Source organism: Paenibacillus sp. FSL K6-1122, assembly GCF_037977015.1.
Lineage (GTDB): Bacteria > Bacillota > Bacilli > Paenibacillales > Paenibacillaceae > Paenibacillus > Paenibacillus amylolyticus.
Map to the genome: position 1 here is coordinate 1,787,489 of NZ_CP150272.1, position 57,671 is coordinate 1,845,159.

Here is a 57,671-nt window from a genome sequence, read left to right on the forward strand (position 1 = left end):
TGGAATGCGAATGAGGTCTTTTACAGGTTGAAGTTGGTTGTCTTGTCTCTGTAGAGTGGACAAATGGTGGCGAATTGTCTTTCAAAGGGTGGACATTGGCGTTAGAAATGGCTAACCTTATCGTATACATCATGTAGTATTATCATGTGTGTTTCATACTGTATGTTGTGGTTTGGGTTTGGCGGGGTGTATATGTCTTTTTGAAAAGAGTGTCCACTCTTTGAAAGACAAAAGTTGGATATGTCCTTGAGACATGGAATGGCTAGTTCAAAAGAGGTTTAGATGAACAGCATCCGGGGCAGGATGGCTGTGCAGCTTTCCTTTTATCAAAAAAATATGGTCTGGGTGTCCAGGCAAAGGTTGTGAACCATGAAGGTTATTCTTTCTACATTAAATGCAAAGTACATCCATACCTCTTTGGCCTTGCGATGTCTGAAGGCGTACAGTGAGAAGGATTTTGATATTGACCTGGCGGAGTATACGATCAAGGACCCGGTGATGAATATTGTGTCTGATCTGTACCAGCGCGGCGCGGACGTGATTGGTTTCTCTTGTTACATCTGGAACATTGAAGAGACGATCAAGGTCATTGATAACCTGAAAAAGGTTATGCCGAACGTGAAAATTCTGCTGGGCGGGCCGGAAGTGTCCTACGACACGGAATATTGGATGAACCGGATTCCCAATGTGGATTTCATCGTGATGGGTGAAGGGGAAGAGACGCTGCATCAGCTTTTGATGGAGCTGGAAGGAAGCAAGAAGTTCCACTTTGTCTATGGACTGGCATATCGCAAAGGGGAAGAGGTCATTCTCATGCCAGGACGCCCGAAAGCGGATCTGAACGATCTGCCATCACCGCACCGTTTTGATGAGGATATCCCGGAGCTTGGGAAACGGGTTGTTTATTTTGAGACCAGTCGGGGCTGTCCGTTCAGTTGTCAGTTCTGTCTGTCCAGTATAGAGGTCGGCGTGCGCTATTACGATATTGAGCGGACGAAGTCGGACATTCTGTACCTGATTGAGAAGGGCGCAAAGCTGATTAAGTTTGTGGACCGGACGTTCAACATCAAGCGGGATTATGCGCTCGAAATGTTCAAATTCCTGATCGAGAATCATCAGGGGACGGTGTTCCAGTTTGAAATTACGGCGGATATTATGCGTCCCGAAGTACTGGACTATCTTGCAGAGAATGCGCCGCCGGGCACATTCCGGTTCGAGATCGGGGTTCAGTCCACGAATGATCCGACCAATGAACTGGTGAAACGTCGCCAGAACTTTACCAAGCTGAGCCGGACCGTGAACAAGGTAAAAGCCAGCGGGAAAATCGACCAGCATTTGGATCTCATCGCCGGACTGCCGGAGGAAGATTACAATACGTTCCGCAAAACGTTTAACGATGTGTTTGCACTGGGGCCGGAAGAGCTTCAACTCGGATTCCTCAAAATGCTACGTGGTACAGGTCTGCGTCTGGATGCGGAGAAGTATAACTACACATACATGGATCACGCGCCGTATGAGATTCTGGGCAGTGACGTGTTGCCGTTCAGTGACATCGTACGCCTGAAGCGGCTGGAGGATGTGTTGGAGAAATACTGGAACGCACACCGGATGGACCATACGCTGAAGTATCTGATGGAGCAGGAGTTCAACTCGCCGTTTGATTTCTTCCAGGCGTTCGGGGATTACTGGGAAGGTCAGGGTTGGCAGAAGATTGGTCACCAACTGGAGGATTTGTTCACTCGTCTGCACAGCTTCCTGGAGTCGCGGAATACGCCGCATATGGATATCGTGCTTGGCCTGATGAAGCTGGACTATTTCCTCGGTCACAAATACAAACCACGCAAAATCTGGTGGGAAGATCCGCTTCAGAAAGACCAGTGGGCGGGTTATATGAAAACGTTGGCTGAACGTCCAGAAGACGTTCGACTGCCACGTGTTGCCGGCGCCGCAGGCACGGCTTGGTTGGAAAGCAGCGGCACGGGTGCGAGTGTCGCTGCGGGAAGTTCGGCTGCTGCCGGAGAAGACTCTGCCGCAGATGCGGCGGGTGTGATCGGCAGCGAAGTCGGGGATGCAGCGTCGCTCACTTCGGGCGACGCAACAGGGTCCGCCGCGGATGGAGCGGCGGACATGGTGGACGGCAACGCTTCGCGTGCGTTGCCGATGACCTCGGCCATGACCGCACAGACGGTCATGGGTGCCCGTGCTTTCGCCGACCTTGGTCTCGGCGAAAAGGAACTGCAGAAGCACACCGTATTGGATGTGCTTCCGTTCCGGCTTGAGCGTGTGCTAGCTGGCGCCAGCCCGCTTGCCGCGAAAGGCCGGACGCTGCTGGTCGTTGTGTACCAGCAGCACGAAGGGCAGCAGGCGCAGTATTACACGCTGCCGCTGGGAGAAGAAGCCGCTGCTATGTAGGTGCAGCGGCCTGAGATAAGCTACATGGCTAATTGGTGCCATGTAGCAGGATGAAGCATCACGACTATACGGTCGTGATGCTTTTTTTCGTGCATCGCGGCTTTGTGCTCGTGATGCTACCAAGGTGGGCACCGCGATCATTGACGCGGTGCAACCCCATTGGGCGCAGCACCTCACCCTCACGTGGCTTGCTATTGCACAAGCCGCGCTCCGGTTTACCTTTTACAAGTAAAGCATCATTTAAATCGGAGAAATCAACATGATATAATCTAAGCAAAACAGATCAAGGCAGGGGAGTTCGAGAGCATGGATGATTTTACGAAGAAGCGGATTCAAAAGATTATGGACCATTACACCGAGAATGCTGTACCCGAGCATGTGAAAAGTCAGATGAAGATTAGTTATAAAATCAGAGGTAACCATGTGACATTGATTGAAGAAAGACAAGCCTTTCAAAGCGATAAATGGGTACAATTGCCGGTAGCACAATTCAGAATGGATGAGAAGGTATGGAAAGTGTATTGGCAGGACAGTAAAGGAAAGTGGCATTACATCGATGATATCGATCCGAACGAAGATTTTGAAACACAGCTCAAGATCGTGGACGAAGGTCATAACGGAATGTTCTGGGGTTAATTTTTCTGAAAAGGCGTTGGGGGGTTGATTAACCCAATTAATATTAAAAGATCTGAATATAATACCGCAAACCTTTGAAGAGACGGATACCTTCTTTAAGCTGGTGCTCATCTTTAAAGTGAATTTGGAGGCCACAGAATGGACCTGAAGACGTACCTGGCAGAGCATTTTCCAAACCTGACCTTAGAAGCGCCTCTTTTTTATAATTGGGATGTTGCAATACGATTCGAACTTGGCAATCCTCTGATGTTTGGAATGAATATGGAGCATTATATGGAACAAGTTTATCATCGATCACTTGAACTATTTAAAGCTCTTCATGATCAAGAAGATGAAGTCCTATTAATAACTCAAGCATATTTTGCAGATAAGCCTAAACACAAAGTGAAGAAAATGAACCTGTACAGAAAATATATCAAGAAGAAAGGGCCGATTAGAGCCTTAAGCCTTGATATATTTCCAGGTCAGGATTGTGAACCGGATGACATCCTAGACCCAAGGAGCAACATGTATAGGTACTGGACTAAATGTAGAGTTGAGAACTTGAAATATAATCAGTTAATCAAAGCTATATGTAATCATGATGTTGGAATTAAGCCAAAGATTTATCATAGGGTGTATTTCATTAATATAAGTAAGAAAACGATATTTCATATTTATGATGATAGAGGTTGCGATGTTATTTCAGCATCAAAAGAAGCACTAACGGATATCTATACAGAATATAACGATTGGATTTTAGATTATGATAGGGACAGAATTAACAATATATTTATAGGATAATGGGGTGGATGATCCAAGGAAGTTCCCAGATGTTGATCGCACAGGGGTAATGTATTATTTGAAACACAGGTTTGAAAAGAATTTTAAGAGTGTTCCGATGTAAGGAGTAAGGATTATGGATAAAAAAGAAAAGAAGTTTATTATTGCTATGATTGTACTTGCTGTAGTTGTATTAGGAGCTATATGGTACCTAAAAGTAGGCTATCTATTAAAGAAACCGGAGATGCCCGAAGCAAATATTGCTATTCAGACTCAAATGGTGGATGGTGGTGCGATCAGTTTACGAAATGCTGATTACACGGAAAATCAAATCAAGGTTGGATATGAAGTGAAAGGGTTCAGTTTGGAGGAATATAATATTGTTTGTGAGCTTTATCATGATGGACATTTGATTTCAACTTCTGGCTCAACAGGTGGAGGTTTGATAGAACTGGACGAAAAGCATTATTACTTCATTGGTCATGAGAATATAACTGAAATGAATCTTCCTGAAGCTATACATCTAAACGTGGAGATTAAAGTGATACCCAATGATTTTAGACAAAAATCGATAACTTCATCATTTGACGTAAGTCTTGATAAAGAAGTGCAATAGATTGAAGGGGGCAGTTATGTCTGCAAAGTTCACGGTTGTTTGATGAAAACTTTAATTCAAATGGTACTTCACCATAACGGAGTCACGGAAAGTTTCGTATTCTGATAACGCTTGTGCAGTGGAGGATTGAGGTAAACTATATTGAGTTATCCCTTCAAGGCTGAATTTGCCTAGGTTATAGTTGATTAATCCATAATCACCAAAGGTGTTTTTCATCAAGAAAAGCACACTTTTATCACCCTTCTGTAGTTCTACATAGTCATCAACTGTATATTTGACGTCTCCTTCCAGGCTAACGGGTTCAATGATCTTCAATTCGTTCTGATCTGAAGGGAAATCTTCGGGTTTCTTCAATATCTTTTCAATCTTAATATTTGTATTGGTGTGAAAGGATTGCATGGTCCCATCATCAAATGCAGTAATAACATGCTCTCGATCTCTGAAATCTTCTGTTACATAACCAATAACGATGAGTTCAGCAAACGCATCCAGCTTATCTATTTCATGAAATATTAAAGAGTTGGCTGAAAGGTTGACGACTTTATGAACGGGCACGTTCGGTTTCGATTGACCATTTGCGTAAGCGATTGCAGCAGCAGAGATAGCCAGTACGAATAAAGAGATTAGTACAACCTTCCTTTTGAAAAAAGACATGATCTCATCCTCTCCGTTAGATTTAACTTCTTTTGAAAGCATCTTGCTTCATTTCTACTATACACATATCTGAAAATTATTGTAAATTAAAATGTCTAGCAAATTATCAATCCTGAATTAATTCAGAATCTAAAATATGGTGGCACCATGTAATTGATCTTTGGAACGAAAAGACAAAATATGTTGAAGGACCTAAAGCGTGACCATAAAATTGATAAAAGAAATTCAAGGAGGGTCCTATGAAGACCATCGTTTATATGGTAAGGCATGCGGAGTCATCGTATACGGAAGGAACGGAAAGAACGAGGGGGCTTACTCTGGAGGGCAAGATGAATGCAGAACGAATAACGGAAATATTAACGAATGAAGGAATACATTCCATTGTCTCAAGTCCTTATGCCAGGGCTATTCTGACCTTAGAGGGTGTGGCAGCAGCGTTAGAATTAGATATTCAGATCATGGAGGATCTGCGGGAAAGGCATTTTTCAGATGATATGATTGCGGATGAAGAGTTTGAGCCTGCTTCGAAGAAGATGTTCGATGACCCGGATTATGCATTGCCAGGAGGCGAGTCGAACACGGTTTGCCAGAATAGAGCAGTGGGCGTGTTGAAACAGATTTTAGAAGAATACAAGGGTAAAAAAGTGGCGATCGGCACACACGGACATGTAATGACGTTGATGATGAATTACTTTGATTCGAGTTACGGATTGGATTTTATGAATCAAACCAAGAAACCGGACATTTATCGACTACAATTTGACGAGATGGAATTAGAGAACGTGACAAGGCTATGGAGCGAATGAAAGTGAGTAAGCGAGAACGCTTGTTCATAATTTTGGTTACAGGGGAGTGATTCCAATGACGTTACAAAACTTGTTTCTTGGAAAACCAACGAAACTATGGAATGAGAGAATGATTGAAGGCGGAGATGAGCTTTTCACAGAAGAGAGATTACTCATGTCTGATCAAGCCCTAGATACATATTTGCACCAATTAATAGCATTACAAGAAACGCAAGATTCTGAGCGCATGATGAAGGCTATAGAAGAAGTTGTGCTTAAGTTTAATGAAATGAATGAGGCCAATGGTTACTTTATCGAGACGATGGAACGTGAAGAATTGGCTGATTTTATAGACAAGGCGGCTAGACTGGCTGGATTAGACATCCAGGAGGATGAAGACATTACGGAAGAATGGAGAGAGTGGTAATTCGGCAGAACAGTGTTTTCCAATTTTAATGATAAGGGTGATCAATATGGAACGAGGACTCATTATATTTTTGAACGGAACGTCAAGTTCGGGGAAGACAAGCATTGCGATGGAAATGAAAAATCAGGGAGACATTCCGTTTCATCATCTATCTGTAGATCAATTTCTTCATAATTATGATCAATTTATCGATACTACATATCCAGATATGATACCAACAAGAGAAGTAGAGCACCATGTCATGACAGATATCCTGTTCGACCCGATCAATTCGTTGTACTGTGCAACCATTAAACTGTTTTCGGAAATGGGTTTGAATGTCATCGTGGATACGGTCATCAGCAATGACAAGTGGTTTAACGGTTTTTATGATTTACTATCGGATTATCCGATATTGTTTGTAGGCGTGCAGTGCTCAAAAGAAGAACTCACCAGAAGAGAGCAGAGCAGGGGAGATCGAGAGATTGGACTTGCCCATTCCCAGTTCGACTACATCTACTCCTATGATGAATATGATCTGGAAGTGAATACGGAAGAGCTTAGCTCAGCTGCATGTGCGGAAAAAATATTAAGTTATATGAAGTCTGATCAGGAATACTTGGCATTTAAGAAATTAAGCAGAAGAGACCGAAGTTGATTGTGTCAGATAATATGATATCCATTCCAATGAAAGTTAGGGATTTGGCCAAATCTTTTTCTTAGAGTTGCCAGGACCTAATAAGTAGATTTCATCAACACTCCCATAAGTATTAGAAAATGAAATTGTGAAGTCTTTACTACCACCGATAGGAAGTTTACTGCCTTTAATCTGAATGAATAATGAATTGTTATGATGTGAGAGGTAGTAGCCGTGATATCTGCTAATACTGTCTGCAAATCCACCTTTTATAGTAATAAGCTCAGGAGAAACTTCAGTTCTCGTAACCATTGTCTCGTCAGGATCGACAACCTTGTTCAACATATAAAATCCAATGATAATAGGAACAACGACAATAATAACTGCGCTAACAATAATGCTAAACTTCATGTTTGGTCGCATACTCATGATTCACCTCATAATTAGATGATATGAATCGATGTCTCAATACTCATTGGGCATCGATTTATTGTATTTAATCAGAACAGAATTCTACGTTTAGAAATATTAGGCTCATTTAAATAATATACTAATTCATTTTTTTTGTAGAGATAGGTGGAGGTTACCGATGGAAATAAACGCTATGAATCCGGAAGATCATATCCAATACATGTTACAGTCAATCATTGAAAAGACACAATCCATTATCAACGATACTGGTAAACAATCCTTCGGCTCTTTAGATTATTTCTTGGAGCACATTATAGCGTATCGGGATGAACAACAATACATGTCTAACGAGTGGCATATCCGCACACCGCGCTGGCTAGGGGAGTATGGAAATACGCCGGAGGAAGAAGAGCTTCTTTCAGACATTTACCGACTGCAAGCATATATCACTGAAACATTAAAGGGCGGATAAGCGGCTTACGATGTCGCATTAGTCCGGCTCAAATGTCGCAAAAGTACATGGTAACGCGATGCGGAGATCGTTTATACTCTCTTTATGTTTCGATAATGAAAATCATTATCAGTATTATACATAAGGGGGATTCATCATGAATCAAGGAACAAAGAGGCAGGCTGCCGGAAGCAAGGCATATGCTGCTCACAAATCACGATTATTCATGGGCTTGATGTTGGCCCTTATTCTTGTCCTGACGGCTTGCGGTGCCGCAACAGGTACAGATAGCGGTAAACAATCTGGGGCAACGCCAGCGGAGACAGCTGCGAATGCGGAAACGCAGACGGACGGAGCTTTTCCCGTAACGATCACACACATGAAGGGTGAGCTGACGCTAAACGAAAAACCACAGAGAATTGCAGTCCTTGATGTTAAGTTTCTGGATCAAATGTTAGCGGTTGGTGAGAAGCCGGCTGGCAGTGTTATCGCTGGAGGTAATACCGATTATCCAGAATACTTAGGCGATCAGCCGAGTGATGTACAGGTTCTGGGTACACGGGACGAGCCTAATCTGGAAGCGATTGTAGCCTTGGACCCGGATCTGATTATTATGACGGATTTCCAGGAGAAGCAGTATGAGAGTGTAAGCAAAATTGCACCTACTCTCGTACTGGACTTCTACGAAGACTGGCGTGATACGTTAGCCACAGTTGCTAAGATTACAGATAAGCAGGACGAAGCGGAGAAAGTGCGTACAGCCTATGAAGAGAAAGTTGCTGGACTGAAGGCTAAGCTGGCGGAGAAGATGGGCGATGAAACGGTAGCTCTTATTCGTCCGAGAAAAGAAGGCATTCGTGTTCATGGTATCGAGCATCGCACAGGCGGCATTCTGTATCAGGATTTGGGTTTGAAAATGCCTGCACTTGTTGAGGGAATCAAGGATGATACTTCTGTTGAGATCTCGATGGAGAAAGTCCCTGATATTAAGGCAGATCGTTATTTTGTGCTGTCGGATGAGCTGTTTGCGGCAGAGGCAGAGGCTATGTTAAGTAATCCCGTGTGGAAGTCCCTTGATGCTGTGAAAAATAACCGCACGTATGACGTTAACTCAACATTGTGGATTGCATATTACGGACCTCTTGCGATTAATCTTATTGTAGATCAGGCATCGGAAGCCCTGCTCGGATCGAATTAATATGAACCCATATCTCTCGACAGACTTATGGAAAGAGACAGTGGAGGATTATTCGATCTTGCTCGGTGAGCCACCTGAACATAGTGTCCGTACCATTGCTCTAAGTGAGTTGCATGACGAAGCGGCATGCCGAGAGTACATCAGCTGGTTTCAGGAGTACATCGATGCTCCTGACATGAAGGTTGCCGCTTCCATGTTAGCCAAGCGAATTGGCTATCTGTGGACGGCTCCGCTGGTGACCGCGATGACTTTTCATCATCAGCATGTTTCGTTTCAGCTGGAGAACAGCTTTCTCTATCATCCGGCGCTCTCAGATCATGAGGGCGGCACACGATTTCCTTTTCTAGCGGTGAATGGACTTCAGGCTGAAGGACTAACGGGAGACAGGGCAGTGTGGCGGGAAAAGGTGGTCGAGGAGATGTTTGCAGTACAACTTACACCGCTGTTAAAGACGCTTGCTGCGATTGCGCCACTTTCGATGAGTATTCTCTGGGAGAATATCATGGTACGTATCGGCCGACTATTCGCTCCTGATGAAGCCGAGACTGAGCAGGAAAGTAAGATCATTCGAGAGGACTTTTCATATCTGACGCAGGTGGCATCCGGGGAAGTGTTTGGTGAGAGGAAGAATCCGTTAACCCGCTTCACCGATTGTAAGGACAATGTGCATGTTGCCAAAAGCGAGCGAATTACCTGCTGTTTCTATTACCAGATGTCAGGCGAATATTGTCTCAAATGTCCGAAAATTGACAATGAGAAAGAATCTCAACTAAAATGACAACAGCAACAAATTTACCTTTGCTATTGTCAGGAGATGAGAAAAATGCCGCTGCAAGAACAGACAAGTCTATGGAGTGATACGGCGATCAAGATGCTTGACGGGTATAGCGGTACTTTGCAGACAGGTAGCGTTTTACACGAAACGGAATTAACTTCAAATGTGCTGCTGCTGGCATATGGAGGGGAAGGGGAGCTTGCAATGGATGGCGAGGGTTGCCACATTGGAGCTTCTTTTGCTTGTCATGTGGTGAAGGGATCATCCTTTACGCTGACGGCCAGATCAGTTTCGGAGAGGAATCACAGCAGAAAACTGTTAGGGTTCAGAAATACGCAACCTTTATGTTTTGATGGGACTATCCATATAATGGTGTAAAAAGAGTTGATATCAGATTGCCACAAAGTCCAGCTTGTACATCAACTTTTTAGTCAATTCCAAGCTTTAACCAACGTTTGTTCATCAGTTTACTTATCAGAACACTCATTACAAATAAGATACCATTATAGACAATAACCGTTAATACATTACTTAGAGAAATGAAATTGCTCCCTTGTACAAACACTTGGTCAATATGGGAATAAAGGAGATTCGAAGCGTCGAATACAGCAACATATGTTAATTTATCAGAACTAGCTACTAAAACGACACCTAATATCCAGTATAAGATGCTTAAACCAATACTCATCAAGATGTTAGATGAAAGCAAACTGATTGTCCCAATAATGAGGATATATTGTGTGACTACAGACGTCAACAAAAACACCATAAGAAAAAACAGGCTAAAATCCTTGTACATCATAGATACAAATGAAAGTAATATTGTAATTAAAATAAGCGATTCCATAAAAAGTACAGCAACTTTATTCAAAAAAAATCTAAGACTGTCATACGATAATAATCTATAAAACAGAATGGTTTTATTAGAGTATTCTTTATTAACGAAGAATGCAATGATAAACGAGAACATTAAAAATCCAAATTGAGTAAACACAGTATACGTACTGAAGAGATACTCTCGATAACTTAGAGATGTAACTTTATCAATTCCAATAGGAAGGAACCAACCGATTAAGAACGACAATACAAAAATAAGTGCCAGAAACATAAATACTTTATTAAATAGGCTTTTTGCAAATTCAATCATAGTCACTAGTCCTCAATATATATTTTTATTAGTTGATCTTTGTCCTCGTATTGCACTAGTTTTTTGTCTTGAAAGAGGAAGTACCTTCCCTCGATGTTTTTGAGATCTGATAAATTGTGAGTGATGTTTAATATGATTTTGTTTGAATGCTGCTTGCTATAGATATTAAGAAATTGGTGAATCTCATTGACTGTTTTTTTATCAAGAGAATTAGTGATCTCGTCCAGAATGATAATCTCTTTATTTTCTAAAAGAAATGATACCAGCTTAAGCTTCTGTTTCTGTCCATCACTTAAATTTTTAATGAGAATGTTGGATGGTATATTTTCAATATTCAATAAATCACTAAGCTGATCCAACATCATCCGATCATATCTTTTAATTAATATCTTAAAAAGCAATTTTGCGGAAATATCTTCAGGTATATTAGAATAACTTGAGATTACGGTTAGATTTGAGGATAGTTGTTTCGGGAAAAAACCGCTCTTATTTAGAATAAAGTCTTTCGCCAATCTGGATTTCCCCACACCGTTCTTCCCTACAATATGGTTGACACTCCCTGGTTGAAAATGTAAATGTGCGTGATCAAGCAAGAGATTATTTTTGATTCTTAACGTATAGCCACTTATATCTAAAACCATGGCATGAATTCCTCCTCTTTTAAAACCACAATAATACTGAACGTATAGCTAGTAAAACTCCAATAATCTGAATTATTTTAATAATCAAATGATTTTTCTTAGAGTTTTCAAATTCATCTTTATTTAGGAGTGTAAGTAAAATTTTATATCCATCAGAGTTCAACACGGGGATCACATTCCATAATAATGCTAAAAAGAAGAAAATATATGATACCGACAACATATCCATTTTCAAGAATAACGTATTGATGATCTGGAACGTTAAAATAATGAATAAATTTATGTAAATACCTGCTGAATGAACAATGAGCTTTTCTTTTTTGGATAACATATAAATATCGTTTAGTTGAACATAAAAAGAAGGAAAAACATAAAAGTTCATTTTGAATCCAACTTTATTATGCTTCCGCCCAAAAAAATTCATGGATTTTATGTGGCCTAGCTCATGAATAAAGACATTAAAAATCATGTAAGAAGCAAAAATGAAATAGTTTTTCAGGTTATGTTCAAACCCAGGGAATTTATAACCGAAAAAATGAATAAAATAAAGATTAGACACAAGTAGTATTAAAAAAATTGTGATATAAATGGTGAAATTCACAGAATTAATTTTACTCTTATATTCGGTCAACTGCTCCTTTAAAGTTTCATTTAAATGGATAATACTTGTCTTATAAAATTCTTTTTTGCACTTATCTTTAACAAAGACTTCGTTTTCTACAAAAATTTCATATTCTTCGTTTTCAAACGTAAAACACTGCTTCATACCATATTCTCGTAGTAATTCATCATATATGGTGTTAACAAATCAATATTCTCTTCCGTTTTAAATAAAATATTGCAAATGTTACATATTGATGAAAATTGTTCCGGAATTTTAATATGATTAAATTCAGGGTTGCTCTGAACTATATCAATAAACCATTTAAACCCTTCCTTTCTCATAATGTAAAATAGAAGATTGGCGTTTAATTTTTCAATGGTTCTGTCAAACGTTTGATCCATACTTTCTCTCAAATGCAATTTGGTATCAAATACCGCTGGCGAGCAACAAGGATATATTTGACCATCAAAATGATACACGACTTCAAATCCAGGACAATGCAAACTCCTTTCGTTACTGAGTTTATAAATATGTTGAAAGCTGTCCGGTTCTTCATGTTTTGCTTCTCCAACTGGCATGAGTGGGAACTTTGTCACTCTGATCCCAAGCAAAGATTCTCCCATATATTCTAATATACGATTAGACATTTTACTTTTTGTTACAGCCATATTTAGCGCCACGCTCGTATTAGAGAAGTCTCTGCTACATTCCAGTATATTTTTAATGGCGTCTGCTTTAACGTATGGTTCATGAAATTCATCATAACTTATTGTTAGATTGGTCACATTGTAATACTCCATGTCGTTAAAATACTGTTCTGTTTTTTTTCTACTCATACCCCAAAAGCCGTTACTAATAAGGGTGATTCTCTTCTGATGAGGTTTTATAATTTCTAATAGCTCTTGTAAAAATGGATAGTTCAAAAAAATTTCTCCACCTGTGAATGAAATCAAGTTTACTTTTTTATTTTCAGCCAATTCATGGGCAAGTTGTCTTATGTAATTTGGCTCCATAGACTGAGTCGAGGCTGGAGAACAAGAAAAGCAGCAATGAGCGCAGGCTGCGTTACATTTCGCTCCCAGGTTTATGACCGCATTGTTATACATGAACATTTCCTTTCTACCGTTCTTAAATGAAGTGAGATGTAAAAGCGTTATTTCATACACAGTCGCTCGAAATTCCTACTAAATAATTCCTAATAAAGTAGCCAGACCCCATAATTAGTGGTTGGCAGTCTTCAGGCGCAAATTGTGCCAGAGCTCACATGAGTAATTCCCGTATGTATCAAAATTGATGAAGAAGCTTGGAGCTTTAGATGACTCAACCACTAATTTGAGTTTTAGCTTTTATGGAATTCACAGATTCAGAAAAGACATTTTACTTGCTTCCGCCTCCTGAACCTACAATCCAAGCACCCTCTCCAGATCTGACAAAATACCACATATCATTAACTTTAGCCAGTTTCTCCGATTTAGAAATCAATTCTTTAATCTCTAATTTTTTCATATGTATTCACCTCCTTCTAATTACCACCATTATACATGTAATTGTTATACAGACAAGTTAAAAATATGTGAAACCTATTAAATGATTGGATACTGCTGGGGATTAACGAGACTTTGATCAACATTGCTGAATCTTCGCCTAACAACTGAATATTCGTTTCCCTCATAGTGTTCTGACCATTGCTTTGCCTGAGCTGCATGACGAAGAGGTGTGCCGAGTCCGAAAATTGACAATGAGAAAGAATCTCAACTACAATAACAACAGCAATGATTATGCCTATGTGATTGTCAGGAGATGAGAAAAATGCCGCTGCAAGAACAGACAAGTCTATGGAGTGATACAACGATCAAGATGCTTGACGGGTATAGCGGTACTTTGCAGACAGGCAGTGTTCTTAGCGAAACTGAATTAACTTCAAATGTGCTGCTGCTGGCATATGGAGGGGAAGGGGAGCTTGCAATGGATGGCGAGGGTAGCCACATTGGAGCTTCTTTTGCCTGTCATGTGGTGAAGGGATCATCCTTTACGCTGACGGCCAGATCAGAGGACATTCATTATATTGTCATTATGTACAAGGCTTCTTCCATAGAGGGTGCCTCTCTTGTTGTGCCTTCATATCGCAAGCACCCGCTGCGCAGGTCATTTGTTCAAAACTCGGCAACCCATGCGGAATGGATCGAAAACGCCGAAAAAATCGTTGTCAAATGGCGCCGCGGTGAAGGACTGGAACGTTTCTATGCCAACGCTTTGCTTCAAGGAATGATCTACGAGCTGATCATGGAGTATGAACGGGGTCAAGGGGGAGCGGAGTCCGACATGGTGGATGTAGTCGCTTCTTATATCACATCGCACTATCGTCAAAACTTGGAGCTAAAAGAGCTGGCAGCCCTGGCGGGCTGTAGTGTAAGACAGCTGCAGCGACGATTCAAACAAGAGAAGCAGCTTGGACCGATGGAATACGTCATTCAGCTGCGTATGGAAAGTGCCTCACGCATGCTGCGTCATACGGATGCGTCCATTGGGGAAATTGCTGAAAAAATGGGCTACCGCGACATGTATTATTTCAGTAGGGCATTTAAAAAATATAATGGCGTCCCACCGCTACATTACCGGCATGCCGCCGCTTCGAGAAGAGATGCAGACTATGCGAATGCTTTGCTGCAACATCGCACAGCTTCTTCCTATGAATCAGCCGAAGGCCCGGTCATCTGCCATATGCGCGGGGAGTACACCGTCACCGAAATAGCACAGCGTATAGCTGTCCTCGATGTGCAATATGCTGATCATTTGCTTGCACTGGGCTTGTCTCCGGTAGGAAGTGTCGGACTTGGAAGTAGCGTGTTAACGTTCCCTCAATCACTCCGGTCAGGACTCCAGCATACAGCATTACTTGGTACGTATGAATACCCCGATCTCCAGGCGGTAGAGCGACTTGCACCGGATCTGATTATTTGCACCGAGGTGCATGATCAGCACCATGAACTGTTAAGTGGAATCGCTCCAGTACTCATGTTCAAGCGTAACGAAAACTGGCAGACCATTCTAAGTCTGTTCGGTGAACTGACAGGCAAGCGAGCAGAGGCCAAGCAGATTATCGCGGATTATCATCGCCGAACAGCTTTGCTATCCGAGGAATTGTCCTCCGTACTGGCAGGAAAAAGTGTGGCATTGATTCGTCCACTCGATTCCCTCGTGCGCGTCCATTCTGCTGCTCATCGCACAGGCGCTGTGTTGTACCGGGATCTGGGTCTGCCCGTTCCGTTATTTGTGGCAGATACCACCGACACGGCCTATCATATCTCGGTTGAGAGATTACCTGCAGTACAGGCTAGCCACTACTTTTTGCTGAGTAATGAGTTTATGCAGGATGGGATATCTGCGACCGAGCAACGTGTCTGGGGGATGCTCGATACGGATGAAGGCCAGCACATACACTCGGTCGATGCCGCAACATGGATCGGTTGTTATGGGCCGACAGGTATTAATGGGATAGTGGATCAGATTGAACAGGCGTTGTTGGCTTGATAGGTAGTTGCTGGCGCTAGCCCGCTTGCAGCGAAAGTTGGTACGCTCTACCTTTTTTAAAGTTGATATGTTCCAAATGCATCGGAAGGTCGTCGGATTCCCCATGGGATAAAGAAGGGCCTTTTTGTTTTATTACTATACGGAAGGTTCCACTGCATACTCGCGTCCTGTACAACCCTGCATATATTCAGCGTATTCAAAGCCTATTGGATCGATTGGATAAGGGGTTGAGAAAACTAATAAATCTCCCTTATTAGCCAATTCACCTTCGCAATTGTAACAATATGGGTTATCATATACGTAGTTCAGGCACAAGTAGGAGGTGACTTAATGAGAAAAAATATTGCAATAATCATACTAATGGTTGGATTGGTAATAAGCATGTACTTCAACTATCAATTCAAAGCGTACAAAGATAATCAAGAAGTTGAATACACGGTTAAACTAAATCATGGAACTCAAATGGGTATAAAAGAATCAATCTTTAATTTAGATAATGTGATAAAAAGCTTAGAGGACGGCTCTTCGAAGGAAACAGTCATACATGCCTTAGGAAATGTGGCGGTATCTTTGAAAGTTGGTGAAGAATCATTTGTCTTTCTGAAATCCGACTTCAGGGAAGATCAATTATCATCAACTTATTTAATCTATAATGTGTTTAGAGATATGTATACGCATATAAGAGTAGAAATCATAGGCGAAATTTTATCGAATAAGATATCGCTAGAAAAAGAATCGAGAAATCAACTGATTAAGGATATTGGAGTGCTTAAACAAGATTTGGAGTATATTGATAGTCAATTTAACGAGGATATTCTGAAAGAACAAAGTCCTAAGTGGATTGAAAACAGATGGAAAGAGTTAATTGGAGAGATTGTAAATCGAAATACGGATTATAAGTTATATGAAAGAATGAAAATGAAATACAATCTATAATGAGTTCGTGAGAGACTATGGATATAGGCGGATAACCCCGCACCAACTAACTGTGCTCATGTAGCAGCACCCTTTCGGGTGCTTTTAAGCCGGTGGTGGGTTAGCATCTACGAAACGACATCAAACCATAAGGAGGCCAATTACGTGATTAGATTGTGTAAAAGCATGGATACGGATGTAATGTATCAGATTATTAATGATGCAGCAAAGGCATACAAAGGAGTAATTCCTGACGATAGGTATCATGAGCCTTATATGACATTGGAAGAGCTAAAGTGCGAAATGAACGATGGTGTAGTATTTTGGGGGTTTGAAGAAAAAAATCAATTATTAGGAGTTATGGGAATTCAAGATAAGGGTGATGTATGTTTAATTAGACACGCATATGTACGAACAAACCAACGGAATAGCGGAATAGGTACGAAGCTTTTAACTCATATGGTGGCTTTAACAAATAAACCGATCTTAATAGGGACATGGGACTCAGCTGAATGGGCTAAGAAATTTTACTTAAAGAATGGTTTTAAACTGGTAGCACCTGATGAGAAGAAAAAGCTATTAAATACCTATTGGAATGTTCCAGAAAGACAAATTGAGACCTCTGTAGTCTTATGCGATAGCAAGAGGGCCACTTGAAAAATTTCAGAATATACAAGTTCAAATTAAATTAGAAGTGGTTTCGTATAATATCATATTCCCGCGCAGGGGCTTGTGCCCCTTAATCTGCCCGTAATATTTCTGTGAAATGGATAAGCAGGTACATCCATTCCCTAAGATAAGGCTATCTAAAGGGGGCGTCGTGATGCTGGAACATTCCAAAAATTAATAAATCAAAACGAACCTATATTTGAAAGCAAACAGCTAGACAATAACTATTTAAAAGGACTTAGGAAATATTCACGGATTAGATTAGCGATTGCACTTGAACTTGCAAACACGGATCTCAAAAATGAAGAGAAAAATTAAAGGAGTTTCCAAATTGAAAAATCAAAAGCGTTCAATGATTTTAATATTTCTTTTAATAATAGTAGCTCTAAGTGGTTGTATTTCAAGCAGTGTAAAGACGGATGAAACTGTTGAGGATGGGTTGAACATAAACTCGATATCAATTGGACTGGGAGGGAGCGAAGAAGATGAAGGAATAACAGTCGTAACATACAATTTCAATCTTCGGAATAGAACCAATACATCAATAATGCTAAAAACAGTTGAACCGATCTTAAGTAAGGATATTCAGGAGCGATTAATTGATAGGGATATTAAATTGGATATAAATATGAAAATTGATGGTAATAGCTCGGAAGCACTGACAGGTACTTATAAATTAGATACAAAAGGGCTTGATAAAGAAGGAATAATCAAGTTAAACATTGATGTTAAAGAGTTTAATATAGCAATTGAACAAGTTTTAGGAATAAACGAATCTTAAGGATCATCAATATCGGTAATCAAAGTGTTAATGTGTTGGTCAGCTTCCTTTATGCTGTAAATCGTGGTGTTCCCTTAAAGGAGGATTTTAAAATAATGAGAAAACGGCATTCTATTGATAAAGCGGAGTGGTCAGAAACAAGAGAGAACCAGTATCATAAAGACTGCAAGGATATGGTATTTGCATTTGGCGATAGACTAATTGAAGTGGATGGCACGGTGTATTTGAAACGAAAAGAAGTCGAGATTAAGGTATTAAAACCGCTTAAACGAAAAACATTTTGGTATGAAACATGGCTAAAGATCAAAGAAATCTACAATACATAGTCTAATATGAAATTCAACATGATCGCTTAAGAGCCAGTGAAGGTTGATTAATCATTTGGTGAGTAATATCTGGAGGTAATTGAATGACGATAATTTGTCTCGAAGGTGCCAGTTCCGTAGGTAAAAGTACCACTTGTCAGCAGTTCGCTACACAATATGATGCATTTATTGTTCCAGAAACAGGGTTCCTTTTTGAATCTCCTCAACTTGAAGGTAAGGAACTTATGATGTGGTTACTGGAGAGACAAATCGATAGATGGCATATAGCATATGAGAAGAATCAACAACATGAGTATGTGATTTTGGATGGCGATGTATTTAAGATTTGGTACAGCTGGATATATGGTTATGAGCACCTATCTCTAGATGAAACAGCGAACTTTTTTAGAGAGAAGTTATTGAAGAATGAAATATCATTACCGGATGCTTATGTACTATTCTGGGCTGAAGAAGATGAGCTGCGCAAGCGAAAGGAGATGGATCAGACAAGATCCAGAAGAAATTTTGATAAACATCTGCGCATGATTGAACCTCAAATGAGATACTTCCATTATCTTAATGAACTGGTACCAGGATATGTAGGAATTCATAAAGCAGAGACTGTAGCAGATAATATACATCATATCGTAAAGCATAGCGAGACATTACCGGACATAAAAAAACGAGAGATCGAAATCTTTGATAGAGTAATTGATTTTTACAAGAGTACTACTCCTTAATCTTAGTGTGGCTTTTGATATCAGATCTCAAAGCTATTCTAGCTGTGTCTTGGATAACTGACCAAATACTGCGATCAAAGAAAAAGAAATATACGAGGTGCGTTATGGGCGTAAGAAAAAAATATAAACGTAAAATCGTTCGCTCCAATCTATTATTTTATTGGTATGTTGAACCGGATATTGACGATGAAGGAATAATCAAATTACATATCGTTTCTGAGGACAAGAAGTTAATCGTCACTTATGAAGTGGGACAACACAGTATTAAGAACAAGATCCCATTTATAGTCATCATCGGAGAAGAATTCGAAGGCTGGACGTTAGAATATATAGGATACAGAAGAGTACTAACACCGAAATGGAGCGATGAGATCATAACGCCAAAATTGATAGGTGAAATCATTGTTTGGTGCCTCTTGAAAGACAAAGGAATAAACATCGTGAATTGGAAAGGTGAACTTCTCCGACCTATCTCTTGAATGGAGTGTAATTGCATTTGAAAATAATTTGGAGTCATGTGGATTCTTCTGAAAACGCATACTCTAAAACAAGAGATGTAATTAACATTTCATATAAAAGGAGAGAAGAAATGCAGATGAATTGTAGACATCACACGGTAATCAAAGTAATTGCTTGTGTTCTGTCATTCATATTTATCATTATGGCAATAGCGGTACCTGCCCACGCTGAAGAGGAACAGGTGGAAACTACACCATCCAGGATTCCTTTATCCAAGTTAGAGGAAACGATTGATGCTTATGTTGCCTCGTATGAGAAGTATACCGCTGCCGTTGCGGTTGTGGCTATCAAAGACGGTGAAACCATTGTGAATAAGGCATATGGTTACGCAGATATTGAGAATCAGCGAAAGGCGGATACCTCTACTGTGTTTGAATGGGCTTCAATCTCGAAACTGTTGGTCTATACGAGTGTGATGCAGCTTGTCGAACAAGGAAAGCTTGATTTGGAGACGGATATCCAGGAATATCTGCCAGAGGGATTTTTCAAAAAGCTGAAATACGATGATCCGATTACTTTAATGAATCTGATGCATCACAATGCGGGTTGGGAAGATCAAACAGCGGCCGAGGTGTTTTATTACTCCGAGGATGAAACGTTAGAATTAGGAGAAACGTTGCGTAGAAATGAGCCGAAACAGATATATAAACCGAATAGCATAGTGGGTTATTCGAACTACGGCGTTGGTCTAGCTGGTTACATCGTGGAAGAGATAAGTGGCCAACCTTTTTATGAGTATGTCAATCAACATATATTTAAACCACTTCATATGAACGACACTTCAATTCATCCAACGGGGCAAGATCATCCAGACCTCGTACAAAGAAGGAATGAGATTGAAGGGTATACAAAAGATTTGAAACTGATCCCTGAGAACAGAGTATACGTAACCTTTTATCCTACAGGGGCAGCGATTGGGACAGCAGAAGATTTAGGCAAATTCCTTGCAGCGTTGATGCCTGTAGATGATAGCCATGTATTATTTAAGAACAGGGATACGTTAAACGAAATGTTGTCAACAAGTCTATATTATGACGGGACTTCTACTCCGCGATTTGCGCATGGGTTTGTTGAGATGGAATACTGGGTGCCTACACTGATGCACGAGGGGAATTTGAAAGCATTCTCCAGCAAAGTTGTCTTTGATCCCGAATCTAAATTTGGGATGGTCGTCATGACAAACCAGTCTTTTGAGGAAATTTATTATTATGGACTTATCAAAGAAATTTTTGGTGATAACGTCAATTCTAATAGAATTATTTCGGAGGGGGGAGGATATTTTCAATCCGCACGACGGGCAGCATCTAAATTTACTAATTTATTTACGGCTCTTGATATAAGGAAATTCACAAAAGCTGAATTAAGTAGTTCTTATCATGTTGTCGAGCATAATGGTGTTGTTGATAAAATTTCCTTTACTCCTTACATTGATTACTTGCCTATATCGAATGTAAAGGTAAACTTGATTAAAATATCTTTTATTCCTGCTTTGATTGCCGCCATTTTCACTTTAATTGCTTTGATCGGCTATGTAATCCGGATGCTTTTTAATAAACTAAATAAACGAAGAAATCCTAACACTAATTTTAATAAATATCATCTTGCAATTAACTTTGCAGGTGTGGCACTCCTTCTTAATCTTTTCATCCTACAAACGAAGTTGAAATTTCCAAATTATCCTGCTTATTCTTCGATACGGATCAATTTATTGTTTAACCTACTTTATGTGGTTCTAGCAGTGGCGTATCTTGGCTTGCTTATGTTCAAACTACGGAAGAACAATTACAGCAAAAAGCAAAAGGTGATGTACATCATGTCCGGCATCTCGGCTGCTATATTAGCTGCCTTTGTTGTGGGGTGGAATTTGTATGTTTAGATGGGCAGAAGCTAAATATAGATATTTCAAACATTACAAAGGCTTGCGGATGACTCCTATATATAAGTGATATTAAGTGAGGTCAATTACAAAGACATAAAGACAGCAGTTCCTTATCGGGACCTGCTGTCTTTAAATTAGTTGGACAAGTATATAAACAAAGTCAAAGGTAACAACAAAAATGATCAGGGCTCTAATTTAGATCCTTCACTGGCTTAGTGCTACAGGTATTTGACACAGTTAATAAATGAACGGTAAAATCCAGATATTCCCTGAATTAAGAAACTAAGTATTTCGTTAGTAGGTGTGAGGTATTCTATGACGAGAATTATGATTACGCCAGAGCAACTTTTCGCAATTAGTAAACAGTTCTATACAGCTTATACTACTCTTCAACACATGAATGAAAGTCTTCTACGAAGCATGACTGATATAGAAGCGAACTGGGATGGGAGTACTAGAGAAAGGTTCTACTATGATTTCAAGAAGTCACACCTTGTTATGACTGAAGTTGTCACACTTATGAGTTCAATATCAACTGTGTTACATAACCATGGAGAACGATTACTCCAAGCTGATCGCGAGTCGGAAGGGCAAGTAGACATGAACTGTTTACCACCCCCACCGAATGCTTGTGGCCCACAGGAAGGTGTAGACGATCGTAATGCAGTTGAGAAGTCTGTAGATAGTTTAAAAGAGCTAGGACAAGCATTTATACAATCGGCAGACGACCGATATCAGAAGAGATATGATAGTGTAGGCGGATTTCTGGATTACTGGACATTTGGTATTCCGAGTGGACTCGTAAACGGGTATGTTGATCGAGCTGACAAAGCTTTTGAGTCGCCTCAAGACACACTGAAATGGTTGACATTTGGAGTCCATGGAACGATTAGGGAAGCCGTTTTGCCTACAAATGCTTGGTCAAGTGAACATTGGGCAAGTATGCTTGGTACAGGTGGTATGGTATTAGGCGTCAGCTCTGTTTTCAAACCTAAGCTACATATCGATACCCCTGTCAAATACGATGGCGCGGTAGATTTTAGACAGATTCTCAGTGACGGACAACGCAATGAGCTTCCGCTTACGGATAACCAAAAGATTGAGATAAAGAGTTACTTGAACAAGCTTGATTTCCCCGAAGAAAATATCTTAATCGCACAACCTGGTTATTATGATACCTGGAATACAGGCATGATGTATAATCGCTTGGTCATCAATACGGATGTCTTACCAGCAGCAGCCCCGGGAGTAGGGACTTTGAGTGCGAATACACGCATTTCAATGAATGCTACACTAGCTCACGAGATTGTTGGGCACTATGAGGCTTCTATCGCAGGCAGATCGTTCCCACTTTATGATCTTCCTCCTGAAGTCATCAAAAGAAACTATGCTCTTGATGAGGCTCAGGCAAGTATCCGGGCAGCAAGGTTTGCTCCTGAACTCAATTCTACTGAACGGTATGCTTTATTGAGAGACGCGATGGTTAGACTTCGTAATGCCGATCTCAGAGTGCGAGATGTCAAAGGCGAGCTATTCATAGATCAGAGATAAGGAGGCCATACAATGGAAACTAAAATACTGTTTGGCGTGGGGTTAGTCTTCGATACTCCGGAATTCGGAACCATCGTTATGGGGGCTAATGAAGAGTTGGATGAACTACTTCCTTCAACAATCAAAGAGATGATCGGTAAACAGATTATCATCAAAAAAACGGATGGGGAAGAGCAAATATTTGAAGTTGTCTCTACTCAAATTAACCATTCTATAGCCGGTAAAAAAAATATCGGTATATGTTTGGGTAAAAGTATATCCCCAGACGAAATACCTGCGGGTTCAATCGTCTACTGTTATCCATGAGGAAAAATTGACAGTAGGTATACTTTGTTGAAGCTACATGGAGTGGCAGCATTCAATTCAGATATGAAGGGATACTAGATGATAAGTTATAAACCATTTCAAAAATTGTTGATTGACAGGGAGATTAAGAAGCAGGATTTATTGAGAATGACGGGGATTTCATCTGCAACGATGGCAAAGCTCAATACGAATGAATATGTATCGTTAGAGGTAATTGATAAATTAAGTACGGCATTGGAATGCCAACCTGGAGATCTTTTGGAACATCTAACAGACCAATGAAAGAATAGTATAAGAGGATGTTGGTTAACTCGAAGATGTGATTCCGTCGTATAACATAATATTCAAGCAGCGGTTCCTTAAGAGCCTGGGTCTCCGGATAGATTTCGGAGGAATTTCAGCAGACAACCCCTTCGGGGGTTTATGAATAAAATAAAATGATTGGATTTACTTAACAGGAGGAAATATGTTAGAGAAGCTAAATATATATAATTTTGGCCCATTTAAAACATTTGAAATGAACTTCAATAAAGATATAACAATTATTCTCGGCCCAAATGCTTCTGGAAAGACGCAATTGCTTGGAGCTATAGTTGGAGTTTTTTATGGACAAGATTCAATTTCCGTAAACGATAACACAAACACAGAAGAAATGCGTCTTTCTTTAAAATTTAAGTTTCCAGATAGTCAAGTTGAACTAATACGAGGCTATACAAACAATAAATTTTATGTTGAGAATCACACACACTATATCTCAAATAATAAAATATTTCGTCTTAAAACTAATGATATCAATGAATTTGAACCAATTATTATCAATTATAAAAATAATTTGACTGAATTCAACATAGAACTTATAAAGAAGCATCTTCTTCAATTTCAAATTAAGGATACTTCGATGGACTTATTACTAAGGATAATTAATCGTATTGAAAAAACAAAAATTAAGAATTCGTATAAAATTCATTCCGGCGGAGACATGTATATTTTAGAACTATTGTTTTATTTGTCTATAGCCTTGGAAGATAAAACAAAATTGATTATTATTGATGAATTTGCAGGTATGCTTGATTCTCATTCAGCTTCAGCTCTATGGGATTTAATAATTGAAGTGTCAGAACGAATGCAGGTAATTATATCTATGAGTGGTTATCGTGTCCCACCTTTAGATCTTGAAAAGTCTATCAGAATATTACCTTCAGTAGATTACAAAAAAAGAAATAATATAAACTTTAATTATAGGTTCTTCGATTCTCTTCTTATCGAAAATCGAATATTTAACTCGTTAAAAAATAAAAATAAAATAGTTAAATACCTTATAAATACACAAGTTGAATTCGAGGAAAATATTACTATGGAATTTAAAGAAGTAAAAGGAGGTAATCCTGTAGACTCAATTCTAAGTGTCGTGGATCAATATGTAGTGGCTTATTTAAATGTAGAGAGAGATACAATTGGGACAATTTTATGGGGAATTAGTGATGATAGAATTGTTAAGGGGGTACGGCTAAACTATACCGAAAGGGATAGACTAAGAAGAGAAATAGTTAACAAACTTTCTCAAGTAACTCCTCCTATTCCAAGTCAAGTTTGTTCAATTTCATTAGTTCAATTGTATGATGAAAATATGAATATAGTAACTGATAAATATATTATTGAAGTTACTGTTCTTCCACATCAATCTGAATATTTTTTTGCTAATGGTAAAGATGAAGTTTATATAAAGACAGATGGCGGAAAACGAAGACTTAAGGCACATGAATTACAAATTGAACTGAAATCTAGAAAATGAATCAAGTGAAAGTAGTATGAATAAATTAAAGCATATATATGCATTTATTCAAGTTTTTTAAATATTGAAAATGAAGTATAAGAAAGAAGCGTTTCTAAAATAGTCATTGAAGTATTGACCGTCGTATAACAATATATTCACGCTGCGGCTCCGTTGGAGCCTTGGTCTGCTGGAAGGATTTCGTGGAAGTATATCGGCAGACAACCCCTTTGGGGTTTCATGAATACAGGAACGTGAAAGAATGGGAAACCATGAAGGAAAGAATAAGATGAAGAAGCGCGAGTTCCTTATCGGCGTTTTTGGCTTAGGGTTAGAACGTTTAAAAAAGCAAAGCGATTGACAAAGATAAGAATGATGAAGAAATGAAGGCAAGATTTGAAATTGGAAGCACGGTGTCACTTCCGATCAGACAGATAAAGAAAGGGAATTTAGTAAGTATTTCAAATCAAAGGAAGTCTGAAAAAGATTGAGAACGAGCTAAAAAATCATTGGAGAAAGATAGAAAGAAAGCATAGAATTAAAGAGGAAAAGATCAAATAGGATTAAGAGAATTTGGGAAGATCACAGGCAGCATATAACATAATATTCACGCGGCGGGCATACGCCCTTGATCCGGCAGTCGCCGGATACTCGACATGCATCGAGTCGTGAATACGGGAACGTTACATGCAACCTGAATAGCAGAAGAAATATAGAGAACCAAATAAATCAGACTGGCCAATTTAATTATTGGCCAGTCTGATTTGTAGTGAGTCTCTTAGAGATCAGTCAAAAGTCTACATCTGCTTCGTTGATTTCATCGAGTATGTCATCAAAATCTGTAAACTTATCTTTGTTGAATTTTACTTCTTCCTTTTTAAGTTTTTTTAGAATTTCTTTCTTTTCACCAGCATCTATTGTTTGTGAAGTGGAAATAGCATTAATAATGTCCTTAATTTCGTATATGTAATAACCATCGGTTGGCACAGATAAATCGTCTATGTCTTCAATATCTAGATCTTCATCTACAGCAAAATCAGACTTGTCTTTTTGAAATTGATCAACAAGATAAGCTTTCAAGTCTTCTTCGTCATCGAAACCTCGAACAGTAGATTTGTCTGCAGGAACGAGTAGATACTTTTGCAAGAAAATCACTCCCAAACTAAAGTTAGATTTTATAATACAACGATGCTTGATTACAAAGGAATTATATAACAATAAGCAAGAGCTGTAACTATCTAAATAGAAAAACATATATTTTTACATGAGAGAAATTAAAAAAGTGTAGAATGCTAAAAAAATACTGTAAAAATATAGAAATAAAGCATGAAGTCAAAGAAGTAAATGAATAAATAAGTTTAAGAGGATCTAAAAAACAGGCAGTATATAACATAATATTCAGGATGTGAACATTCGTTCTTGGTCTGGCATTCGCCAGACATCCGACATTCGTCGAATCGTGAATACAGGAACGTTATATGCAACCTGAAAGACTGGGAAATCATAAGAGAGATTGAAATGAAGAAGCGCCGAATTGCTTATCGGCGTTTTTTGTTTAGGGTTAAAAATCAAAGGGAATACAAAGCTAAAGAACAATTAAATGAGAAAATCAAGGGTTAATACATGAAGCACAAAGTTGCTTCAGATCAGATGAATAGAAAAGAAGATCAGAAAGAGAAATTTAAAAGAAAATAGAGCTGAAAAACGTATTAAGACCTAAAAAACCATTGTGGAAAGATAGAAAGAAAGCATAGAATTGAAGAAGGAAATAATGAAATAAGATTAAGAGAAATTGGAAGGTCACAGGCAGCATATAACATCATATTCAAGCTACAGGCATAAGCCCTTGATCCGGCAGTTGCCGGACATCCGACATACGTCGGATCGTGAATATAGTGAACGTTATACGACAGAATCAAAAACAATAATAGAAAAGAGGATCATATGATCCTCTAAATGCTAGAGTTTTGCAATTCACAAAAGAGTTGTAAAGCGTCTTTGAAACCTTGTATGTAGATACTTCTTTCTAAGATGGATTGAAGAGAAATTTGAGCGTCTTCGTAAAGAAAAACCGTATGTTGAAGTTGATCAGGTAAAGCATCACGAAGTGTTTTAAAGTATTGATCTGCCTCCGTAGAAAGCTGATTGTATTCCGTATGACATTCCACAAGCTCAGTATAGAGTAACTCTAAACGTATTCTTATTAGTGGTTCTGTTAACGATTCTAATGTATTAACCATATAATTAATCCTCCTTATAATTAACTTTACGAAGTTATTATATAACCTTATAAGGTTAATTACAAGGTGAATATTTGACTTTGTAGAGTTAAAATTTTGCTTTTCGTTGATGATTATTGATGTGGAAGATAAGATAGAGCTATGGAGGGGAAAAGATGAAAGTAATCAAGTGCAATATACGAGAACTCATGGCAGAACATCGAATAGATGATATAACCGAATTGATGGTGAGATCAGGCTTAAGTCGTAACTCAATCAACAAGTTATATAGAGAGACGAATATAGAAACAACAAAATTAGAAACACTATTCAAGTTGTGTGATACGTTTAATTGTAAGTTGTCTGATTTAATCGACTATGTACCAGAAGAAAATAAATAGTGAGAGGCGTTTCGAGAAGAGATCTCGTCGTGTGACATAATATTCGAGCAGCGGCTCCTAACGGAGCCTTGGTCTGATGGAAGGATTTAGGAGGGAGTTTCAGCAGACAATCCTTGGGTTTCATGAATACAGGAATGTTATGTGAAATACTCGTAAATTATAAATAATGAAATGTGAAATAATTGATAGATTTACATATTACTCAGATATTATTTTCAAGTAAAAAAAGAAAATAGAAGAAAGAAAAACTTTATGAATGCTATGAAGTATACTCGGAGGGCATATATGACAAAAAAAATCTTATTGGATTTCTCAGATTTTTATGAAGATAGATACGAATACAGTCGAACTGGGCCAACTGATAATATTTTAACTCAAGAATACAGAAAACCCAATGATGTCAGCAACTTTTTTAAAAAAAGGGGTTTTTGTCCATTTTGCATGAAAAACATTCCGGAAGTTTTTAATAAGACAGATAAATTTACTATGGGTAAAGAAATGTGGACATTTATCAAAGTATGGGAATGTGACTCGTGCAAGTGGTGGGAATACTCAGATCAATTTAGCGAAGAGGAAGATCATATTTCAGAGTTACATACACAAAACTCGGATATTTTAAGACATGGAATTGTTAAAAAATTTAATATTGGTGACAAACAAATTCCAATTAATACACTTATAGACGAACTTATGAGAACAAAGGAGATACTATATAGTATCGATCCTTACAAATTTGAAGAAATTGCTCAACATGTATTTTCTGCATATTTTAATTGTGAGGTTAAACACGTCGGTCAAACTGGTGATGGCGGTATAGATTTAATTATTGTGCTTTCAGATGATCCAATTTTGGTACAAGTAAAGCGAAGGACGTCTGCAAACCATATTGAGTTAGTGAGCGGTATCCGGGAGTTTATTGGATCTATGTATATAAAGGATGCTCGGAAAGGAATATTCTTATCAACTGCAAAAGACTTCTCTAAAGGAGCCAAGGAAACAGTGAATGATGTTTTAAATAACAGAAAGTTTGACTTTTTTGAACTGAAGGACTTTAAGAGTTTCTGCGATATGTTAAGCGTTCTGAAAACAGAAGACTATAAACCATGGAATAAATTTATTAAATAAGTTTTGCTTTAAGTGTTGATGGGAAATGAGTTCTTTATGTAGTAAATCAAAGAAGGGAAGTCCATCACATAACAATGCATTCACGATGCTGGTTGCTAACGTCCCCTTTGTCCACACCGAGGGATTTCAAGGAAGAGGAATCAGGCAGTGAGGTTCTTGATTGCAATACGTTATACGACAGAACGAAGTAAGTATGATGAAGTTATCTCAATTAATGAAGAGTTAATAAATCTTAAATTGCGGTGAAGAGCTACAAAAAGAATTAAAATTCTTATAACTGAAAGGCGGATTTATATGCAATCTCCCTTTATATCGCGTGTGAAAGTTGAAAACTTTAGAAACTTTAGAAATGTAGATGCTTCATTGAGCCATAAGCAAATTATCATTGGTGAAAATAACGTAGGTAAAACCAATCTTATCCGGGCTATACAGCTTATCTTAGATCCAAGATTAAGTGATGAAGATCGTATGCTAGGAGAGTCTGATTTCTACAATGGAATATTAGATCCTTTAGAAAATGGTGAGGAGATCAAAATTTCTATTGAGGTTCAAGGATATGAAAATAACAAAACTTTACTTGCCGTCTTATGCGATGCTTCGATTTCTACAAGTCCGGCAACTCTAAAATTCACATATCGTTATTATCCTATATCTAAAGAAGACGGTTCCAAGGAGTATAACTATACAATTTACCAAGGGAACAATGAGGCTAATCTTTTTACGCATAAACAACGAAAATACTTCAATATTAGAGTGATCAGCGCTTTAAGGGACGTAGAAAATGAAATGAGAAATTCAAGGAAATCTCCAATTATTGAGTTATTAAAAGAATATGAATTTAACAAAGATGAGTTAGAAAGAATAGCTTCTAATTTGAAAACAGAGAGTAACGAATTGCTTTCTATGGATGAAATTCAGGATGCAATTACTAAAATGAATTCTCGTTTTGGCAAAGTGATTGGAATTCAACCTGATTCTGAATTGCAGCTTGAAACAATGGACTTCCAAGCGAATCGACTCATTTCAGCACTTAAACTAGTGATGGGCCAGCATAAGAGATCTACGAGTGAAACTAGTATGGGATTAACGAATCTCCTTTATATTTCCCTTATCTTACTTTTGCTTGAAGATAAAACTATCCCAAGTCTTTCAAGTACCACTCAATATCATTTTTTGAAAGAACTAGAAGGTTCAGAAATACTTGATGATTGTTATGAAGAATCTGATAAAGGTAACTTCAAGTTAAAAAACGATATAGAAGAAACAATATCAAGAACCTTATATGCTTTTATGGACAGTCCTAGCAGAGAGGCAAAAGGATTTACTCTTCTCGCCCTTGAAGAACCTGAAGCACATTTGCATCCTACTTTGCAGCGTATTATTTATAGAGATGTAATGCAGGGAAATACATCGTTACTGATGACGACTCATTCTCCTCATGTTACCTCTGTTGCTCCTCTTGAATCTATTGTACATTTGCTTTGGACATCTGATGGAACTCTTGTAAATACAACTGCAAATATCAAATTACCCCCTAATGAAAAACAGGATTTAGAAAGGTACTTAGACGTAAAGCGGGGAGAATTGTATTTTGGAAAAGCTGTTATTTTGGTAGAAGGAATAGCAGAAGAATATTTGATTCCTAAATTCGCAGAATTACTCGACAAGCCGTTAGATTCTAGGGGGATTTTGGTTTGCAATATTAACTCCACTAATTTCACTCCATACGTAAAATATCTTTATGAACTTGGAATTCCGTATGTATGTATAACGGATGGTGATTACTACATCATTGTTGAGGATAAGGAAGGAAAGGAATCTAGAAAGTACGGTCTAATGAAAGAATCTGATCACGAAAATTTTGGATACTTAGGAAATGAAATTATAGGACAACTTTTAGTGGACCTAAAAAAAATAAAGACTCTTCCTGATGATATGTCATGGGTAGAACAGGATGAATTATTTTCTGAGCAAGGCTTCTTTCTAGGAGCGTATACCCTAGAAACAGAAATAATGGCAAATTGTAAATCTAACATATCGGCCCAAGAAAAGATCTGGCAAACCTTTAATGAGTTAACAAGCGGCGGCGATCAACAAAAAGAGAATTTCAAAAAAGAACTAAATGAAGGAAAGTATGATGCCTGCTTGAGAAAAATAGAAAACAGCAGTAATGGAATAGGTAAAGGTCGCTTCGCCCAACGTCTTTCTATGAAATGTACAAAACATCATATTCCAAGCTATATAGAAGATGCTATTGATAAAATTTTTGAAAAAGTAGATGGTCTTATATGAGTAGTAGTTATATAGAGAAGCTACTTCAAATCAAGAAAGATCCTCATCAACATGAGGCTTTCACTTCTAAAACAAATACAGTAGTTATTGCTGGGCCTGGAAGTGGAAAAACTACTGTTTTAACTCTCAAAATAATGAGTTTACTTCATGATGCAATTGCCGAACCAAGAGGTCTTGCTTGTATTACTTATAGTCGTGCAGCAGCCAGAGAATTTGAAGAACGGTTACTGTCATACGGGTATCAACCCAAAAGCAATGTATTTCTTGGCACTGTTCATGCTTTTTGTATATCAGAGGTTATCGCACCTTTCGCACATCTTTCTATTTACGAGATTCCTTTGCCATTAAAAATCATTTCGGAAAAAGAAAGAAAGCTATTATTTAACGAGGTGTGCAGGGTGCTGCATATATCGAATGATGATTTAAAGATTGAAGAAATGGATAAGGAACGAAATTTAATTATTGAAGGAATAAGTAAAGTGCATATTCCTAGCTATGATCTAGCATTAAGAGTCGCTTTAGAATTTGAGGATAGACTACACGCTAGTGGCAGAATAGATTACATTGATGTTGTCAAATGTTCCACTTTAATTATTCAAAAAGAAAAGTATGTTAGAGATTGCTTGGAGGCTAAGTTCCCTTGGATTCTTATTGATGAGTATCAGGACTTGGGTAAGCCTCTACATGAAATGGTTCTATCCCTTTTTAATTTAACAAAAATTAAATTTTTTGCAGTGGGTGATCCCAATCAATCAATATATAGCTTTGCCGGAGCGATACCTGATTATCTATTAGAACTATCTGCTTTAAGAGAAATGAGTTCCATCGAACTGCTAACTAACTTTCGAAGTAACCAAGGCATTATAGATGCCTATACACTTGCAATGCCTCCGGCCAGCATTAAAAATTATAAAGCCGGAAGTAGATTTAATGAAGAAGCTGAATTTAAATTTGTAACTTGTAACGAGGGCCTTGAGGATCAATATCGAAAGGTTGTAGCATCGATTATTCCAGAATGTATTCAAAATGATGTTCCATACAGAGAAATATGCGTTTTAGTTGGTAGTAATGATAACGCTAAGAAACTAGGTGAGCTTTTTCAAAGTGAAGATATCCCATATTACATCAACAAACGTAAAGACTTCGAAATCACAGAGATCGTTAAATGGTTAATTGGATGTGCAAACTGGTGCTTAGATTCAACTAAGGAATCCTTCTCTGATTTATATTTATTTTGGGCAAATATTTTCGGGGTTCATAAAGGACACTCCATTACAAATGATGTTGTTAAACAAAAACTCTTTTATGCAGCCCTTACTCAAAGCAAGCAAGCATCTGACAACCTTTCAGATTGGCTTGATTGTATAGACGAACAGGTACAGTTGCTAGATCTACTTTTTGAATCTGACTTTTATTCAGACGAACATGAGAATTTAAAGAAACTCAAAGAACTTGCATATGATGGTGAGTTTCAAGATTTTTCTCTAAAAAACTTTGTGGGGATTTTAAAATCTTCTGATCGAGTGACTATTTCTACTCGACATAGCTCGAAAGGATTAGAATTTGAAGTTGTTATTTTGCTGGGATTGGAAGATGGAAGTTTCCCTTTTTTCAAAAGTATCAACAGTAAAGATCCTAGCAAGTTAGAAGAAGAATTCAGAGTTTTTTTCGTCTGTATAAGCCGAGCTAAAAGAGCTTGTTACTTAGTCAGATCACTAAAGCAACGAAATAAATATGGAAGAATATTTGATAAAGAGCCTTCAAGATTTTGGACGATGCTCTATGACGTGTATGGCGATTAATTACTTCTCTGTAACTCCTACCTTGAACTTTGTTTATTACGATGAGATGAGGCTCACAGTCAGCCTATATGCCCAATGTGAGCCTCATCTCATATTAGGCTAGTTTCTTTCTATTCGGTATTTTCTAAGGGTGCCGGAGTTTCCAGATGTTTTGATTATAAAAAATGTGTGAATATCCAGTTGTTCAGTAGAAAAAAAGGCTCTTCACCGTAACGTTTCATTCACAGACTTCAACTAAGAAACAGAAAACAAGCTGCATTCCCGATGTCGTAGAATTGTTGGAACATATAACGGTTTAATGAAAGAGTAGAATATAAGAGGGTGATGGTTAACTCGAAGATGTGATTCCGTCGTATAACATAATATTCAAGCTGCGGCTCCTTCGGAGCCTTGGTCTGCGGATGAATTTCGGAGAGGCATTTCAGCAGACAACCCCTTCGGGGTTCATGAATACAGTAACGTTATGTGAAATACATTAGGCGCCAAGGAGAGTATTTATGAGGATATTAGAAAGCCATCCAAGTGACTGGAAGGAATTAGAGGTGAAAGTTGCAAAGATTTTAAACGCTTCCGGATTCAAAGCAACAGTAAATAAGCAAATTAAAACAGTTAGAGGACATGTAAATGTTGATGTATATGCAGAAGATGTTAAATCTATTCCAAAGTCAATAAATTTATTCGAGTGCAAGTATTGGTCAGCAGATATTCCTCAAGCAGTGATTCATTCTTTTAGGACAGTATTAAATGACTTTGGGGCCAATAGTGGATTCATAATTGTTAAGAACGGTTTTCAATCAGGTGCTTATGATGCAGTTAAGAACACAAATGTTCATCTTTTAAGTTGGAATGAATTTCAAGATGTATTCATAGAAAGATGGCTTGAATGTACATTAGATACACTTAATGAAATTAGTCTACCGCTAAGGGATTATACTGACCCATTAGATATGGATAAGTTTTACGAAAAAGCTTCAGATGGTGATAAAGAAATCTACAAGAATCTCTGCGTTAAATATGTAGGAGTAGCACTTTACTCTAGTAAATTTCTTTACCAATTTCAAAGTGGAGTAATGCAAATTAAAAAAGAAGAAGTTGATCAAGTAATAGATAAAGCAATAAAGGAAGAATTATTAGGTACAACACGGTTTCGCTCATACTCCGATTATTTTGAATTTTTGTATGATAATTGTATGGAAGGGATGAGAGAGTTTGAATTACTATTTGAAAAGTATAACTGAGAAGGATGCACTTCACATAACATAATATTCACGCTGCGGACATTCGCCAGGCACCCGACATGCGTCGGATCGTGAATACAGGAACGTTATAGGAAATCAGCTTGCAGAAAATTTTTAATACCTAATGAGGTGAACACATGCAGAATGTAGATGGATTCTTGAATTTGAAAATCAGCCAACTTTCAACTTATAGAAATGAAAAAATTGTACTATTTTATGAGTTTTACAGAAACATACCTAATGAAAAGTTAAAAGAAATATTTTCAATACTTCATAGTAGCTTGAATGATTTATTCTCATTTATGAATAGTAAAAACAGGCCGGGGTTAGGTGGGCATTATAATGCTCATGAGAGTAGATCTCTGATCGAAATAATCGATAATATAAGAGTTCTTCAAACTTCCCTTAAAAATGATTATAGTTTTGAAATAGATCAAGAATATCAAGATACTATGAATTTTTGTGAGAAGTTTTTATCGGATAGTGGAGGCAGCGCAATTCCAGATGAATTAACGCGAATTAATATAATCGAAGATAGACCAGTATTTATATTACTTGATACAACAGTAATAAAAACGTTAAAAGCAACAGCTACAATGGACTTGAAGCAAATAGGAGAAGGTTCATATGCAAAGGTCTTCAAATATAAAGATCCGTTTTATGATTGTGATTTTGTAATCAAAAGAGCTAAAGAAGATTTAAGGGAAGACGAATTAATCAGATTTAAGAATGAGTACAACGACTTAAAGGCTTTAGATTCTCCATTTATTATTAAGGCATACTACTATGACGATGAGAAAAAAGAGTACACAATGGAATATGCAAATAAAACTCTTGAAAAGTTTATGAGTGAGAATAATACCAAATTAAATTTAGATAGAAGACGAATTTTGATAAATCAATTGTTGAATGCTTTTGAATATATACATTCAAAAGGTTATTTGCATAGGGATATTAGCTATCAAAATATTCTCGTGAAAATTTATGAATATAGTTCATTAATGATAAAGGTATCAGACTTCGGTTTAGTAAAACGACCTGATAGTAAGCTTACGCGGCAGGGAACAGAAATAAAAGGAGCTATTAATGATTATTCTGATCTTGCTGTAGTCGGATTTGAGAACTACGAAGTACGTCATGAAACGTTTGCCCTAATCAAGATCATTTACTTTATTTTAACGGGGAGACAAACAAATTTTCATAAAGAAAAGAATGATGTCGTTAAGGAGTTTATCTTAAAAGGAATATCGTCTGACAAAAATGAGCGATACTCATCTATAGAACAAATTAGAAGGAAATTAATAGAGGATGTATACCCTGCTATAAGATCAATGAAGTGATTTCGACGAAGTTGCTTACATCCTATAACATAATATTCACGCTGGGGACAGACGTCCTTGATCCGGCATTCGCCGGATACTCGACATGCGTCGAGTTGTGAATACAGGAACGTTATACGCAACCCATGAATCCAAAAAAACTATTTTGGAAGGAATAAATTAAATGGAAAACAAAGAAACCTTAAAACAAGAATTTTTGAAAGCTAATCCATTATATCAACGGCTATCGTTCAATATAACCGAATCTCTAAAATTCTTACTTAAAGATAGTGGTATCCCATATTTAGACGTATATTCAAGAGTTAAAGAGTTTGATTCATTTTTCGATAAGATAGATCGGAAACAATATAAAAAACCATTTGATCAAATTGAAGATATTTGTGGTTTACGTATTGTTTGTTACTATCCTTCTGACATTTTGCAAATTAAAAAAATAATAGCCGAAGAATTTGTCATTGTGAATTCAGAAGATAAGGTTGATAATCTTGAACCAGACAAATTTGGATATAGATCTCATCATTTCGTTGTAACGCTAAGACACGAGTGGTTAAACGTTCCCAATTACAGAGGATTAGAAGGTATAAAAGCTGAAATTCAAGTACGAACGATATTGATGCATGCTTGGGCAGATATCTCTCATAAGCTATCTTACAAAAAGAAAGAACATATTCCAGAATTATTTCAGAGAAATTTATTTCAATTAAGTGCATTGTTTGAGATCGCAGACGATAGATTTGAAATGCTTCGAGCAGAGCGTGAAAAATATCGTAATAGTATGATTAACAATGGACAATTCAATCTTGTTCAAGAACTAAATTTAGATAGTCTCCAAGCTTTTTTGGACTTTAATTTTCCAGATCGAGTTAAAGACACCGATGATATTATAGATTTATTGGACGAATTAATGAAATACGAAGTTTCTTTAGAAGAATTGAATGAATCATACATTAAAGTCAAGGGATTATTACCTGAATTTGAGCAGGAAGTTTTCTATGAGAACAATATAGGTATTGACGAAGAAGAAAGTAGATGGACTCAGTGTGGAGTTGTTAGAAGTTTCCTAATCCTAACAAACGATCGCTATTGGGAAGATAGATGTTCTGAGTTTCCAAATAGCGTAATTGAATTAAGACGAAAACATAGAGATAAAGTAAAGAGTATTGAAGCTTGATCGATGAAGCCGGGGCAGCGTATAACATATTATTCACACATCGGGCATACGCCCTCGGTCCGGCAGAGTGATTTCAAGGAGGTAGAAGTAGCCGGACACATACGACTCCGTCGGGCGTCGTGAATACAAGAACGTTATCCGAAACCCCTTGGAGATACAAATAAATTATTACGAGGTGTATTTTAGATGTCAATTTCTTTGAGTTCGGAAATAATTCAAACAGTAAGGGAATTTCTAGATATCGATTATGAAATTACTCCAAGTGATTTATATGAAAAATTATATCAATACAGATCTAAAACTCATCCTGATTTATTTATTGACAAAGATGAAAAATCAGCTGCTGAGAATAGGTTTAAGGATTGTTATAAATACTTAGATGAACTATCAGATTATATAAATAAAGATAGGATGATTAACCCAAAGGAACTAACTGTATATGACAAAGAATTTGAAATGCTTCAGAGACGGCAAGAAATGATAAAAAATGAAAAAGAATTGGAAAGATATAAGAATGAGATTCTATTTCTTCAATCATCAAGCATTAATTTATCAAATAAAGTAAAATCACTGGAAAGCGAAATGAAAACTTTACGAACAAGTAAAATTTCGGAGAAATCTGATGAATTAATATCAACATATAGACCAACCTCAAAAAACTTTAAAGTATTAGGAATAACTATTGTACTTTCGACGTTAATTGCAGTGTTGACACAAATTGAGCAAATTACGGGCAAAATTTTAAAATATTCTCCTTTAGACAAATCAATTTTAAATATTATTGTTTTTACTGTCTTTGTTTTCGTGATTGTATTCTATCTAAAGAAGTTCATAGAACATAAAAGAGTTGAGGGATTTATAAAGGTTATACAATCTCAAAGAAGTATAAATGGATTCTATGAATATTTAATGGAAACTGCGAAAGATAAGGAGTTTAGTGATTATGATGTTTACCAGTATATTGAATTAAGACTCGAACCACAGAAGTTCATTTCGAAGCATATTCTTTCTAATATGAGTAAAGTAAATAAAGAAGAAACTTATGAAGTGTTAAAGGAGATTTTTATTTATAATCTCTTGATAAAAAGTTTAGTAGTGCATGTTGGGGCTGAAAATCTAAATCAAAAGTTTAAAATGAAAAAATCTAACTCATATAGTTTTGATGACATTAATTTAGACTTTGAATTCTAAAAAAACTTGCAAATAAAAGTAGGGAAAAATAGAGGTTGTATATCCTAGAAGAAGGGGCATCGGATAACAATTCATCTACGCTGCGGAGCTGATGCTCCTTGGTCTGCAAGATGAAATTCTAGGAAGTATATTCAGCAGACAACCCTCACAGCCTAACCGCATCGCGGCCAGTCGCTACGCTCCTTTAAGGCAGTGAGGGCTCGTAGATACCCGAACGTTAAACAAAACCCCTAAACAAAACAAAAGATACAACACATTTGAAAGTTGAGGATGAGATTAATGGAGGATCGAGTAGGAGCTTTTTAAAGCCTTGGTTGGAGGGGGGAGAAATTTCTTAACAGACAAGTGAAATTGCTGTGACTGTGAGGTTAGATAGGAAGCTGAGAGTTCGTCTTATTATTGACACCGAAAGTTTATATCGGTGTTTTTTTATTTTTAATTCGACTGCCGCATTAAAGCAATCATAGTTTATCTTAAAATTTGGTTTAGATGAAAATATTAGTATTCAACATCGGGTATAGATAATCGCTTTAAAATTGACTGTTCACGTCTAGTCTCAACAAGACATGGTGCAGTTAGACCCATCAGAGAGGTGGATGTATGAGCCGTTTGCTTGACTTATTTGGAAGAGGAACGGCGCAAGCTTAATCAACTTGGAGAGGCATCCTTGAAGCAAGCGATTCCGTTGTGGGAGAACCCTGAGGTTCAGGAACAGAGCCGGAGGGTGGATGAACTGGTGGCCCAAGTGAGTGAGATGAAGGCGAGACATAACCGAGTTGTAAGATGATGAGAGAGGTACAAAATGCGTAGGGGAGGAGAAGCAATGGAATTTCCACCGTGGATGCAACAAGCGATTCAAGCAAGGCTGGATGAGGTGACTGCCCGGCTTGAACATGATCCTGAACTGAGTCGAGTACGTGGGGGAACAGACGAAGCATTTGAAGTTTTGTTTGCAGGTAAAGATGTCGAGCAAACACCTGAATATAACGAGTGGGAGAATCGTTTTATTGTTAGCAAAGGCATAGAAAATGAGCGGTTGTATATGCAGGGACTACGAGATGGCATTCAGCTCACAGTATCCTTGCTGGGTCAGTCGAAGTCGATGCCAGAGGAGACCGATACAGAGGCTTGATCCACTAAGGCGAACCCAAAAGTCAGGGGAAGCTGCCTAATGGGAAGCTGCCCAATCTTAACTTAAAAACCGGAGCCGAAGCTTGAATCTATCGCTTCGGCTCCGGTTTTAATGCTCTACTTTTCCAAATTCTAAATTAAGGAAAGGAGGGCATTGAGTATGTGTTAAGCTTAAACAAACAAAGGCAGAAGTGAGGTATGGTTATATGAAAAAAATATCTAAATACTTAATTTTGCTTTTTATGTTTATTGCGATTGTGTTTATTCTTTTTTTTTTGAATACGGACAAAAAAGAAGCCAATGAGCCAGTGGTTAATGGCAATATCATTCACGTCAAAAACTTTGATCTGGATGCCAAATCAACGAATTTAAAGACTATGACAGAAGGGTCGATATTCGTTGAAGGTGAGAAGGAGCATATTGATCATATCAAAATAGTAGCCCATGTAGAGATTGACCCCGTTGACTGGGGTGGTGTTGCATTTTATATCCCTGATCAATGGAGTGTCTCAAGTATCACCAGCAGTTATCCTGAACATCAATCGAAGTTAAAGCCTGCTGAGTATGTATCCACCTGGATGAATTCTTCTGATGACTCTTCATGGCGCACGATGATTGAGATTGGGAGAGAACGAAATTACATAGCAAATGGCGGAGGCACTGGAACGATTGTGATCGAGTTAAGTCCAGATCAAAAGGGTATGTCCCCCTCTGAGTCATTAAAAATTGGTATTGAGGTCGGATCAGAAGAGAAAAATGGAAACCGAATTATGGGTACGGATTCTGTTAAAGTTGCTGTATTTTGAAGTGTTTAATCGTGGTTCTTTTATTTGGCAAACGAAAACTAATGGAAGTTGACCTAGTGTTCATAAAAAAGAAAATTTCCGAATTCCATTAGACACAAAATAGACACAAAATTAAGTAAACATTTTCCATATATGTTACGTTTATATAAATAGAGGGTTCAACATTTAGTTATCGCGAGAAAGCTGCTTGTATTCGTTAAATGACAGTGCAGATTCAGATTGTGATTAGAGAGATTTTCATGCTCTCTTTTACAATAAATATGCTTGTTAAATTATCAGGATGAAGGTGGACTTACTAAAAGCTCGAAGGTTCTATTTTATTTTAAAGATAGAACTTTTGAGACTCGTTCTTTAAAAGGGGGGCTTAGTTAATTTCACAAGGAAATTTAGTATGTTTTGTATTTCATCAAATGCTGAACAAATTTATACGGAGAGGTGAATATTTTGAAGAAACGTTGGATGGTAATGTTAACCTGTTTAATGGCTGCATTCCTCATTACAGCATCTGTAAAGGCAGCAAGCTCGGATTATTATAGCGGATCATGGGATACAACTAGTACAACCAGTTTAGGTATAGCAGTAGGGTCGAGTATGTCATCCAATTTAAGTTCGTTTCAAAGTTGGTATACCGGATGGAATGGTGTATCCTCCAAAGTAGGCTTGGCAAAGCCTTATGAACAATCAAGTCTAGATCAAACACCACACTTTGCAAGAATCAATATTATTGGAAAGAATCTTGGTTCTACAGGTAACTGGGCTGAAACCTGCAATTATAAATATAGTGTTATATGGGGTTACTCGTGTGATTGGAACGGATCTTGGAAAGACTCCATAATTGAATTCAATACCAACACGGATTCAAATACAAAAATAGGGTATTCGTTTCAGAGTGCTAATTTAAAGAAAAAAATATTCCTACACGAATTGGGACACTCATTAGGACTTAAACATCCAGATACTACTTCTAACGCCATAATGAAACAAGGGGATAATGGATACTATGTTGTACAGACCTATGATAAGTCAAATATAAAAGAGAAATATGGAAATTAAACTTTGGAGGTGCTGACGTGAAAAAGTGGATAATGGCAGGAGTTATAGCTGTGATGGGGGTTAGCATTTTTTTTGGATATAAGCATTTAAATGCACAAGAACTACGTCCAGATGCAGATTACCACAATTACGCTCTTTCTGAGGTAGAATCATTAGCTACTGTAATTGTGGAGGCTGATTGGGAAGAGGAAACGAATTCAATCGTTGAATTAGATCAAAAGGATAAGTATCCATTGGACACACGTACATTTTCAAATATAAAAGTGAAGAAAGTATACAAGGGTGAAGTGAAGGAGGGGGAGGAACTAAACGTAGTTGAATACTATGCCAAGTGGAGAGATGTGGCAGGTGCATATGTAAAATATCCAAATGAATTGTATCAACCTTTAACGTCGGGCAAAAACTATCTATTGTTTTTATATCAAAGTCCAGAGGAACCTTCAGGTTCATATGAGATCATCGGCAACCATCAGGGGAAATATGTTTACCCGGAAAGTCAAAGTAATATGAGTATTCAATCCACTAGTGATCTGGATATTGCCGAAAAAGATGAACATTATTCTGCCTTATATAACGAGGTAAGTGAAAAGTATTTTAAGTAGCACAATGGATATTATTTGAATTACAGAGGGCAAGCGACCCTGATCTACACTTAAAAACCCGAGCCGAAGCGTGAATAACTCGCTTCGGCTCGGGTTTTAATGCTCTACTTTTCCAAAATCCAATTCTTACTTCGCACTTACCGACTTAAACCAATCATTCACTTCTTGCGTGATCTGATCACCGCCATTGGATTTCCAGTTGGCGACGAATTGGTCAAAGGCATCAATTGGCAGATTGCCGTAGATGATTTTGTTGAAGGTTTCCATCTCGGACTGGCGGAGCAGGTTCCATTTGGATACCATGGTTGGTGTTGCAGCGCCAGTGAAATAGTTTTGTTTACGGACGTCGATCTGGGACATAACGACTTTACCTGCATACCAGTTTTCTGGTTTACGGAATTCGGCCATTTGTTTCTCGTAAGGTGTTTCAGGCTTCTCGCCGTTGGCCAGCTTCACGAGTGTTTTCATGTAAAGATCCGGGATACGTGCTGGGCCGGTCAGGAAAGGGAACTCGTTGGAGAAGTCTTTGATCTTCTCTTTGTCACTGGTCGGTTGTCCGTCAATGATATCCCAGTCATAACCTTTGGCGAAGCCGTATTCATACTCACTGCCCGCAGCCGGGTTAGCCAGGTTATCGAGCATGTAGTTGTAGTACAGGAAGATGGCTTCTGGATGCTTCGCATCCTTGTTGATCATGATACTTGCGTTGACACCAGAGTTCTGCCACTTCGTACCGATCTTGCCGTCTGGGCCAGCTGGAACAGGGTAAGCTTTATACTTTGAGCCAGGTACGTTCTTCAGCAGGTCAGGTGCAGGCCAGTCCGGTACCCAGTTTGCGCCAGGCAGAATGCCCGCTTTGCCAGCTGTCCAGCTTTCAGCGGATTTGCCTTCGTCCCACAGAGCGGAGTCAGCGTGGATATAACCTTTATCCATCCATTCAGCCAGCTTGGCAAGGGCTTGTTTGGCACCCGGGTTAACGGAGCCGTACTCGAGGTTGCCGTTTGCGTCTTTGTTCCATTGCTCCTCGATTGTGCCGTATGCACCGAACAACCAGTCGAGCTGACCCATCCAGGTGTTGGTGTTATTTTTCAGCGAGATCGCCAGAGGGAATACTTTGTCTGGAGACAGACCGTCCGGGTTTTCGTTTTTGAATTTGTCCATGATGTTCTCAAGGTCTGCGATGGTTTTCGGAGCTTCCAGGTTCAGCTTCTCCATCCAGTCCTCGCGGAGCCAGAGCAGTGTATCATCGTTATCGGTGTACTCCATGATCGGCATGTTGTATTTCTTGCCGTCCTTGGTGAACGGATACCACAGTTCAGGATGTGCTGCTGCGTGATCTTTCAGGGTCTGACTCGCGTACTTGTCGAACAACTCATCAATGGCGATGAATTGACCGGAGTCGATCAGCTGATTCGTCAGTACCGCATTGGTGGGTACGGTAACGAAATCAGGCAGTTTCTCGCCAGAGGCGATCGCCAGTTGCAGCTTTTGTCTGTATTGATCGTCATTGGCCGGATACCAAGTATCTTTATGTTTCATACCCAGCGTTTCGAGCATCCAGCGATCGTGCACGTTATTTTCTTTGGTATCTCCTTGCACGTATTTCTTCGGCATCAATACCGAACTGAACTCGATGGGTGGGTCATATTTTCCTTTAGCAAAAGCAGCTTCTGCTTCAGCTGAGCCGACAGTTCCCGGCGTATTATTACCATTGTCACTGCCTGTCTCGCCACTGCCGCACGCAGTGATCGTGATGAGCGCGATAACCATGAGCAGTGACCACCATGTTTTTTTGAATTTGATCATTGTTCAATCCCCCTACGGTGTATGATCTTTACAGTGTAACTGTACCAATTTGTGCGGGAGTGCATCTATATGAGTTTGTTAGTTTCGATAGGACTCTATTAGTGAATGTTCCAAAAGAACGTTTTTCTGTCATGTTATTTATGCTGGTCTCTATATTCCTGCGGCGTAACGCCGAATTGACGCTTGAACACTTTGATAAAATAAGCCGGGTCCATATAGCCAATCTCCATGCTGATTTCATATACTTTTTTGGTGGTCGTGACCAGCTTGTGACAGGCCCGATCCATGCGCAGGCGCGAGATATAATCACTGATGCCTTCGCCCGTTTCGATCTTATAGATCTTGGACAAATGGGTCGGGTGCAGATTGACATGGTCAGCGAGCACACGCAAAGACACATCCAGATGCAGGTTCTTATCTGTAAAATCCTGAATCTTCTTCACATACTCGGAACGGATGTCCTTGATCTCGTTGGACGTGCCTTCTTTGAGTTTGCCCAGCACACTGAGCGACCATTTCCGAAGTTTGCTGATGGTAGCGAAAACTTCTCCACTTTGCAAATCCTCGACATCATTTCCCATTAAAGTGGTCAGAGTCAGCTTGTTCCGGTGGGCAATATTGGTGAACGAAGCCGTAATAAGAAAACCAGCCTCCATGCAATGCTCCCATGATTCCGACCATTTCTCATCCAGCTCAGCGCAGACCGCGCGTATTTTCTCTTCGGCGGCATCCCACTGTCCGCTCTCTAGCAAACTAATAAAGGTGGGCGGGGTGTACAACACATCCAAGGGACCTTGCGCCGCAGGGGTCTCGACATCGCTGACACGCATGACAAATTCGCGTTCGTCTCCAACGATCTGCCGGAAATAGGCCGAGGCCTGACGGAAACGATCGTAAAGCTGATCCGGAAAGGTGAACCACTCGGTGATAACGATGGAGAGGGAGCCTTTCAGAAATTGTTTTACTTTGGATTGAAGCTGAATGGACAGCTTCTCCAGCATGGTTTCTTTCCCAATATCGCCTTTCCGATCTTTAAACTGAAGTAAGAACACGAGATATCCGTGCTCCTCCTTGACGCCCCACACTTCCATAAACTCACCCATAATCTCTTCCGCCATATTGATGATCGCATATTCGATCAGGGTCTGATCATTGCTGTCATAGTGTCCGAATTCTTCTTCCAAACGAACCAACATTAATGCGGCATCCCCGGTATGAAAGGGCAGATTGTAATTGGCGAGCTTCCGATCCCATTCGGCAGAGGCGATTCGTTGTCCCTGTAAAGCGCCTAGGAGCAGTCGTCCCCGCAAATGGGGGAGATTCTCTCGCAACGTAAACTGCGTTCGTGTCAGTGAACTGACAATTTCCCATTCGTTGTTCAATTGATCGATGGCCTTCTGAACAGCACCCATTAATTCATCGTCAGTTGGGGGCTTGAGCAGATAGTCCACGGCCTCGAACTGGATGGCTTTTTTGGCGTAATCAAATTCGGAATACCCGGATAACAGGATGCATTTTATTTTTTTGTCACGGATGCGAATGCGTTCGATCAGTTCAATACCTGTCATTTCAGGCATCTGAATGTCTGAGATCACGATATCGATGGGGTGAGTGTCGATCATTTGTAGTGCTTCGTGTGCTGAGTATGCTTTATGCACATGTTCGATCCCCAGCGTGTGCCAGGGCTTGGTCATGGACAGGTTATCGACCCAATGTGCTTCATCGTCTACGATCATCATTTGCATTATAATGTCTCCCTTGGTGGTTGAACTAAGGCATATTTACACTTGCCACTTCGATGACAGAACAACCTTCCGATCGCAGTTCAAGCCCCATTTTCTGACTTAATTGATATAAGGTTAAAATGGTGCTTGAAAGGCGAACACTTCGTTTCTTCAGGTTTTTTCTGCCCTCTGCGTTATCGTGTACGTGATCTTGTTCAAAATTAAATCGTCAATTTATTGTTTGTATTAACTTAAATTCGTATCGGTATTACCTTTATCGGAATCGGCGTCCTCTTTCGGTAACTCCCAGATGATTTCGGTTCGGAATCCGCCAAGTGGGGATGGGCCAAATAGGAGGTAGGAGTGACTGCCGAACAGGTGCGTGATTCGTTGGTGCGTATTCCAAAGGCCGCAGCCCATTTCTTCTTGTAAAGGTTCCTGCATCTTCAAGTTCAGCGCTTCGTACTGTTCCGGGCTTAAGCCTGGGCCGTCGTCGTCGATGTATATTCTGCCAAAACCATTCAAGCGCTCCCCGGTAATTCGAATTTCCCCGGATGAATAGGACTTCGCCACACCGTGAATCACGGAATTCTCGACCATCGGCTGAAGCATTAATCGCGGTACCGACTGGGCAAGCATATCCTCAGGGATATCGATGTGATACTCAATGCGACCATTGCGCAGCTTCTGGATATCCAGATAGTTGATCAGCAGCTTGATCTCTTCTTGTAGTGACGATGTCTCCCGTTCCATACGGGTGGTATAGCGATAATACGCACTTAGGTTATGTGCCATGGAGACGACGGCTTGCTCGTCCTTCATCTGGGCCATGTTGATGATATAACCAAGACAATTATATAGGAAATGCGGATTGATCTGCGCCTGTAATTGCTTCAGCGTAGCTTCTCTGGCTCTAATTTTCTCATGGAATACATTTTCGATCAGATCTTGAATCTGATGGGACATATCGTTGAATCGGCGGAACAGGAATGAGAACTCATTCTGGTTTTTGCTATGCAGTCGGACAGAATAGTCTCCTTGCTCTACACGACGTAAGCCTTTAATCAGCTTTTTGATCGGATATTGAACATTTCGGTACAGCAGGATTGAAGCAGAGATACCCACCACCAGCAGCAAAATCATACAGGTGTAGAACAGATTCTGACTCAGCGAGATGGGTTTCAAAATCTGATACAGTGGAATCACATCAACCAGATGCCAATCCAGATAAGTGGACTTCACGGAACTAACCAGATAGTTCCTACCGTTCAGCTCTACGACATCCTGTGTGGTATCTTCCGGAGAATGCGTGTCCAGATACTGAATGAGTTCTGCGGATAATTGCTTGTCCGCGCTGCGATTCAGAATGGGTGAATTTCCTTTGTGATACAAGAAAGGATCGCCTTGTCCGCCCGCTTTATACGTATCCAGCATATTTTGAATGTTCTCGTAGCTGAAGCTGGCTTCAATCACCAGGTTACTTCCCGTGAGCATCCCCGGCTGTGCCAATGAATCCGTATAGAACCAATAGAAGGAGTTCAGTTCGTCCTGTGATGCGGTACCCTGATCCCCATAGGTCCAACGTCCACTCATATTTTTTTTCAAATACTCTTCATCATATCCTGTCGTTTGGTTGTAGTTGGCTATGACATCCTTATTCTGCTGTGAATACACCGCATATCGGGTGGGCCATATATCCGTAACGCCGGTTTGCAGCGTCATTTTCTCTTGTATCACATAACGGGTCTGCATCCGGTCATACCGATCATCCCACATATTGAGGCCGTTGAATGCTCTGACATTGGGATCTCGGGAGAGAATCAGGCTGAAATCCATCATCTGGTTGATGCGGGAGTCGATCTGACTGGACAGAAACGTGAGCTGTTTTGTGTTGGAGATCTGCAGTTCTTTGCTGACGACATCATAGGTGACGTTATTCGAGTAGGTGTACATGATTAGAATGGGGATGAACAAGACCACAATTAACAAGTTTATTTTGGCAAAAAGACTGAATGGGGATCTGGTTTTACCTTGAAAAGGCATTAAGCGCTTCCATATATGCATGAAAAGTCTCCTTCTAATTCGTGTGTAAACAACCTCTTCTGATGATACCCTAACAAAACACTATCAAGCCTAACAATGTTATATAGCAGACCTCAGAATGGCTTGATACTATTTATATCAGAGAACCCGATCACACACAAAAACTTTTTTTGGGAACAGGAGAAGCGCTATGGAGGCTAAATTGGAGGGTAAGCGGATCCCGCAGGCAAACGTTGGGAACAAGCTGGATAAAAAGAGAAAAAAACGCTACAAACAGCCATGGATTCTGCACTTTATGGTGTTGCCGGCGGCCATTATGGTCTTTATATTTTCATACATTCCGATGTCCGGGATTTTGATGGCATTTCAAGATTATAAACCTGCACTGGGATTTTTCAATTCCGAATGGGTAGGACTGAAACACTTCAGGTACATGTGGGAAAATGATTATTTCCTGCAAATTACGTGGAACACGTTGTTCTTTGCCTGTTCCAAGATTGTCATGAACCTGATTATTCCGTTTGTATTCGCCTTATTACTTAATGAGGTACGGAAGATGGCGCTGAAAAGAACGATTCAAACGCTCGTGTATCTTCCTCACTTTCTGTCCTGGGTTACGCTATCAGGCATTCTGATCGACATTCTGGCCCAGACGGGTATTGTCAATCAGTTCCTGGTTTCGGTATTCGGCATCAAACCGATCTTCTTCCTGGGGGATGGCAGCTGGTTCCGATTCACAATTATTGCGAGTGATGTCTGGAAAGAGTTTGGATTCAACACAATCATCTTCCTCGCGGCACTGTCTGGCATTAACCCTGCACTTTATGAAGCAGCTGAAGTAGATGGGGCAGGACGCTGGAAGCAAACGATGTATATTACCATCCCGGCACTGATTCCCATTGGGATCGTAATCGCAACTTTGGCACTGGGTAATGTGCTTAACGCCAACTTTGACCAGATCTTTAACTTATATAGTCCGTTGATTTACCAACAAGGAGATATTATCGATACGTTTGTGTATAGAGAAGGTCTGCTTAGTGGACAGTTCAGTTTCGCTACCGCTGTGAATCTGTTCAAATCGGTCATCAGCCTGATCCTGATTGTGATCTCGTACCGACTGGCTTACCGATTCGCCGGATATCGAATTTTCTAGAAAGGATGACAAACGAATGTACCATAAAACGATGCCTTACCGCATATTCAGCATATTCAACAATGTGTTATTGACCATCCTTTCACTGCTCTGCTTGCTGCCTTTGTATCACTTGCTCATGGTATCACTTAGCGCATCTGCACCTGCAAATGCTGGTCTCGTAACGTTCTGGCCAATTGGATTTACACTGGAGGCGTATGCCAAGACGTTTGCCAATACCAACTTCCTCTCTTCCTTATGGGTATCTGTGGAGCGGACGGTACTTGGTACTGGACTTGCGTTAATCGTTAATACGATTGCAGCCTATGCACTTTCCAAAGAGACGCGGGTGTTCCGCGCACGTAACATCTATCTATGGTATTTTGTCATCACGATGCTGTTCAGCGGTGGCCTCATTCCGGGGTACATCCTGATTCTGAAGCTGGGACTGATGAATACATTGCTGGCCTTGATCCTGCCAGGATTGGTTGCGGTGTTTAACATTATCTTGCTGCTGAATTTCTTCCGTACCGTTCCGAAGGATCTGGAAGAAGCTGCATTTATCGATGGCGCAGGGCACTTTAAAACGTTTATCAAAATCTATCTGCCTGTCTCGGTACCCGTTATTGCAACGGTTTCGCTCTTCATGATGGTTGGGCATTGGAACGCATACTTTGACGGAATCATCTACATCCGTGATGCGGAGAAGCTGCCACTCGCGACATTCATGCAGACGATCATCGTGCAGGCCGATATGTCGAAGCTTGATCCAGAAGCGGTGAAGAACCTGTCCCAACGGACCATTCGGGCTTCGCAGATCTTTATCAGCGCGCTGCCGATCCTGCTTGTGTATCCGTTCCTGCAACGTTATTTTGTTACCGGGATCGTGGTTGGTGCTGTTAAGGAGTAGTTGAATGTAGGGGTTAGGATAGGGTTTGAAAAAGGAGTCACTGAACTGGGGAAGGCCAGGGAGGTGGCTTCTTTTTGGTGTATGGATAAAGAACGTTGCACATATGTAGTGTATTACCTTTATTTGAATAAAATGGTACGATGATAGCTGATTGAAAGTTATCTTTATTATTCATATCAGAGGGTGTGTACGAAGTGAAAAAAATGATAATCGTTACTCTTGCTTTGTCGTTAGTAAGCGCTTCTCTTGCTTTTGCAGCGACAAGCGCACCACAGAAGATAAGTATATTTTTGAATGGAAAAGAACTAAAGACCAGGGCAGGGACAGAAGTCAAAATAATTGAAAATCATGCTTATATCCCGGCCAGTGTTCTTCGTGATGCAAGATTTGCGGTAGAGTATAAGAACTCCAAGCTTAATCTAGTGAATAGCTATTCTCATTACACCAAAAATTTAATAGAGATGCATCTTTCCAATCATGAATTCACAAGCAAATTCAACAAGATCGAGCAAGAAGTGGTTGATGTTCTTAGTAAAGTAATATTAGAAGAGCAAGTTGACATTTCCAGATTACAGCAGTTAATAAAGGAAGCCGAATCTAAGGGCTGGATCCGTCCAGAGGTATTTACTCCAGTACAAGACTATAATTCCTTTGATTTTTCTGATGCGGGTTATAGTGTGGAGGCATATAAAAAAGCAAGTATTGAGTTAATAGCCTATGTTCATACCGGGGACAAGGAAAGATTAAAGTCTTTCCACGAAGAGAGAAAAAAGGCGCTTGAGTATTACGATTCTTACACATATATGTATGATCGTATTTTTAAATTGAGCTATATTAGTGCAACAAAATAGAATGAAAATAGTAATGATGATGAGTGCGGGAGGGAATTCAAAATGGAATTTAGAGGAATAACTTGGGATAATTTTATCGAATGTATTGAACTTAAAGTCACTCCAGACCAACAAAGATTCATATCCTCGAACCAACATGCACTTGCTGAAGCGTACGTTGCCTCAGATGAGGGGCAGATTATTATTACTTTTGCAGTCTATAAGGAAGACAATATGGTAGGTTTTATTTCGATGTACTATGATGACGGGGATGGCAATTTTGAATATAGCAGTTATGGCATCTTCAAGATGATGATTGACCAGCGATACCAAGGTAAGGGATATGGTAAAGAAATGGTAGTAAAAGCAATTGAGTATGCGAGGACATTTCCACGTGGAAAAGCCAAAGTTGTAGAACTCACCTACAAACCTGAAAATGTAGTTGCGAAGAAAATTTATGACTCTCTTGGTTTTATTCAAACAGGTGAAATGTTGGCATGTGGTGAAGTGCAGGCGGTATTAACTTTGTAATTGTCCGTTACAGCTTCAATCCTGCTCTTTCTTCATGAAATTTACACCTTGATTTGGGCTATTCAAATCACCTATTTCCGAATCGGGCGAATTCCAAATTGAGAGAGGATGAATACGATGATGGATCAAAACTTGAAACAAGCAATAGTCAGGGGAGAAACTTCGCTAGGCATTGAATTTGGATCCACACGAATCAAAGCTGTACTCATGGATCACCATTTTAATACCATCTGTTCAAGCAGTTATGAGTGGGAAAATCAATTGATTGGCGGTTACTGGACTTACCATATCGATGAAATGATTCATGGGTTGCAACAAACTTATCATCAATTAAAGCAAGAGATTGAAAAAAATTATGGTGTAACGATACAAAAAATTGGCTCAATCGGATGTTCTGCTATGATGCAGGGTTATATTGCACTTGATCAAAATGGGGAGTTATTGGTTCCGTTTCGTACATGGCGTAATGCCACAACGGGGAAGGCTGCATCAGAGCTAACCGAGAAATTCCAGTTTAAAATTCCAGAGCGCTGGAGCATCGCACATTTGTATCAAGCGATTTTGAACGGAGAAGAGCATGTTACGAACATCAATTATATTACGACGTTATCGGGTTACATACATCGGCTGTTAACTGGCAGTAAAGCTATTGGTATAGGGGATGCCTCAGGTATGTTCCCAATTGATGAATCCACACTGGAATACCATGAAGATATGTTGAAGAAGTTTGACGATATAATTGCCGACAAAGGCTACACGTGGAATCTTAAAGATATTTTACCTAAAGTGTACACTGCAGGTGAACATGCCGGATATCTTAGTGAAGCTGGTGCCCGACTGTTAGATCCCTCAGGTAACTTGGAATCCACTATTCCACTGTGTCCTCCGGAAGGCGATGCTGGAACAGGGATGGTCGCTACAAATAGCGTCCAAAAACGTACGGGTAACATTTCCGTAGGTACATCGATTTTTGCCATGATTGTATTAGATAAAAAGCTATCTACGGTATACCCTGAGATTGACATCGTGACTACACCTGATGGCAATCCTGTGGCTATGGTTCTTGCTAATAACTGCTCCAGCGATATTAATGCCTGGGTCGACTTGTTCCGTGAGTTTTATGAGGCGATGGGACAGAAACCCGATATGAACCAGTTATTCAGTGTGTTGTTCAATGAAGCACTGAAAGCTGACGCTGATGGCGGTGGCTTACTGAGCTATGGCTACTATTCAGGCGAGAATATTACAGGAATTGCAAAAGGTCGTCCGTTGTTTGTACGTTCTCCAGAGAGCCGTTTCAATCTGGCAAACTTTATGAGAGTCCATCTGTTTGCTGCATTTGCTGCACTAAGGCTCGGGCTGGATATTCTCACACAGAAGGAGTACGTAACGATTGAGCACATTTGGGCGCATGGCGGATTGTTCAAAACCCCACTAGTCGCTCAAAAAATATGCGCATCCGCACTGAATATTCCCGTGTCGGTCATGTCTACCGCTGGTGAAGGCGGCGCATGGGGAATGGCTATTTTGGCTTCCTACATGGTTAATAAGCAGCAGCACGAGGGTTTGGCGGAGTACCTTACTACTAAGGTGTTTATTGATGCAGAAGGACAAGAGATTTCTCCAAATAGCGCGGATGTGAATGGATTTGCCTTGTTCATGGAGCGTTACACAGAAGGACTGGCCATTGAGCAGTCAGCGGTAGATCATTTCGTGGAAAATGGGAAAAAAGCCTGAGATGTAATCATATTTCTTGAACAGAGGAAATTGGAACGAAGCCCGTTGCCTACACTATGATGCCCTGTTATAATTTCGATATATCTATCGTATTGGGGGTTATGACGTGGCAATATGGATAATGCCGGATTGCTCGTTCGCTAGAAAGCCTTACGCAAAGCCTGAATAGGGGCGGACTTTGTGTAGGGCGCGACAAAAATGAGATTGTTTGCCCTGGAATCAACATCAACATAATGTTACATCCCGCAGGCTTTGCACCTTATTTGTTCTTCCAATAAAAATAAGGGGCTGAACGCCATGCAAACACCATTTATTCAGAATCATCAATTTAATTATATTCAAAAACAAGCTGATTTCCTGCTTAAAACGCTACGCTCGGTTGTGGATCCCAAAGTATTGGAAACCGTCCGTTATACGGTCGGCACCAATGCGGTGAGCATCTTCGATGAACTCACTTCGGAGCAGAAGCAACTGCTGGAGCAGTTATCCACGTATGAGACGACACATGAATTGCAGACGTATCTGAACCAGCTCGAATCATATCTGATTCCATATCCGCAAGTATCAGCGAAGCAGATTCAGAAGCTTTTTCCAAAGGCCAAGAAGCTCAAAGTGCCCGATCTCGAATCCATCGATTACGCACACACAACCTATCTGAGATGGACTGACATTGCGACGAGCCGTTTGTTCATCGTGTACCCGTACGAAGGCAGATTCCTCGGTATTGAGGGACGGATTACACCTACGAACAAAAAGGGGTACTGCATGTTCTGTCATCGTCATCAGGAGCTCGGATTCTTCAACGTGAAGACCAAGGCTCATTCGCCGGATAACTTTTCTTCCATTGCCCAGTACGTATGCATGGATAACACAGCTTGCAACCATAGTATTACCGATATCACTATGCTGGAGAAGTTTCTTCTCTCGACAGTAAAATAATGCAAGACACACAGGCAGGGTCGCTCTTCGGAGCGACCTTTTTGCCGTGTTCAAGTATAGTAATCCGCTATTGAACGTACCACAAAACTTCAGAATTCATATTCGGGTCATACCTTTTTTCTCATACGATCATGAAGTCGGAATATCGTTGGCATAGTTCAGTCCCAAGTGATGTGCATGGTTCAGCAGTGCCTCATAATGCTCAGGCTTGGATTCCAACGTTTCATATAAGTACTCAACCCTCGATTGGGACACGCCGCAGTAATCGGCAATCCCCACATTGAGCAGGTTGGCGATCGATTGACCATAGTTGCGCTTCTGCATCTGTTCTTCCGTCACACCCGAAAGAGCGATCCACAATATCTGCTGATGAGAGAGCTTGTTCGCGCCGTAGGCAAATCCGTTGTTCATGACACGATCCACATAACCTTTCAACATGGCTGGCAGATGCCACCACCAGAGAGGAAACACAAAAGCCACAGCATCGTGTTTCTTCAACCGCTTCATCTCCGTTTCAACCTCAGGCGAGAACACCTGATTTTCTTGGGTATAGTCTGGTTCATCCATCTCTCGGAGAATTGGGTCGAAGCCAATCCCATGCAAATCCAATATCTCATAACCGTGACCGGCATCGGTAAGACCCTGTGCAAAACGTTGAGCTACCTGAAAGGTCAAGGAGTCTTTTCTTGGGTGGGATACTACAACGAGTACGTTCATCTTATCTTTCACTACCTTTCTGGATTGCAGTCTTGTAGCCATAAATCAGTGGCTGATGCTATTATAAACAGGTATGAAAACATCTGGAAGTACGCACTTTGATGTTCTATAGGAAGAATGAAGTGCCATAGGAACATCAAAGTACCCTAAATGAATGCCTTGAAATAGATTTGAATAATGGAAAAAATAGCAGAAAAAAAGATCATGCTTCACCTTGATAGCCTATTTATGGAGGGGTTCAAAAATGACAGAACATGGAGAAACGAGTGCTCCAAAAAAATATAAAGTAGGCGTGGAAGCGGCCTTGGAAGTAATGGGTGGGAAGTGGAAGCCTTTGATTATTTATCATTTGATGACCGGACGGAAACGCACGTCGGAGCTTCGGCGGTTAATACCGGACATTACGCAAAAGATGCTGACAACACAGCTCAGAGGACTTGAAAAGGATGAGATCATACAGCGCAAGGTATATTCAGAGGTACCTCCCAAAGTGGAATATGAGTTGACGGACTACGGCTGGGGACTCAAGCCTGCCCTGGACCATTTGTGTTATTGGGGAGAAGAGCATTTGGATAAAATCCACGGAGATAAGTTTAAAGTTTTGGAGGACTTCGATTCTGAAGAGAAGGGGGCGAGAAATTGAATGGTGCGGAGCACGTGAAACAGGTAGTCCCTATTCGTTGTGAAGGCGTGGCTGTAGTTCTGTTGAAGAAAAGCCTCGATCAATACCGTGTACTGATGCTAAAGCGGGCTGGTCGTATGTTGCATAACGAGTGGTGTTATGTTGGCGGCGGGATAGAAAAGGGCGAGAAGGCATGGGAAGCTGCACTCAGAGAAGTTCATGAGGAAACAGGTATTACGGAAGTCCGGTTGTATTCTGCCAATCAATTCGAACAATATTATTCACCCATGGGGGAGTATATCTATACCGCTCCCGTATTCGTAGGATATGTGGATGAAAGCCAGGTTGTCCGGTTAAATCATGAACATACCGAGTACCAATGGATGACGTTTGACGAAGCTAAAGAAAATGCGGCATTGCCTGGGATTGATAACATTTTGGATTTTGTTGAAAAGCATTTTGCCAGAAAAGCCCCTTCCGAGTGGCTTCGGATTAATGAAGAGAATAATTAGGAGGTGGAACTCATCACATACAAGACGATTTATCCAAGAGCATGGTTGAGCCTATTATGTATGTTGGTCATTGAAGCTATGTTTTTCAGAAATATTATTTATGATGAAAATGGTATTATGAAGTACTTCCTGATCGTTATATTGACCTTTATTCTCGGTTATATCGTTTTTCTGCTCTGGCGTTTGTTTTTCACTAAACCCAGTATTACGCTGGAAAGCGATCATGTGATTTCTATGAAACATCAGAGATATGATGCATCTCAGATTGAGTGTATTTATATGAATTACAGACGGATTGGCATCAAACTCTATGGTAAACGGTTAGTACCGATGGATCTATGTTTTTACTTTCAACGAGGTCAGGAATCCGCAGGCGTAGAAGCTGTGCATGAATGGGCGGCGCGAAACGACAAAGAGATCAAACATAAATTTTTTCAAACCGTGGGGTAGAACAGTGTTTGTGAATATAAGGAATCGTTAGGGCTGAAGATTTTGGAGGCGTAGCGATGCAAACAATAGAGCAGTTTCTAACGAGATCAGGTCTATGCTTCAATAGCAAAGTAGATTCTATAAATCAGCAGGAGAGATGCATATGAAATATCTAACAAAAGAATGGTATGAGCTTTGTCAGCAGACACATCTTCATTTTGGTTTAAGAGTACATAACGGAGCTAACGAGTCAGATGAGAATCTATTTTTAAGGCTGTATAAAAGAAAGGAAAAAGCACATGTGAAGCAGGAGCGAGAGCTATATAACTTGGACCCACGTTTCATGCTGGAGCATGATGGACAGGTGCTCACTCGCCTAGACAAAGCTTTCGGTGAGGAAGAAGTGACAGAAGAGGATCAGATCGTTTATCACATGCCTCCGGAAGAACGAGCGCATATCGAGAAACTCATTATAGAATATGATGTGCGACCTCCTTTTGATGAGAAGAGATGCAAGGAAGAGTACAAAGAATCGATGGAGTCGAGTTTTCAATACAAGGCGGAACATTTGCCACAGGAAATCGTTGAACAAATTGCGGATATTCGTGTGTTTACTTTGGGATATTGCACGAGAGAGATGCTACAGCAATTGAAGAAACAGAGTGCGCACAATTGGAGACGTGTGGAACGCATATCGAAAGAATTTAGAGAAGTGATGACGGCACAGGATATTTCCGATGAAATACATGGGCGGATTCAATACCATGATTGTACAGTAACAGAACTGCTGACAGGGGATGAAGTGGTCATTCGTTTTGACACTCGTGGGGGCTTCACCAACATAAATAAACTTACGCTGGTTGCACCCGAAATCATCAAGCAAGACGGTGGGGTTGTAGGCAGTTACTGGCTGTATCAAGAGCTGTATCGAATCGATAACGGATATGAGCTTCATGTTCTATTTGATGGAGAGCATATGCCTGAATTGATTGTTCGCTGTGCTGATATTCTTGCCGAAGAGGAGTAAGATACAGTAATGCTAAGCAAGAGTCGTCAATTTGGTGAAATAAGTGTACACCACGAATTCTACCGAAAAGTGACGACTCTGATGAGAAAGGTAAATATACAATCCGGTGTATCTTGTAATCGATTTGAAGCATGTATAACACGTATCATCGTTTTGCGAGTATATTAATCCCGTCATCCAATTGTCCTGATAGTGATAGAACATCATAATAGATCCATTTTTCCGAATCAATGGTTTGCACTTTACCTTGACGGACAGCGGACAACTGCCTCCATACAGGGTTCTGCTGCAGTTGCGTATAGGTTAGGGCAGCTTCGGCCCCATAGACAATGACAAATAACCGGTCTGCTTCATATTGCCAGAGCTGTTCGACTTCTACTTTTCTACCATACTGGTTAGGGTGCTCTACAAGCAAATGTTGAACAAGTGGCGGTGGTTGCAAGCCGAAGGAACGGTACATAATCTCGCCCGCATTCCGGTCTCCCAGCACATATATTTCTGACCCTTCAATCAGGAGCAGGCCAACGGTCTCATCCTTACTTACATAATTTTTGATTTGCTGGTGTGCCATTTCACGCTTCAATTCGTAATCGTCAATCCAGCTCTTTGCTTGTTTCTCCATCCCAAACACATCACCAATAGCTTGTAAATGTTCCGTGGCATGGAGATCCATCCAAGGGATTGTCACCAGGGGAGCGATATGCTCCAGTTGTTGTTGTGTTTCATAGTCTAGCGTGTCACAACTGATAATAAGATCCGGTTTCAGAGCTTTCATTCTGTCATAATAAAAGATCGATTTGTCTCCAATGTTTGGAATGTTCACTCCTAAACGCCCAGCATAATAACCCAAATGATAGGCAGGTGCGCCAATCGGTTTGATGCCAAGTGCCAGTAGTGCACATACATAACTCATCGACATGATTTTGTACTGTCTCGTGTTCACATATACTCGCGGCGGGACGCCTGTGATCTGCTTAAAGCGACGGTTAAAATAATAACTGTCCCGATAACCGACCTGTTCTGCAATTTCAGCAAGCGGTTGTCTGGAAACGATCAGCAGTTCCTTTGCCCTGCGTATACGAAGCGTTGATATATATTCATGAGGCGTTACGCCAGTGATTTGTTTGAACAAATGAATAAATTGCTTGACACCAATCCCGGCCTGTTCAGCCAATTGTTTCATGCTAATCTCTTCATTAAAATGGTCTTTCAAAAATAAAACGCTCTGTTCCACCGCTT

The 57,671-nt window shown here is 39.7% G+C and carries 59 protein-coding genes and 1 pseudogene (1 of these 60 cut by a window edge); 47 read left to right on the forward strand and 13 right to left on the reverse strand.

Translation table 11 applies throughout. The features are described from left to right. The first annotated feature begins 369 nt into the window (after positions 1-369). From NSQ20_RS07885 to NSQ20_RS07900, 4 genes are all read left to right on the forward strand, one after another. On the forward strand, positions 370-2,412 hold the full coding sequence (locus NSQ20_RS07885) for a B12-binding domain-containing radical SAM protein (RefSeq protein ID WP_036610630.1): 2,043 nt from the start codon (positions 370-372) through the stop codon (positions 2,410-2,412). A gap of 306 nt (positions 2,413-2,718) precedes the next feature. Then, the gene (locus NSQ20_RS07890; RefSeq protein ID WP_051447171.1) at positions 2,719-3,048 is read left to right on the forward strand and encodes a DUF3024 domain-containing protein; all 330 of its coding nucleotides are present in this window, start codon (positions 2,719-2,721) and stop codon (positions 3,046-3,048) included. A 138-nt stretch (positions 3,049-3,186) separates the two neighbouring features. Then, positions 3,187-3,831, forward strand: coding sequence for a DUF3885 domain-containing protein (locus NSQ20_RS07895; protein ID WP_076327217.1), 645 nt, complete (start codon positions 3,187-3,189; stop codon positions 3,829-3,831). A gap of 115 nt (positions 3,832-3,946) precedes the next feature. Continuing rightward, positions 3,947-4,426, forward strand: a complete 480-nt coding sequence (locus NSQ20_RS07900) for a hypothetical protein (RefSeq protein WP_340019698.1) — start codon at positions 3,947-3,949, stop codon at positions 4,424-4,426. A 51-nt stretch (positions 4,427-4,477) separates the two neighbouring features. Here NSQ20_RS07900 and NSQ20_RS07905 read toward each other — a convergent pair whose 3' ends face one another. Continuing rightward, positions 4,478-5,080 carry a hypothetical protein gene (locus NSQ20_RS07905; RefSeq protein ID WP_340019699.1) on the reverse strand — a complete coding sequence of 201 codons (603 nt, stop codon included), beginning with the start codon at positions 5,078-5,080 and terminating at the stop codon, positions 4,478-4,480. 239 nt (positions 5,081-5,319) lie between these two features. Here NSQ20_RS07905 and NSQ20_RS07910 point away from each other — a divergent pair, with 239 nt between their 5' ends. Genes NSQ20_RS07910 through NSQ20_RS07920 form a run of 3 tightly spaced genes read left to right on the forward strand, consistent with a single transcriptional unit; the run spans position 5,320 to position 6,929 of the window. Continuing rightward, positions 5,320-5,886: a histidine phosphatase family protein gene (locus NSQ20_RS07910; protein ID WP_340032218.1), complete on the forward strand. Its 567-nt coding sequence runs from the start codon at positions 5,320-5,322 to the stop codon at positions 5,884-5,886. Positions 5,887-5,941: 55 nt separating this feature from the next. Then, complete coding sequence (locus NSQ20_RS07915) at positions 5,942-6,292, forward strand: hypothetical protein (RefSeq protein ID WP_340032219.1); 351 nt, start codon at positions 5,942-5,944, stop codon at positions 6,290-6,292. A gap of 46 nt (positions 6,293-6,338) precedes the next feature. Next, a complete protein-coding gene (locus NSQ20_RS07920) occupies positions 6,339-6,929 on the forward strand; it encodes a chemotaxis protein (protein WP_340032220.1) in 591 nt (196 codons plus the stop codon). A 36-nt stretch (positions 6,930-6,965) separates the two neighbouring features. On the opposite strand, the gene NSQ20_RS07925 is transcribed toward NSQ20_RS07920, so the two are convergent. Then, on the reverse strand, positions 6,966-7,337 hold the full coding sequence (locus tag NSQ20_RS07925) for a hypothetical protein (protein WP_340032221.1): 372 nt from the start codon (positions 7,335-7,337) through the stop codon (positions 6,966-6,968). 160 nt (positions 7,338-7,497) lie between these two features. Here NSQ20_RS07925 and NSQ20_RS07930 point away from each other — a divergent pair, with 160 nt between their 5' ends. The 4 genes from NSQ20_RS07930 (at position 7,498) to NSQ20_RS07945 (ending at position 10,121) form a co-directional block, all read left to right on the forward strand. Beyond that, positions 7,498-7,791, forward strand: coding sequence for a hypothetical protein (locus NSQ20_RS07930; RefSeq protein ID WP_340032222.1), 294 nt, complete (start codon positions 7,498-7,500; stop codon positions 7,789-7,791). Between the two features lie 136 nt (positions 7,792-7,927). Next, the gene (locus NSQ20_RS07935) at positions 7,928-8,968 is read left to right on the forward strand and encodes an iron-siderophore ABC transporter substrate-binding protein (RefSeq protein ID WP_036669341.1); all 1,041 of its coding nucleotides are present in this window, start codon (positions 7,928-7,930) and stop codon (positions 8,966-8,968) included. 1 nt (position 8,969) lies between these two features. After that, a complete protein-coding gene (locus NSQ20_RS07940; protein WP_036610604.1) occupies positions 8,970-9,746 on the forward strand; it encodes an IucA/IucC family C-terminal-domain containing protein in 777 nt (258 codons plus the stop codon). Positions 9,747-9,791: 45 nt separating this feature from the next. Further along, positions 9,792-10,121 (forward strand): hypothetical protein, encoded by a 330-nt coding sequence (locus tag NSQ20_RS07945; RefSeq protein WP_036669343.1) that lies wholly within the window; start codon positions 9,792-9,794, stop codon positions 10,119-10,121. 774 nt (positions 10,122-10,895) lie between these two features. Here the strand turns inward: NSQ20_RS07945 and NSQ20_RS07950 are convergent. The 4 genes from NSQ20_RS07950 to NSQ20_RS07965 all read right to left on the reverse strand — a co-directional run bounded on the left by NSQ20_RS07950 (position 10,896) and on the right by NSQ20_RS07965 (position 13,641). Further along, positions 10,896-11,531, reverse strand: a complete 636-nt coding sequence (locus tag NSQ20_RS07950; protein ID WP_036669344.1) for an ATP-binding cassette domain-containing protein — start codon at positions 11,529-11,531, stop codon at positions 10,896-10,898. A gap of 19 nt (positions 11,532-11,550) precedes the next feature. Beyond that, entirely contained in the window at positions 11,551-12,297 is a 747-nt protein-coding gene (locus NSQ20_RS07955) for a hypothetical protein (RefSeq protein WP_036610592.1), read from the reverse strand. Beyond that, positions 12,294-13,241 carry a YydG family radical SAM peptide epimerase gene (locus NSQ20_RS07960; protein ID WP_036611077.1) on the reverse strand — a complete coding sequence of 316 codons (948 nt, stop codon included), beginning with the start codon at positions 13,239-13,241 and terminating at the stop codon, positions 12,294-12,296. Before NSQ20_RS07960 ends, NSQ20_RS07955 begins: the two co-directional genes overlap by 4 nt. 271 nt (positions 13,242-13,512) lie before the next feature. Then, positions 13,513-13,641, reverse strand: a complete 129-nt coding sequence (locus NSQ20_RS07965) for an epipeptide YydF family RiPP (RefSeq protein ID WP_036669347.1) — start codon at positions 13,639-13,641, stop codon at positions 13,513-13,515. A gap of 303 nt (positions 13,642-13,944) precedes the next feature. Between NSQ20_RS07965 and NSQ20_RS07970 the strand changes: the two genes are divergently transcribed. The 13 genes and pseudogenes from NSQ20_RS07970 to NSQ20_RS08030 all read left to right on the forward strand — a co-directional run bounded on the left by NSQ20_RS07970 (position 13,945) and on the right by NSQ20_RS08030 (position 25,123). Continuing rightward, positions 13,945-15,666: a helix-turn-helix domain-containing protein gene (locus NSQ20_RS07970; protein ID WP_036669350.1), complete on the forward strand. Its 1,722-nt coding sequence runs from the start codon at positions 13,945-13,947 to the stop codon at positions 15,664-15,666. A 330-nt stretch (positions 15,667-15,996) separates the two neighbouring features. Further along, on the forward strand, positions 15,997-16,602 hold the full coding sequence (locus NSQ20_RS07975) for a hypothetical protein (protein WP_036669352.1): 606 nt from the start codon (positions 15,997-15,999) through the stop codon (positions 16,600-16,602). A gap of 144 nt (positions 16,603-16,746) precedes the next feature. Then, positions 16,747-17,238, forward strand: coding sequence for a GNAT family N-acetyltransferase (locus NSQ20_RS07980; RefSeq protein WP_036669356.1), 492 nt, complete (start codon positions 16,747-16,749; stop codon positions 17,236-17,238). A 343-nt stretch (positions 17,239-17,581) separates the two neighbouring features. After that, the gene (locus NSQ20_RS07985; protein WP_340032224.1) at positions 17,582-18,031 is read left to right on the forward strand and encodes a hypothetical protein; all 450 of its coding nucleotides are present in this window, start codon (positions 17,582-17,584) and stop codon (positions 18,029-18,031) included. A 95-nt stretch (positions 18,032-18,126) separates the two neighbouring features. Continuing rightward, positions 18,127-18,357: a hypothetical protein gene (locus NSQ20_RS07990; RefSeq protein WP_074094081.1), complete on the forward strand. Its 231-nt coding sequence runs from the start codon at positions 18,127-18,129 to the stop codon at positions 18,355-18,357. A gap of 83 nt (positions 18,358-18,440) precedes the next feature. Then, positions 18,441-19,076 (forward strand): AAA family ATPase, encoded by a 636-nt coding sequence (locus NSQ20_RS07995; protein ID WP_340032227.1) that lies wholly within the window; start codon positions 18,441-18,443, stop codon positions 19,074-19,076. A gap of 104 nt (positions 19,077-19,180) precedes the next feature. Next, the gene (locus NSQ20_RS08000; RefSeq protein WP_340032228.1) at positions 19,181-19,555 is read left to right on the forward strand and encodes a hypothetical protein; all 375 of its coding nucleotides are present in this window, start codon (positions 19,181-19,183) and stop codon (positions 19,553-19,555) included. A 17-nt stretch (positions 19,556-19,572) separates the two neighbouring features. After that, positions 19,573-21,471, forward strand: coding sequence for a serine hydrolase domain-containing protein (locus NSQ20_RS08005; RefSeq protein ID WP_340032230.1), 1,899 nt, complete (start codon positions 19,573-19,575; stop codon positions 21,469-21,471). A 330-nt stretch (positions 21,472-21,801) separates the two neighbouring features. Beyond that, a pseudogene (locus NSQ20_RS08010) lies at positions 21,802-22,047 on the forward strand (WXG100 family type VII secretion target); the annotation flags it as partial. A 27-nt stretch (positions 22,048-22,074) separates the two neighbouring features. After that, a complete protein-coding gene (locus tag NSQ20_RS08015) occupies positions 22,075-23,025 on the forward strand; it encodes a WXG100 family type VII secretion target (RefSeq protein WP_340033075.1) in 951 nt (316 codons plus the stop codon). Positions 23,026-23,037: 12 nt separating this feature from the next. Beyond that, positions 23,038-23,331, forward strand: coding sequence for a hypothetical protein (locus NSQ20_RS08020; RefSeq protein WP_338708093.1), 294 nt, complete (start codon positions 23,038-23,040; stop codon positions 23,329-23,331). Positions 23,332-23,409: 78 nt separating this feature from the next. After that, positions 23,410-23,613 carry a helix-turn-helix transcriptional regulator gene (locus NSQ20_RS08025; RefSeq protein WP_338708094.1) on the forward strand — a complete coding sequence of 68 codons (204 nt, stop codon included), beginning with the start codon at positions 23,410-23,412 and terminating at the stop codon, positions 23,611-23,613. 184 nt (positions 23,614-23,797) lie between these two features. After that, positions 23,798-25,123, forward strand: a complete 1,326-nt coding sequence (locus NSQ20_RS08030) for an RNA-binding domain-containing protein (protein ID WP_340032231.1) — start codon at positions 23,798-23,800, stop codon at positions 25,121-25,123. Positions 25,124-25,891: 768 nt separating this feature from the next. On the opposite strand, the gene NSQ20_RS08035 is transcribed toward NSQ20_RS08030, so the two are convergent. Together NSQ20_RS08035 and NSQ20_RS08040 are read right to left on the reverse strand one after the other, a co-directional pair. Beyond that, the gene (locus NSQ20_RS08035) at positions 25,892-26,248 is read right to left on the reverse strand and encodes a hypothetical protein (protein WP_338708096.1); all 357 of its coding nucleotides are present in this window, start codon (positions 26,246-26,248) and stop codon (positions 25,892-25,894) included. 806 nt (positions 26,249-27,054) lie between these two features. After that, positions 27,055-27,342 carry a DUF6809 family protein gene (locus tag NSQ20_RS08040; protein WP_338708097.1) on the reverse strand — a complete coding sequence of 96 codons (288 nt, stop codon included), beginning with the start codon at positions 27,340-27,342 and terminating at the stop codon, positions 27,055-27,057. Between the two features lie 155 nt (positions 27,343-27,497). Between NSQ20_RS08040 and NSQ20_RS08045 the strand changes: the two genes are divergently transcribed. From NSQ20_RS08045 to NSQ20_RS08105, 13 genes are all read left to right on the forward strand, one after another. Next, positions 27,498-27,722: a helix-turn-helix transcriptional regulator gene (locus NSQ20_RS08045; RefSeq protein ID WP_338708098.1), complete on the forward strand. Its 225-nt coding sequence runs from the start codon at positions 27,498-27,500 to the stop codon at positions 27,720-27,722. Between the two features lie 285 nt (positions 27,723-28,007). Further along, positions 28,008-28,847, forward strand: a complete 840-nt coding sequence (locus NSQ20_RS08050) for a restriction endonuclease (protein WP_338708099.1) — start codon at positions 28,008-28,010, stop codon at positions 28,845-28,847. 294 nt (positions 28,848-29,141) lie between these two features. After that, complete coding sequence (locus tag NSQ20_RS08055) at positions 29,142-31,139, forward strand: AAA family ATPase (RefSeq protein ID WP_340032232.1); 1,998 nt, start codon at positions 29,142-29,144, stop codon at positions 31,137-31,139. After that, a complete protein-coding gene (locus NSQ20_RS08060) occupies positions 31,136-32,941 on the forward strand; it encodes an ATP-dependent helicase (protein WP_338708101.1) in 1,806 nt (601 codons plus the stop codon). The genes NSQ20_RS08055 and NSQ20_RS08060 overlap by 4 nt, the downstream gene beginning before the upstream one ends. Before the next feature lie 497 nt (positions 32,942-33,438). Then, positions 33,439-34,179 (forward strand): restriction endonuclease, encoded by a 741-nt coding sequence (locus NSQ20_RS08065; protein WP_338708102.1) that lies wholly within the window; start codon positions 33,439-33,441, stop codon positions 34,177-34,179. A 137-nt stretch (positions 34,180-34,316) separates the two neighbouring features. Then, positions 34,317-35,519: a protein kinase family protein gene (locus NSQ20_RS08070; RefSeq protein WP_340032233.1), complete on the forward strand. Its 1,203-nt coding sequence runs from the start codon at positions 34,317-34,319 to the stop codon at positions 35,517-35,519. Between the two features lie 163 nt (positions 35,520-35,682). Next, on the forward strand, positions 35,683-36,690 hold the full coding sequence (locus NSQ20_RS08075; RefSeq protein ID WP_338708104.1) for a hypothetical protein: 1,008 nt from the start codon (positions 35,683-35,685) through the stop codon (positions 36,688-36,690). Between the two features lie 186 nt (positions 36,691-36,876). Continuing rightward, positions 36,877-37,881 (forward strand): hypothetical protein, encoded by a 1,005-nt coding sequence (locus tag NSQ20_RS08080; RefSeq protein ID WP_338708106.1) that lies wholly within the window; start codon positions 36,877-36,879, stop codon positions 37,879-37,881. A 613-nt stretch (positions 37,882-38,494) separates the two neighbouring features. Next, the gene (locus tag NSQ20_RS08085; protein ID WP_338708107.1) at positions 38,495-38,668 is read left to right on the forward strand and encodes an aspartyl-phosphate phosphatase Spo0E family protein; all 174 of its coding nucleotides are present in this window, start codon (positions 38,495-38,497) and stop codon (positions 38,666-38,668) included. A 36-nt stretch (positions 38,669-38,704) separates the two neighbouring features. Then, positions 38,705-39,013: a hypothetical protein gene (locus NSQ20_RS08090; RefSeq protein WP_338708108.1), complete on the forward strand. Its 309-nt coding sequence runs from the start codon at positions 38,705-38,707 to the stop codon at positions 39,011-39,013. 205 nt (positions 39,014-39,218) lie between these two features. Next, positions 39,219-39,818: a hypothetical protein gene (locus tag NSQ20_RS08095; protein ID WP_036669386.1), complete on the forward strand. Its 600-nt coding sequence runs from the start codon at positions 39,219-39,221 to the stop codon at positions 39,816-39,818. Positions 39,819-40,262: 444 nt separating this feature from the next. After that, positions 40,263-40,871, forward strand: a complete 609-nt coding sequence (locus NSQ20_RS08100; RefSeq protein ID WP_051449644.1) for a hypothetical protein — start codon at positions 40,263-40,265, stop codon at positions 40,869-40,871. Between the two features lie 17 nt (positions 40,872-40,888). Beyond that, a complete protein-coding gene (locus NSQ20_RS08105) occupies positions 40,889-41,473 on the forward strand; it encodes a hypothetical protein (protein WP_143781017.1) in 585 nt (194 codons plus the stop codon). A gap of 126 nt (positions 41,474-41,599) precedes the next feature. On the opposite strand, the gene NSQ20_RS08110 is transcribed toward NSQ20_RS08105, so the two are convergent. From NSQ20_RS08110 to NSQ20_RS08120, 3 genes are all read right to left on the reverse strand, one after another. Further along, a complete protein-coding gene (locus tag NSQ20_RS08110) occupies positions 41,600-43,279 on the reverse strand; it encodes an ABC transporter substrate-binding protein (RefSeq protein WP_076318196.1) in 1,680 nt (559 codons plus the stop codon). Positions 43,280-43,413: 134 nt separating this feature from the next. After that, positions 43,414-45,024, reverse strand: a complete 1,611-nt coding sequence (locus tag NSQ20_RS08115; protein ID WP_340032235.1) for a response regulator — start codon at positions 45,022-45,024, stop codon at positions 43,414-43,416. Positions 45,025-45,249: 225 nt separating this feature from the next. After that, positions 45,250-47,067: a histidine kinase gene (locus NSQ20_RS08120; RefSeq protein WP_340032236.1), complete on the reverse strand. Its 1,818-nt coding sequence runs from the start codon at positions 47,065-47,067 to the stop codon at positions 45,250-45,252. Positions 47,068-47,341: 274 nt separating this feature from the next. Between NSQ20_RS08120 and NSQ20_RS08125 the strand changes: the two genes are divergently transcribed. The 6 genes from NSQ20_RS08125 (at position 47,342) to NSQ20_RS08150 (ending at position 53,125) form a co-directional block, all read left to right on the forward strand. After that, positions 47,342-48,199: an ABC transporter permease subunit gene (locus NSQ20_RS08125; protein WP_179087181.1), complete on the forward strand. Its 858-nt coding sequence runs from the start codon at positions 47,342-47,344 to the stop codon at positions 48,197-48,199. 16 nt (positions 48,200-48,215) lie between these two features. Further along, positions 48,216-49,088 carry a carbohydrate ABC transporter permease gene (locus NSQ20_RS08130; protein ID WP_017689839.1) on the forward strand — a complete coding sequence of 291 codons (873 nt, stop codon included), beginning with the start codon at positions 48,216-48,218 and terminating at the stop codon, positions 49,086-49,088. 194 nt (positions 49,089-49,282) lie between these two features. Continuing rightward, positions 49,283-49,939, forward strand: coding sequence for a hypothetical protein (locus tag NSQ20_RS08135; protein WP_340032237.1), 657 nt, complete (start codon positions 49,283-49,285; stop codon positions 49,937-49,939). 42 nt (positions 49,940-49,981) lie between these two features. After that, positions 49,982-50,449, forward strand: coding sequence for a GNAT family N-acetyltransferase (locus NSQ20_RS08140; RefSeq protein WP_076327175.1), 468 nt, complete (start codon positions 49,982-49,984; stop codon positions 50,447-50,449). Positions 50,450-50,569: 120 nt separating this feature from the next. Next, positions 50,570-52,186: an FGGY-family carbohydrate kinase gene (locus NSQ20_RS08145; RefSeq protein ID WP_340033007.1), complete on the forward strand. Its 1,617-nt coding sequence runs from the start codon at positions 50,570-50,572 to the stop codon at positions 52,184-52,186. A gap of 297 nt (positions 52,187-52,483) precedes the next feature. Continuing rightward, positions 52,484-53,125, forward strand: a complete 642-nt coding sequence (locus NSQ20_RS08150) for an elongation factor G-binding protein (RefSeq protein WP_036610511.1) — start codon at positions 52,484-52,486, stop codon at positions 53,123-53,125. A 129-nt stretch (positions 53,126-53,254) separates the two neighbouring features. Here NSQ20_RS08150 and NSQ20_RS08155 read toward each other — a convergent pair whose 3' ends face one another. Continuing rightward, on the reverse strand, positions 53,255-53,842 hold the full coding sequence (locus NSQ20_RS08155; protein ID WP_340033008.1) for an NAD(P)H oxidoreductase: 588 nt from the start codon (positions 53,840-53,842) through the stop codon (positions 53,255-53,257). Positions 53,843-54,086: 244 nt separating this feature from the next. Between NSQ20_RS08155 and NSQ20_RS08160 the strand changes: the two genes are divergently transcribed. From NSQ20_RS08160 to NSQ20_RS08175, 4 genes are all read left to right on the forward strand, one after another. Next, positions 54,087-54,485, forward strand: a complete 399-nt coding sequence (locus NSQ20_RS08160) for a helix-turn-helix domain-containing protein (RefSeq protein WP_036610505.1) — start codon at positions 54,087-54,089, stop codon at positions 54,483-54,485. Further along, positions 54,482-54,976, forward strand: coding sequence for an NUDIX domain-containing protein (locus NSQ20_RS08165; RefSeq protein WP_083684651.1), 495 nt, complete (start codon positions 54,482-54,484; stop codon positions 54,974-54,976). The genes NSQ20_RS08160 and NSQ20_RS08165 overlap by 4 nt, the downstream gene beginning before the upstream one ends. Positions 54,977-55,036: 60 nt before the next feature. Further along, the gene (locus NSQ20_RS08170) at positions 55,037-55,426 is read left to right on the forward strand and encodes a hypothetical protein (protein ID WP_144029839.1); all 390 of its coding nucleotides are present in this window, start codon (positions 55,037-55,039) and stop codon (positions 55,424-55,426) included. A 142-nt stretch (positions 55,427-55,568) separates the two neighbouring features. Continuing rightward, entirely contained in the window at positions 55,569-56,432 is an 864-nt protein-coding gene (locus NSQ20_RS08175; RefSeq protein WP_340032238.1) for a DUF4085 family protein, read from the forward strand. Between the two features lie 145 nt (positions 56,433-56,577). Here the strand turns inward: NSQ20_RS08175 and NSQ20_RS08180 are convergent, their stop codons facing one another. Next, a protein-coding gene (locus tag NSQ20_RS08180; RefSeq protein WP_340032239.1) for an AraC family transcriptional regulator crosses the window boundary here: on the reverse strand, positions 56,578-57,671 show its 3' portion. Its footprint extends 523 nt past the window's final position; the window shows 1,094 of its 1,617 coding nt (coding positions 524-1,617); the start codon falls outside the window, past its right edge; it ends in the stop codon at positions 56,578-56,580.

Coding starts and splice junctions, on each gene's coding strand:
- NSQ20_RS07885 (WP_036610630.1), top strand. CDS start 370: ATGAAGGTTATTCTTTCTACATTAAATGCAAAGTACATCCATACCTCT.
- NSQ20_RS07890 (WP_051447171.1), top strand. CDS start 2,719: ATGGATGATTTTACGAAGAAGCGGATTCAAAAGATTATGGACCATTAC.
- NSQ20_RS07895 (WP_076327217.1), top strand. CDS start 3,187: ATGGACCTGAAGACGTACCTGGCAGAGCATTTTCCAAACCTGACCTTA.
- NSQ20_RS07900 (WP_340019698.1), top strand. CDS start 3,947: ATGGATAAAAAAGAAAAGAAGTTTATTATTGCTATGATTGTACTTGCT.
- NSQ20_RS07905 (WP_340019699.1), bottom strand. CDS start 5,080: ATGTCTTTTTTCAAAAGGAAGGTTGTACTAATCTCTTTATTCGTACTG.
- NSQ20_RS07910 (WP_340032218.1), top strand. CDS start 5,320: ATGAAGACCATCGTTTATATGGTAAGGCATGCGGAGTCATCGTATACG.
- NSQ20_RS07915 (WP_340032219.1), top strand. CDS start 5,942: ATGACGTTACAAAACTTGTTTCTTGGAAAACCAACGAAACTATGGAAT.
- NSQ20_RS07920 (WP_340032220.1), top strand. CDS start 6,339: ATGGAACGAGGACTCATTATATTTTTGAACGGAACGTCAAGTTCGGGG.
- NSQ20_RS07925 (WP_340032221.1), bottom strand. CDS start 7,337: ATGAGTATGCGACCAAACATGAAGTTTAGCATTATTGTTAGCGCAGTT.
- NSQ20_RS07930 (WP_340032222.1), top strand. CDS start 7,498: ATGGAAATAAACGCTATGAATCCGGAAGATCATATCCAATACATGTTA.
- NSQ20_RS07935 (WP_036669341.1), top strand. CDS start 7,928: ATGAATCAAGGAACAAAGAGGCAGGCTGCCGGAAGCAAGGCATATGCT.
- NSQ20_RS07940 (WP_036610604.1), top strand. CDS start 8,970: ATGAACCCATATCTCTCGACAGACTTATGGAAAGAGACAGTGGAGGAT.
- NSQ20_RS07945 (WP_036669343.1), top strand. CDS start 9,792: ATGCCGCTGCAAGAACAGACAAGTCTATGGAGTGATACGGCGATCAAG.
- NSQ20_RS07950 (WP_036669344.1), bottom strand. CDS start 11,531: ATGGTTTTAGATATAAGTGGCTATACGTTAAGAATCAAAAATAATCTC.
- NSQ20_RS07955 (WP_036610592.1), bottom strand. CDS start 12,297: ATGAAGCAGTGTTTTACGTTTGAAAACGAAGAATATGAAATTTTTGTA.
- NSQ20_RS07960 (WP_036611077.1), bottom strand. CDS start 13,241: ATGTATAACAATGCGGTCATAAACCTGGGAGCGAAATGTAACGCAGCC.
- NSQ20_RS07965 (WP_036669347.1), bottom strand. CDS start 13,641: ATGAAAAAATTAGAGATTAAAGAATTGATTTCTAAATCGGAGAAACTG.
- NSQ20_RS07970 (WP_036669350.1), top strand. CDS start 13,945: ATGCCGCTGCAAGAACAGACAAGTCTATGGAGTGATACAACGATCAAG.
- NSQ20_RS07975 (WP_036669352.1), top strand. CDS start 15,997: ATGAGAAAAAATATTGCAATAATCATACTAATGGTTGGATTGGTAATA.
- NSQ20_RS07990 (WP_074094081.1), top strand. CDS start 18,127: ATGAGAAAACGGCATTCTATTGATAAAGCGGAGTGGTCAGAAACAAGA.
- NSQ20_RS07995 (WP_340032227.1), top strand. CDS start 18,441: ATGACGATAATTTGTCTCGAAGGTGCCAGTTCCGTAGGTAAAAGTACC.
- NSQ20_RS08000 (WP_340032228.1), top strand. CDS start 19,181: ATGGGCGTAAGAAAAAAATATAAACGTAAAATCGTTCGCTCCAATCTA.
- NSQ20_RS08015 (WP_340033075.1), top strand. CDS start 22,075: ATGAACTGTTTACCACCCCCACCGAATGCTTGTGGCCCACAGGAAGGT.
- NSQ20_RS08020 (WP_338708093.1), top strand. CDS start 23,038: ATGGAAACTAAAATACTGTTTGGCGTGGGGTTAGTCTTCGATACTCCG.
- NSQ20_RS08025 (WP_338708094.1), top strand. CDS start 23,410: ATGATAAGTTATAAACCATTTCAAAAATTGTTGATTGACAGGGAGATT.
- NSQ20_RS08030 (WP_340032231.1), top strand. CDS start 23,798: ATGTTAGAGAAGCTAAATATATATAATTTTGGCCCATTTAAAACATTT.
- NSQ20_RS08040 (WP_338708097.1), bottom strand. CDS start 27,342: ATGGTTAATACATTAGAATCGTTAACAGAACCACTAATAAGAATACGT.
- NSQ20_RS08045 (WP_338708098.1), top strand. CDS start 27,498: ATGAAAGTAATCAAGTGCAATATACGAGAACTCATGGCAGAACATCGA.
- NSQ20_RS08050 (WP_338708099.1), top strand. CDS start 28,008: ATGACAAAAAAAATCTTATTGGATTTCTCAGATTTTTATGAAGATAGA.
- NSQ20_RS08055 (WP_340032232.1), top strand. CDS start 29,142: ATGCAATCTCCCTTTATATCGCGTGTGAAAGTTGAAAACTTTAGAAAC.
- NSQ20_RS08060 (WP_338708101.1), top strand. CDS start 31,136: ATGAGTAGTAGTTATATAGAGAAGCTACTTCAAATCAAGAAAGATCCT.
- NSQ20_RS08065 (WP_338708102.1), top strand. CDS start 33,439: ATGAGGATATTAGAAAGCCATCCAAGTGACTGGAAGGAATTAGAGGTG.
- NSQ20_RS08070 (WP_340032233.1), top strand. CDS start 34,317: ATGCAGAATGTAGATGGATTCTTGAATTTGAAAATCAGCCAACTTTCA.
- NSQ20_RS08075 (WP_338708104.1), top strand. CDS start 35,683: ATGGAAAACAAAGAAACCTTAAAACAAGAATTTTTGAAAGCTAATCCA.
- NSQ20_RS08080 (WP_338708106.1), top strand. CDS start 36,877: ATGTCAATTTCTTTGAGTTCGGAAATAATTCAAACAGTAAGGGAATTT.
- NSQ20_RS08090 (WP_338708108.1), top strand. CDS start 38,705: ATGGAATTTCCACCGTGGATGCAACAAGCGATTCAAGCAAGGCTGGAT.
- NSQ20_RS08095 (WP_036669386.1), top strand. CDS start 39,219: ATGAAAAAAATATCTAAATACTTAATTTTGCTTTTTATGTTTATTGCG.
- NSQ20_RS08110 (WP_076318196.1), bottom strand. CDS start 43,279: ATGATCAAATTCAAAAAAACATGGTGGTCACTGCTCATGGTTATCGCG.
- NSQ20_RS08115 (WP_340032235.1), bottom strand. CDS start 45,024: ATGCAAATGATGATCGTAGACGATGAAGCACATTGGGTCGATAACCTG.
- NSQ20_RS08120 (WP_340032236.1), bottom strand. CDS start 47,067: ATGCATATATGGAAGCGCTTAATGCCTTTTCAAGGTAAAACCAGATCC.
- NSQ20_RS08125 (WP_179087181.1), top strand. CDS start 47,342: ATGGTGTTGCCGGCGGCCATTATGGTCTTTATATTTTCATACATTCCG.
- NSQ20_RS08130 (WP_017689839.1), top strand. CDS start 48,216: ATGTACCATAAAACGATGCCTTACCGCATATTCAGCATATTCAACAAT.
- NSQ20_RS08140 (WP_076327175.1), top strand. CDS start 49,982: ATGGAATTTAGAGGAATAACTTGGGATAATTTTATCGAATGTATTGAA.
- NSQ20_RS08145 (WP_340033007.1), top strand. CDS start 50,570: ATGGATCAAAACTTGAAACAAGCAATAGTCAGGGGAGAAACTTCGCTA.
- NSQ20_RS08150 (WP_036610511.1), top strand. CDS start 52,484: ATGCAAACACCATTTATTCAGAATCATCAATTTAATTATATTCAAAAA.
- NSQ20_RS08155 (WP_340033008.1), bottom strand. CDS start 53,842: ATGAACGTACTCGTTGTAGTATCCCACCCAAGAAAAGACTCCTTGACC.
- NSQ20_RS08160 (WP_036610505.1), top strand. CDS start 54,087: ATGACAGAACATGGAGAAACGAGTGCTCCAAAAAAATATAAAGTAGGC.
- NSQ20_RS08170 (WP_144029839.1), top strand. CDS start 55,037: ATGTTGGTCATTGAAGCTATGTTTTTCAGAAATATTATTTATGATGAA.
- NSQ20_RS08175 (WP_340032238.1), top strand. CDS start 55,569: ATGAAATATCTAACAAAAGAATGGTATGAGCTTTGTCAGCAGACACAT.